Source organism: Pseudomonas sp. LBUM1653, assembly GCF_059716115.1.
Genome location: NZ_CP166803.1, coordinates 5,622,378 through 5,678,500 on the forward strand (window position 1 = coordinate 5,622,378; position 56,123 = coordinate 5,678,500).

Sequence of the window (56,123 nt, forward strand, 5' to 3'; positions counted from 1 at the left end):
CGGCACCCATGTACGTAGCCTGAAGGATTTGGGCGCGGTCACGATCACGGCCCTTTCGCAAAAGAAAGGCACGTTGTCCGTCCACTATCACGTGGACTGAGCCTTTGGGCGAAGGCGCCGCCGCTTTCGTTGCGGCTGCCGCCTGATGCCGGGCAAGCCTGCATCCGCAGGCTTGGTTGACTCTCTGATAGAGGGACCTGAACCATGATGCTTGACGTCGAGCGTCTCGATGAGGCGTGCATAAAAAAACTGGCCCATGAGGAAGTGCTCGCCATCCGGATCAAAGGCTGGCTGTCTCCGGCGCTGGCGACTCAGATTGGCGACAAGATCCTCGCTCCCGGATTTGAAGGCTATATCAACGCGCCGAGCATCGGTCGCATCGGCATGGCGTTTTACGAAGCGGAAAATCAGGCACTGCTGATCGAGGATTACTTCGAGCGTGCCACCCGCAACATCGCAGAGCTGCGTAATCGTTGTGCACCCTATGCGTCCCCGGTCGACACCCTGCGCTGCATCCTCGACGAATCCTGGCCAGCCGGCGCGCACCTCGAAAGCCTCTACGGCCGCAAGATGTACGTCGGGCTGTCCCGGGTGGTCAAACCCGGCGTGTGTTTTCTCGCCCATCACGACATTTTCGCCAAGGACGCCCCGGACAGCTTCCAGGCCAGGAGCCTGGAAGCGCAGTTCGCCTGCAACGTCTACCTGAACATGCCCGCCGAGGGCGGCGCACTGCAAGTGTGGGACCACGACATTACTCCTGCGCAGTTCGACGAAATGCGTGGCGACAGCTACGGCATCGACCCGGCCCTGCTCGGAACTCCGGCGCTGGAGATCCTTCCGGCACCGGGCGATTTCATCATGTTCAACTCACGCCGCATGCACTCGGTGACACCGGGTGCGGTCGATCCCCGCTTGAGCCTTTCATTCTTTGTCGGCTATCGCGGCACTGCTTCCCCCCTGACTTTCTGGAGTTGAGATGCTTTCAAATTACCTGGGCGAGTTCCTGGCGTTGGCGACGATTCACTTTCTGGCCGTGGTCGCCCCCGGACCGGATTTCGCGGTGACCATCCGCCAGAGTGTGCGGTTCGGCCGAGTGGTCGGCATCTGCACGGCACTGGGCATTGGTGCGGGGATTTCCGTGCACGTGCTGTACACCTTGCTCGGCGTCGGTGCCTTGATGCATACGATTCCCTGGTTATTGACGGTGGCCAAGGTCGTGGGTGGTGCCTACATTCTTTATCTGGGTGTGAGCCTGGTGCGCAGCCGGCCGAAATCTGTATTGGAAGGCGATCAGCCGACTGATCAACCAGTCGTTGAGCAAACACTGCTGAAGGCGTTTACGACAGGCTTTTTGACCAACGCCACCAATCCCAAGGCCACGTTGTTTTTCCTGGCGATCTTCACCACGATCATCAGCGCCACGACACCGTTGAAGATTCAAGCGTTGTACGGTGTATGGATGTGCGTTGTGAATGCCCTGTGGTTTGTGATCGTTGCGTTGTTCTTTTCCAGCAGCAGGGTGAGGTTGCTGTTCATGCGCATGGGGCACTGGTTCGAACGCAGCATGGGGGTGATCCTGATCCTGTTTGCCGGGCGGTTGATTCTGTCGATGTAATACGACGCGCATCGCGCACAAACAAAAACGCCGCTCAATGAGCGGCGTTTTTGTTAAATATGGAGCGGGAAACGAGACTCGAACTCGCGACCCCGACCTTGGCAAGGTCGTGCTCTACCAACTGAGCTATTCCCGCAAATGGCATCCCCTGGGGACTTAAACACTTGTTGCAAACAAAAACGCCGCTCAATGAGCGGCATTCTCGTTAAATATGGAGCGGGAAACGAGACTCGAACTCGCGACCCCGACCTTGGCAAGGTCGTGCTCTACCAACTGAGCTATTCCCGCAAATGGCGTCCCCTAGGGGACTCGAACCCCTGTTACCGCCGTGAAAGGGCGGTGTCCTAGGCCACTAGACGAAGGGGACACGCTGCCCGGAACACATGGTGTGTGTTTCGGTGCCCAGACCCGCATCCGAAGACTTGGTTCTGGTTTCACTCAGCCCTGCCCGAAAGCAAGACTGTTTAAAAATGGAGCGGGAAACGAGACTCGAACTCGCGACCCCGACCTTGGCAAGGTCGTGCTCTACCAACTGAGCTATTCCCGCATTGGCGTCCCCTAGGGGACTCGAACCCCTGTTACCGCCGTGAAAGGGCGGTGTCCTAGGCCACTAGACGAAGGGGACACACTACAACATTCACTACCTGCTTCGTTTCGCTGTGTGCTTTACGCTGCAAGTGGCGCGCATTCTATGGATGGATTGAGAGGTCGTCAACCCCCTGTTATAAATTTATTTAAATCAATGACTTCGCCCTGCTTTCCACCCCCGTTCGGGTTTTCCGTCGCTTGGGGTCTGGCGCCTATATTCTGACACCCGCCAAGACGTTATAGTCGACGCCATGAGTGATGGCAATATGCTCCAGAGTGCCAGCATTTATATAAGCGGGCTGCGGCCGATAAAACTTCAGCCACGCCGAGGCAATCAGTCGAGCGGCTTCAGGCACCTGGATGCCAAGCCACTACACTCGCATGCAAACCCTATAAAGAGGTCTTACCGGTGACACCACTCATGATCACCCTGCTCGTCGTAGCCGGGATTGCACTCTTGATCGCCATTGGCTACATCAACCATGTGGTGGAAAACAATAAGCTGGAAAGGGCCCGCACCAAGGTTGAACTCAATGACCGCCTGCGTCGCTGTGGTGAGATCACCGAGACGTTTCCCGGCCAGTTGATGACGCCAGCGCTCAAACTGTTGCTGACCCGCCTGGAACTGAATGTTTGCCAACGCCTGCTGAATCTGGAAAAGACCAGCGCCAACCTCAAGGCACGGATTACTGAACTGGAGGCTCTGGTTGCCCAGGGCGAATCGATTCCGGTCAACAACCCGCCGGCACCGATCCAGACTGAAGCCAAGGCCAAGGACGTACGTTTCCTGCTCGAAGCCCTGCACGGCCAAATCACCCGCGCTGCCCAGGATGGTTTCTTGCCACCCAGCGAAGCCAAGGGCTGGATCCGTGAAGTGCGCCATATCCTTGTGCTGCTGCACATCGAATTTTTCAACAACCTCGGCCAGCACTCCTTGCAGCAGAACCAGCCCGGCCAGGCGCGGCTGGCGTTCGAACGCGGCGTGCAGTACCTGCGCAAACAGCAGGAACCCCAGGTCTACGCCGAACAACTGGAATACCTGGAAAAACTCCTGGCCCGCGCCAACGACCAGGTCATGGACCGTATCGCTCCGGTAGAAGGTGACGTCAACCAATTGACCGAAGGCCTCAAGGACGTCGAGGCGGATGCGGACTGGAAGAAGAAAGTGATCTACGACTGATCATCTTGTAGGAGCCGGTTTGCTGGCGAACCAGGCGCTGCGGTGCATCTGGTGCACCGCGTTATCGTTCTTCGCCGGCAAGCCTGGCTCCTACGGTGGAGATGCGTACGAACTCTCGATCAGGCCGGCCGGTAGGCCGCTCGCTTTTGCTTTTGATTTGGCTTTTGATCTTCTTGCCCCATCGAGAGGCCGAGTGGAGGTTCTGCGCAGTGGGTAACCCGGCATGGATGCCGGGTTAGCCGCGCTGGGCCAAGGATGGCCCATCGCGGCGGGCCCTGTAGGAGCGAGCATGCTCGCGAAAAACCTGAGAGCACCGCGGGGTGTCAGGCTCCCCGCGTCATCGTTGACCTCCATCGCGAGCATGCTCGCTCCTACAGGCTCTTCCAAGTGACTCGCCGTAAGGGCGAAACCTTAGGTGGCCGTTACCGCAGCAATGGATATGTACGCGGTCAACATAATCCAGGTCGGCTGTCAGGCCGCCTTCGCGAGCAGGCTCGCTCCCACAGTAGATCGAGTGAATACACCGAGGGACAAGGCTCAAAGCCTGAAATGCCCCACCATCCCCTTCAACTCAACCCCCAACTGCGCCAGCTCGATACTCGACGCCGCATTGCCCTGCATCGCCAGCGAAGACTGGTCTGCACTCGCACGAATACTCGTGACGCTGCGATTGATTTCCTCGGCCACCGAGCTCTGCTCCTCGGCAGCAGCGGCGATCTGCTGGTTCATCTGCTGAATCAAGGACACGGCCGCGGCAATACTCCCCAGCGCACTCTCGGTCTGCAGTGCATCACTGACGGCCAGTTTCACTAACTCACCACTGCTTTGTATCTGCTGCACCGACGCCTGCGCCGCCGTGCGCAAGGCGCTGACCAGTCGCTCGATCTCTTCGGTCGATTGTTGGGTCCGCTTGGCCAGGGCCCGCACTTCATCGGCCACCACCGCAAACCCCCTGCCCTGTTCACCGGCCCGGGCCGCTTCGATGGCCGCGTTCAGGGCCAACAGGTTGGTCTGTTCCGCCACGCTCTTGATAACGCCGAGCACCGTGCCGATGTTCTGGATTTCCGCGCTCAGGCTTTCGATACTTGAACTGGCCGAAGTGGCGGAATCCGCCAGTTGCTCGATCCGCACCATGCTCTGGCGCACCACCTGTTGCCCACTTTCAACCTTGCCATCCGCCGTTTGCGCTGCCAGTGCGGCCTCCTCCGCATTACGCGCGACGTCGTGCACGGTGGCGGTCATCTGGTTCATGGCCGTCGCAACCTGATCGGTTTCTTCCTTCTGGCTGCTGACTTCGAGGTTGGTCTGTTCGGTCACGGCAGACAGCGATTGCGCTGAAGTTGCCAACTGCTCGATGCCAGCCTGCAAGCCGCTGACGATCTGGCTCAGCCCTGCGCCCATCTGCTGCATGGCCTGCATCAACTGGCCAATCTCGTCACGGCGGGTCACTTCAACCTTCGCACTCAGGTCCCCTGCAGCGATCTGCTGCGCCACACGAATCACAGTGCGCAGCGGCGCCACGATCAAGCGGGTAATCACCCACGCCGCAATCAACCCGACCAGCAAGGCCAGTACGGAAGAGCCGAGTATCAGCAACGAGTTGTTTTTCAGCTGCGACTGCATCGACTGGTCTTCGGCGACATAGGCCTGATCCACCCGTTCCACCACTTGGGCAGCGCGTTGATGCAATTGCTGGTAGACGGTTTTTTCCTGTTCCAGCAGGCCGGTGTACTCAGCGAGCTTGTCGCTGAAACTGGCGATATGGCCGGTGACTTCATTGAGGACCGTCTGGTAGCCCTCATCCTTGACCGTGGTCTTGAGTTGCTCGGCCTGGGCCAGCGCCTGACTGGCCTGCTCGATCTTGCCCTGCCCGGCGCTGTCGTCGCCCTTGCGGCTCTGGTCCAGACGCACGCGTGCTTCGTTCATGGCTTGCAGCATCAACCGTGAAACCTGGCTGACCTGGTTGGCTTGCTCGATGAATGACGCGCCGTCCTTGCCTTCGGTTTCCTTCAACGTATAAGCGCCGTCATCGGCGAGCCCGGCTTGCAGGACGTCGAGGTTGTTGGCCACGCTGGACACCGACCAACTGGCCATTTCCAGCGCCAGGTCCTTGGCCTGGCTGAGCGAGACAAATTCGTCAAACGCCTTGCGGTAAGCCCCCAGGGACTGCTCGACGTCATTCATGACCGGTACGTTGGCCGCCGACGCTGCCTTGAGCTGGTTTGCCAGGTCGATCAGGCCGTCAACGCCTGCGTGCAAGGCATCGACGGTTTTCGGGCTGCCGTGCAAGGCATATTCCTGCTCCAGCAGTCGCACCTTGAGCAAACCGCTGTTGAGCGAAGACATCTGCTTGAGCCCGTCGAAGCGCTGGCTGATGGTTTGCAGCGACCATACGCCGATGGCCGCCACCAGGGCCGTCAGCAACAGCACCAGCGCAAACCCGACACCCAGTTTTTTTGCCATACCGAGGTTGGCAAAACGTCCTTGCACGGCCGAAATCATTGCACTCAGTCCCCCGCCATTATCAGTAGCGGCAGATTCGCAACGGGCCTGTAGCAACACAAGTCTCTGGCGTCGCAATAATGGCAAAAAGCTACGCCCACGTCGTTTTCAGAACGCTGGAGGTCGATCCGCTATCAAAACGCAGTAACCCCGCCATCCACGGCCAATGAGTGCCCCGTGGTGAAAGCGGCGCCATCGCTGCACAGGTACAGCACCGCACTGGCGATTTCCTCGACCTTGCCGATGCGGCCCACCGGGTGCATCGCATTGGCGAACTCGCCCTTCTTCGGGTCTGCTTCATAAGCGCGGCGGAACATGTCGGTGTCGATCACCGCCGGGCACACGGCATTGACGCGGATTTTCTTCTTGGCGTATTCAATCGCGGCCGATTTGGTCAGGCCGATGACCGCGTGCTTGGAAGCCGCGTAGATGCTCATCTTCGGGGCAGCCCCAAGACCGGCCACTGACGCCGTGTTGACGATTGCACCGCCGCCCTGGGCCAGCAGCAAAGGCAGCTGGTACTTCATGCACAACCAGACGCCTTTGACGTTGACGCCCATAATCGCGTCAAACTCGTCGACCGTACCTTCGGCCAGTTTGCCTTTCTCGATCTCGATACCGGCGTTGTTGAAGGCATAGTCGAGACGGCCGTAGGTATTGACCACTTCATCCATCAGATTCTTTACATCGCTTTCCACCGTCACGTTGCAACGCACGAAAGTCGCTTCGCCGCCTGCCGTACGGATCAGCGCTACCGTGCCTTCTCCGCCCGCGGTGTCCATGTCGGCCACCACTACTTTCAAGCCTTCGGCGGCAAACGCCTGGGCAGTGGCCCGGCCGATACCGGCTGCCGCGCCTGTTACTACTGCCACCTGGCCGGAAAACGTCATGCTCATTGTTCTGTCCTCGAAGATAAGTTTGCGGGGGGTCGCGTTTTCCCAGCATAGCCACCGCCCCCCTGCCCAGGCAGCACTATCAAAAGGCCGGTTGAGCCCCCATGAGTGCCAGTGATGGAACTACCGTACCAACTATCACTGCACTGGATCAGGGCGTATTCGCCGAATCAGCCGAACTTGCGACATCGCTCTTGAGGGTCTATCAACAAGGTTTCATTCATCCTGAGTGCCTGCCATGACGTCCCAGACCAATCGCCAATTTCTGCTCGCCAAACGCCCAGTGGGTGCCGCGACCCGGGAAACCTTTACCTATCAGGAAGTACCGCTCGGCGAACCGGCTGCAGGCCAGATCCTGGTCAAGAACGAATCCCTGTCCCTGGACCCGGCCATGCGCGGCTGGATGAACGAAGGCAAGTCCTACATCCCGCCGGTCGGTCTGGGTGAAGTGATGCGCGCGTTGGGAGTAGGCAAAGTCGTAGCCTCGAACAACCCTGGGTTCGCGGTCGGCGATTACGTCAACGGCGCCCTCGGTGTGCAGGATTATTTCCTGGGTGAGCCGCGCGGGTTCTATAAGGTCGATCCGGAACTGGCGCCGCTGCCGCGCTATTTGTCCGCGCTGGGCATGACCGGCATGACCGCTTACTTCGCGTTGCTCGACGTGGGTGCGCCCAAGGCCGGCGATACCGTCGTACTGTCGGGCGCTGCCGGTGCGGTGGGCAGCATTGCCGGGCAGATTGCCAAGATCAAGGGTTGTCGGGTAGTCGGCATCGCCGGCGGCGCGGACAAGTGCAGGTTCCTCATCGACGAACTGGGTTTCGACGGCGTCATCGACTACAAGAATGAAGATGTCGTTGCAGGCCTCAAGCGCGAATGCCCGAAAGGCGTCGACGTGTATTTCGATAACGTGGGCGGCGATATCCTCGACGCTGTATTGAGCCGCTTGGCCATGAAAGCACGGGTGGTGATCTGTGGCGCCATCAGCCAGTACAACAACAAGGAAGCGGTCAAGGGCCCGGCCAACTACCTGTCACTGCTGGTCAACCGCGCACGCATGGAAGGTTTTGTGGTGATGGACTACGCCGCGCAGTTCGCCGCCGCCGGGCAGGAAATGGCCGGTTGGATGGCCAAGGGGCAGCTCAAGAGCAAGGAAGACATTGTGGAAGGGCTGGAGACGTTCCCCGAGACGCTGATGAAGTTATTCAGCGGGGAGAATTTCGGCAAGTTGGTGTTGAAGGTTTAACTCAGAAACCGAACACACCACAAAACAACTGTGGGAGCGACGGTGCGACGATTCGACCTGCTCGCGAAGACGGACTGACAGCCAACATCAATGTTGACTCATACACCGCTTTCGCGAGCAGGCTCGCTCCCACAATGGTACTTCAGTGCTTGATCAGGCGAGTTCGGCCACCACATCGGCCAGCGCCTGGGCCGGATCCGCCGCCTGGCTGATCGGACGGCCGATCACCAGGTAATCGGAACCGGCATCCAGCGCCTGGCGTGGGGTCAGGATACGGCGCTGATCGTCCTGGGCGCTGCCCGCCGGACGAATCCCCGGGGTCACCAGTTGCAGCGACGGGTGCGCCGATTTCAGCGCCTGGGCCTCCAGGGCGGAGCACACCAGGCCATCCATCCCGGCTTTTTCCGCCAGTGCAGCCAGACGCAGGACCTGCTCCTGCGGCTCGATGTCCAGACCGATACCGGCCAGGTCCTCACGTTCCATGCTGGTCAATACCGTCACACCAATCAGCAGCGGTTTTGGCCCGGTGCGCTGGTCCAGCACTTCGCGGCAGGCAGCCATCATGCGCAGGCCACCGGAGCAGTGAACGTTGACCATCCACACGCCCATTTCCGCCGCCGCCTTGACCGCCATGGCCGTGGTGTTGGGGATATCGTGGAACTTGAGGTCCAGGAACACTTCGAAACCCTTGTCACGCAGGGTGCCGACGATTTCCGAAGCGCAGCTGGTGAACAGTTCTTTACCGACTTTGACCCGGCACAGTTTCGGGTCCAACTGGTCGGCCAGCTTCAGTGCGGCGTCACGGGTAGGGAAATCCAGGGCGACGATGATAGGAGTCTGGCAGGCGGACATGAGTAGGCTCTCAGGCAAGTCGAAATCGGCGCGCATTGTAGCGGAACCAACGGCCCTGCGGGACCCGATGATCGGTAAATCGTCGAGAACGCTTCGGCAAGACTAGCCTCTGCGACGATTGTGTCGAGTTCGGTACAGTCACGACACGCGCTGCTCAAGGGTTGAATTCAGCGACGGTCATCAACCCGAGCCTGGCTCTTGCTCCAGTCGGTCAACAGGCTGTAAGCCACAGCCAGCAACGTCGGCCCGATAAACAGGCCGATGAATCCGAACGCGATCAACCCGCCAAACACCCCAAGCAACACGATCACCAGCGGCAAATTCCCGCCCCGGCTGATCAGGTAGGGTTTGAGCACGTTGTCCACGCCACTGATGATGAACATGCCCCAGATGCCGAGGAACACCGCCATACCGTAATCACCCTTCCAGGCCAACCAGGCAGTGGCCGGAATCCATACCAGCGGCGGCCCCATGGGAATCAGGCTGAGCATGAAGGTCACGATACCGAGTACCAACGCTCCGGGAACGCCGGCAATCAGGAACCCGATCAGCGCCAGCACGGCCTGGGCCGCGGCGGTGCCGATCACACCGTTCACCACCCGTTGCACCGTGCCCGCCACCAACTCGATGTAGTACCCGGCACGGTGGCCAATCAGCCGCTCCAGCAAGCCATGAACAAAGGCTGCCAACCGTGGGCCGTCGCGGTAGAAAAAGAACACGAAGACAATGCTCAGGGTCAGCTCGAGAATGCCGCTGCCAATCTGCGCGCTACGCGCCAGCAACCAGTTGCCGACCTGGCCCAGATAAGGCTTGAGCGACACCATCATCGCCGCGCCCTGCTGATCGATACTGTTCCAGATCACCACCAGCCGCTCGCCCACCAGCGGAATGCTGACCAGCCAGGTCGGCGCTTCAGGCAGGCCGTCGACCTGCACATCCTTGATGAACGCCGTGGCGTCGCGCACATGGTCCGCCAGGTTGAACCCCAGCCACACCAGGGGCGCCGCCACCAGCACCATCCAGCCCACGGTCAGCAAGGCTGCCGCCAGGGACTCGCGGCCATTGAGCCAGCGGGTCAGCAGGCGCATCAGTGGCCAACTGGCGAAGGCCAGCACTGCGCCCCAGAACAGGGCCGACCAGAACGGCGCCATCACCCAGAAGCTCGCGCCAAACAGCACCAGGAGCAGGATCTGCACCAACAGCCGATCGTTATTGATCATCACAGTCTCGAAAAAATCATTCAGCAAAAAGAGTAGGCGAACACGCCACGCGTGTCCGCCGGATAACGCTTATCGCAGCAATTTGATATGCAGGCCAGAGCCGTCGACACCACCGGACTCCATCCGTGCCGCACGTACGCCCTGTTCGATCAACGACTGACGCCAGGCTTCGGCGTTGGGCCCGGACACACTGACCCGCAAGGTCGCGTCCAGGTTCAGGCCCCGGGAGATCAGGCGCAGCCAGGTGTCATCGGGTGTTTCAGTCAGCTTGGGAAAGTCGAGTTCACCGGTACTCTTGAGCTCGCGCAGCAAGGTCGCGGACGTTGGCAGCAAATCACCCAGTGGGGCGACGGCGTCGAATTGTTCGACGTGCAGATAGGCTTTGCGATTGCCACGGGTGATGCTGTAAAGCGCCACCAGCGTATTGTCCCGCGGTGCGGCCAGGCGTAACAGCAGGTACGCCTGCTCATTGTCGGCGCCATAGAGTTTGGCATTACCGAACACTTCGTTGGCCCACAGGCTGCTTTCGCCGCAATCTCGAGCCTGGCACCAGAATAGCAACTGGGCGTCCTGCTGCTGCAGGGCTTCGCGCGCGGCGGTGAAGGCCTGGGTTGAAGAATGCTCCGCCGGCAATTCATAGGTCACTGACGTGACATGCCCACGCGCACTGACCTGTCCGTCAAAGCGCAGCTGACCGCTGATCTTGCGGATCGAGCCGAGCGGGTAGATCCGTTCAAGCTCTGCCGAGGGGCGATAGTCGACGATTTGCGCATCGGTCATGCGCGGCACGATCGGCAAGTCCTGACTGCCGGGCAGATCGGCGGCTAATGATAGAGGACTGAAACAACAGAGCATCAGCAAACTGAGTGAGCGCATGGATAAACTCATCAGATCGGCATGACCTTGTGGCCAGTCGGGGTCGCAGCGGTGTAGAGGTCTATCATGGTTGTCTCCCTTTTCAACCCGCCCAGCCTCGACAGTTGCCCGGCGCAAGTCAAGGAATGGCGAAGAACCGATTGAAACAGTCTGCGACAAGGTCGGCGCCGGGTTCGTCATTCAGGTGCAAATGATGGCCGCCTGGCAGCTGTTCAAGGCTAAAGGGTAGACGCTCCAGCAACTCGGGGTGCTTGGCGAGCATGCCGTCGGCGGCGACCACCAGTTTCGCCGGGCAAGCGATCCGCTGGACGAAGGCCATGGCCTGCTCGGTGGTGAGACGCAGCGGCGATGGCAGCGTGAGGCGATTGTCGGTGCGCCAGGTGTAGCCGCCCGACACCGGCATCAAGCCACGTTGGGCCAGCAGCTCGGCGGCTTCGCGACTCACCGCCACCAGACCTTTCATGCGCGCTTCGATGGCGCGGCCCTGGGTGCTGTAGACCGGTTTGCGCTTTTCCCGCAGATCCAGTTGCGCCTGCAGGGCCATGCCCATGCGTTCGGCAGCGTTTTCGCCTTTGTCCGTGGGTGGAATGACACCGTCAATCAATGCCAGGTGGGTGACACGCTCCGGCAACGAGCCGGCAATGATCAGCGATGCGATGGCGCCCATCGAATGCCCCAGCAACGCAAACCTCTTCAGGCCAAGCTGCTCTGCAACTTGCAGCACATCGTGGGCATAGTCCCACATGGCGTAACCAGCGCCCGGCGGGCGGTGCCCCGAATGCCCGTGACCGGCCATGTCCAGGGCGATGATGCGCAGGCCTTTGAGCTTCGGTGCCAGGCGGGCGAAGCTGTTGGCGTTGTCCAGCCAGCCATGCAGGGCAATCACCGGCAAACCGTCTTCGGGGCCAAACAAATGCGCCGCCAATTCGATATGCGGCAGGCTCAGGCGGACTTCTTCGACGACCTGGCTCATGCGCAATCCTGTTGCTGGCGGTCGTCCCAGCGGTTGAACAGGTTTTTCAGCAGTACTGCCGTCTCCTGCGGACGCTCCAGAGGAAACATGTGACCTCCAGGCATACTCAGCGCCTCGCCATTTGGCATGCGCCCGACCGAACTGGTGTGATGGCGCATCACCACCCGGCTCTCGTGCCCGCGAACGACCGCCAGCGGCACTTTCAACTGCCGTAAGCGGCCGGGGCTTGTGTGCGGTACGCCCCGGTAGATGCTGATTTCCGTGGCCGGGTCGAAACGCAGGCGCAACCTGTCGCCGTCCAGCTGCAAACCATAGTGCAGGTAGGCATCGAAACAGTCCGGATCGAAGCTGCGAAACAGGCTCTTGCCAGCGAAATAACGGCGGGCACTCTCGAGATCGGCGAATTCTTCACGACGACCCAGGGTGCGACCGGCCGGGGTCAGGCGGTCGATGAAACCCAAGCGCTTGGCCGCGCGGATGACCCATTGATCGGTGCGGGTCAGCACCGGCGAATCGAGCATCACCACACCGCGATACAACTCGGGGCAACGCAACGCCGCGTGCAGATGCAGTACGCCACCGAAGGAATGACCGACGCCCCACACCGGCTGCGCCTGTTGCTGCAGGTGGTGGATCAGTTCATCCACCAGGTTGTACCAGTTGTCGTCCGCCGGGAAACGCGGGTCGTGGGCATGCTGCTCCAGATGCGTCACCTGAAATTCGGGTGCCAGCGCCGCAAACAACTTGCCGTAGGTTCCCGAAGGAAAACCATTGGCGTGGGCGAAAAATATCTGTTGCGACATACCTGCAAATCCATGAGCGAGACCAGGCGTTGATTGTCCGCAAGACCGCGTCCTGCAGCAATGACCGTAACTGACAGGAATGATGACAGTCCGGCCATGCGAATAAAGGAACGTGGGGGTCACCGTGCTGGTGGATTCTCACCCAGCGGCACCACGGCCATGGTCAGGCGCGATACGCAACTGGCTTTCCCTTCATCACTGGTCAACCGGATATCCCAGACGTGGGTCGTGCGCCCGATGTGAATCGGCTTGGCCACCGCCGTCACCCGCCCGCTGCGCAAGCCGCGCAGGTGGTTGGCATTGATTTCCAGGCCCACGCAATAAAATTTGCTGGTGTCGATGCACAGGTAGCTGGCCATGGAACCGACTGACTCAGCCAGCACCACCGAAGCGCCGCCATGCAGCAAGCCATAAGGCTGGTGAGTGCGGTGGTCGACAACCATGCTCGCGGTCAGGGACTCTTCATCGAAGGTTTCGAAACGGATGTCCAGCACTTCGCCGATGGTGTTTTTCTGAATTGCGTTCAACTGTTCCATGTTCGGAGCGGTACGCCACAGACTCATAGCAGGTTTTCCTTGTTGATTTATTCGTGGCTCAATCCTGCCACAGCACCGCTTCGCTGCGCTCGCTCCATTCTTCGAAGCGAGCGCCATAAGTGGCTTCGATCACGTTGCGCTTGATCTTCAGGGTTGGCGTGAGAAAGCCGTTTTCCACCGCCCAACTGTCCTTGACCACCACCAGTCGCCGCAAGCGTTCGTGCTTGTCGAGGGCGTTGTTGACCTCTTCCAGCAGTTTCTCCAGGCTTGAATGCAACCCGGCCCGTGCCTCCTGCTGCCCGACGGCCGAAAGCACGCACAGGCCCAGTGGCGCACTCAAGCCATCACCAACCACGCACACCTGCTCGATGCGCGAATGCACCGCCAGACGATTTTCGATGGGCGCAGGCGCTACGTACTTGCCTTTGCTGGTCTTGAAGATTTCCTTCAGACGCCCGGTCAGCCGCAGGTTGCCTTCGGCATCTTCCTCGCCCTTGTCGCCGGTACGCAGGAAGCCATCTTCGGTGATGGTGTCGGCGGTTTTCTGCGGTTCCTTGAAATACCCGAGCATGGTCGCGCCGCTGCGCACCATGACCTCGCCCGATTCGTCGATGCGCACCTCAACGTCCGGGCAAGGCTTGCCAATCCAGCCTGGTTTGTTCTGCCCCGGCAGGCAAATGTGCGAGTAGCCGCAACTTTCCGTCATGCCGTAGACCTCCAGCACGTCCAACCCGAGCTTGCGGTACCACAGCAGCAGACTCAGCGGCACCGGCGCGGCACCGGACAAGGCAACGCGCAAGGCATCAAGCCCCAACCCGGCGAGGACTTTGTGCCCGATCCGCTTGCCGATAATCGGCAGGCCGAGCAGGAAATCCAGGCGTTTTGCCGAAATCTTGCTGTACACCCCCATCTGGAATTTGGTCCAGATGCGCGGCACGCCAAACAGCGCCGTTGGCCGGGCACGGCGTAAATCCGTCAGGAAGGTGTCGAGGCTTTCGGCAAAAAACACGGTTTGCCCGCTATAAATCGATGCCAGTTCGACGAACATCCGTTCGGCAACGTGGCACAACGGCAAATACGACAGCAGTCGATCCGACTCATTCAGGCCGAACAACTGCGTGCCGCGCGCGGTGGCGAACCCCAGATTGGCGAAGCTGTGCATCACACCCTTGGGCATGCCGGTGGTGCCGGAGGTGTAGATGATGGTCGCCAGTTGATCGGCGGCGGGCTTGGGATCGTCCTGGATCGGCGAGCTGCGTTGCAGGTCGGCCCAGCTGAAATCGAAGGTGCCGGGCGGATGCAGCGGCAGGCTGATGGTTGGCAGATCGGGATTGACTCCCCGGGACATGCCAGGCCAGTCGTCGAGTTTGCCGATGAATGCCAGCGCTGCTTCCGAGTGTTCGAGCACCTGGGCCACCGATTCAGCGGTGAGGTTGGGGTACAACGGCACCGAGACAAGCCCGGCCATCCAGATCGCCAGGTCGGCAATGATCCAGTGCGCGCAGTTTTTTGAGATCAGGGCGATATGACTGCCCTGGGGCAGTTCCCGCGACCGCAGCCAATGTGCCGCGCAACGGGCCTGATGACCGACGTCCTCCCAGGTCAAGGTCTCGACATGGCCACCGCCCACAGGCTGGACAAGAAAGCGCTGGCGGGGATGACGGGCCTCGCGCTCGTAGAAAATGTCCAGGGGCAAACGAAAAGCAGCAGGCATGGGACTCGCTCCTTTGTTTCCGGGTCTGGAGCAAGCGTAGCCAACCAAGCAGTTGCTTGGTCGGCTATTTCACAGAAAAAATTTCAAGCCGTTTTCGACAGCCGCAACACGATCAAGGTTGTTTAACGCTGTTGAGCTTCATGGACCCTACCAACAGCTCATCGCCCTTGAGCTCCGCCAGACCGGCAGTGCCGACCCTCTCCGGCGGATGCCCGGCACCATGTTGCAGGTAGCTCAGCAGATTTCCCACCAACGGGTTGTGACTGACCAATAGCACGTCACTGACCGCCACCATTTGTTCGGCCACCTTGTCCGGCTCCGTGTCCGGTGTCAGCCATTCGACGGTGCGGATTTCCGGTTCGAAACCCAACGCGTCTCGCACCAGTCGCGCCGTTTCCTGCGCTCGCAGGTACGGGCTAGCGTAGATGGCGGTCAGCGGTTGCCCGATCAAGTTTGCAGCGCTGCGCAGCACTTCCTCACGCCCGTGCTCCGTCAGTTCCCGCTCCGAATCGTGGGGGCGGGAGCCGTGTGGCACGGCTTCACCATGACGCAATACCCAGATTTTCATAATTTAGGTTCCTCATCCCGGGCCGGATGCGGCGCAGGCGCCACGACGTGCGGCGTTTCACCTTCCGGTGTACGCGGCGTCGGCCAATCGGCGAACGGCCAGGGCTTCTGGTCGCTGTGGAAACTGCCGAAACGACCGATCTGTGCCAGGAACTGGCTCAGACTGTCGCCGAAGTTCATCAGGCTGGCGCTCGGGGCGCCATAGATTAAACGATAGATCAACTGCACCAGCACCACGGCGCCAAGTATGAACTGCGCCACCTGCCAGACCAGCAGGAACACCACCATCCACAGCACTCGAAGCAGAATGGACTCGTATTTGGCTTCTACTTTTTGATCACTCATGTCTCGCTCCGTTCCTGTGAGGTAAGGGTTCAGTTGAAGCCGCTGGTGGAAATAAAGTCGACATCGGTCTTCGGCTCGCCGCGCATCAACAGTCCGATCACCTGCTCAAGCGTGCGCCCTTCGAACAGGATCGCGTGCAGCCCGGCGACCAACGGCATGTACACGCCAACCTCCTGGGACTTGGCCTTGAGCACCTTGAGCGTGTTCACGCCTTCGGCGACTTCGCCCAGTCGATTGACCGCCTCTTCGAGGCTCAAGCCCTGACCGAGGGCGAAACCGACCTGATAGTTACGGCTTTTTGGCGACGAGCAGGTCACGATCAAATCACCCACGCCCGCAAGTCCCAGGAACGTCATCGGGTTCGCACCCTGATTCACCGCGAAGCGAGTCATTTCCGCCAGCGCCCGGGTAATCAGCATGCTCTTGGTGTTTTCGCCCATGCCCATCGCCACCGCCATGCCGGCGATGATCGCGTAGACGTTTTTCAACGCCCCGCCCAGCTCCACGCCAAACCGGTCGGCGCTGGCATACACGCGAAAGGTGCGGCCGTGCAGCACTTCCTGAACATGCTGGCAGAGTTCTTCGTCTTCGCTGGCGACCACCGTGGCGGTCAATGCGTGTTCGGCGATTTCACGGGCCAGGTTCGGCCCGGACAACACACCGATGCGTGCCAGTGGCGCGATCTCTTCGAGAATCTGGCTCATCAGCTTGAACGTGTGGGCTTCGATGCCCTTGGTCAGGCTCACCAGCATTTTGCCGCTCAACCGTTCGGCGTGTGGGGCCAGCACCGAGCGCAACGCGCTGGAGGGCAGCGCGACAAAACTCAGGTCGCAGGCCTCCAGGGTGGCCAGCAGATCGGTGACTGGCGTGACACCGGGCAGAATCTTGATGCCTTTGAGGTAACGCGGGTTCTCGCGATTGACCCGGATGGCCTCGGCCTGTTCGGGGTCCCGCATCCATTGCAGGACTTGATGACCATTTTCGGCCAGCAGATTAGCCACGGCGGTACCAAAACTTCCGCCTCCCAAGACCGCGATCGGGCGCTGTTCAGTCATATGCAATCCGTTAATCCATACCAGTGGCGATGTCAGCATTATACGGAGCGCCCCCGTGTCGGCCAGCCCCCGCGTCGATTACCGGCATGCGTAGGAAGAAGTCCGTCAAAACCTAAGAAATTGCTTACATCGTGACTGGAAAACTGATCGAGCTCGGTTAACATGCGCCCTATCATTCGTTAATAAGAATGCGGCAATTATCAACAATAACTATAACGAGTGTCGGATGATGTATTTCAGCGCAGAGTTGGCGTTTTAAAATGCTGCATCGTCCGTCACGGAAGACACCAACCCTTGGCCATCTGCTGGTCATGGCCTGCCTTATATTCGGTGGCTGGCTAAACAGCCTGTCGGCCAGCGCCGCGGACATTCTCCTCACCGGTGTCGACGATAGCCCCGGCGTGCAATCCTTTGCCCAGGCCCTGCGGCAATTGCGACCGGCCGACAACGTGCGCTTCCAGGCACTGGCCAGCCTGCCGCTACCGGGCAAGCTGGCGGCGGACACCCGCTTGATCCTGCTCGACCTGCCCAGTCTCGACTGGCGCCTGCAGGACCCGCGCGGCCCGGCGACGCTGGTGCTGCGCATCAGCCGCCTGCAGGCAAGGCAACATCTGGGGCACGCCTTGCCCCCGCATATCAGCCTGCTCTGGAGCGATCCGCCACTGGATCGGCAATTGCGCCTCACCCGCGTCCTGCTGCCCCAGGTCAAACGGGTTGGCGTCCTGTACGACAGCCATAGCGAGTTCCTGTTACGGGAACTGCGCCAGGCCGCCCATCCCTTGGGTCTCGAGGTGGTCACCGAGCGTTGGGAAAACACTCAGGACAGTCGTCCTTTGCAGGCTTTGCTGGACAACAGCGATGTAGTGCTGGGCCTCGACGACCCCGACCTGTACAACCCGAAAACCGCGAAAAACCTGTTGCTCAGCAGCTATGCGCGACAGCTGGCCTTGATTGGCCCCAATGCAGGATTCGTCAGAGCCGGGAGCCTGGCGAGTACCTACAGCGATCAGAGCGACTGGCTGGCGATTCTCGATGAGCTGCTCGACCTGCCGCCCGCCACGTGGCCACGCACGCAGTACCCACACCGCTTCAAGGTCTCGAGCAATCCGCAGGTGTCTCGTTCCCTGGGTCTTGAACAGGTAAACGAAGCGGCTGTCGCTACGCTGTTGGCAGAAGGAGAACGCCACCCATGACCTTCCGTCGCCGCTGGGACATCAGTACCCGTACCCAGATCATCAGCCTCGGCCCTGCCCTGCTGCTGACGCTGCTGTTGATCAGCTTCTTCACCTTCGTGCGGATCCAGGACCTGCGCCAGGAGCTCAATCACACCGGCCAGTTGATTGCCAACCAACTGGCGCCGGCCGCCGAATACGGGGTGATTTCGGGCAATAACGAGGTGCTCGACAGCCTGCTCAAGGCCACGCTGGCCACGCCCAACGTGCGGTTCCTGGAAGTACAGGACAGCGCCAACCGGATTCTGGTGTACGTCGAGCAACCCTCGGCAAGCTACCAAAAGCCGCACCAGGTCGAAGTATTCCAGGCCCCCGTGCGGCTGCAACGGATCGCGCTGCACAATGACTTTTTCCAGGACGGCAAAGTTGCCCCCACCGCTCCCGCAGAGGATTACCTGGGCCGGGTGATCGTCGGCCTGTCCAATGATGCGTTCAGCCAGCGCCAACAGGAGATCCTGCTCAAGGCCGGCATTCTGGCGCTGTTCGCCCTGCTGTTTACCTTCCTGGTCGCCCGGCGTCTGGCCGCAAGCCTGTCGCAACCGTTGCGTGATATCGGCAATGCGGTCAAGGCGATCCAGGCCGGCGACTACAAAACGCCCCTGCCCATCGTTGACGACACGGAACTCGGCGCCCTGTCGCAACACATCAACAATCTCGCCAGCGGCCTCGAGCAGGCCAGCCACGAACAGCACCAGGCCATGGCGCAGTTGATCCAGACTCGCGAGGAAGCGGAAAAAGCCAACAACGCCAAGTCCGATTTCCTCGCCATGATGAGCCACGAACTGCGCACGCCGATGAATGGCGTGCTGGGCATGCTGCAGTTGCTGGAAACCACCGAGATGACCGAAGAACAGGTCGAATACGCCGCGCTGGCCTCGGAATCCACCGAGCACCTGCTCAAAGTCATCAATGACATTCTTGATTTCTCGCGTATCGAACGCTCGGAACTGGAACTGGAACACATACCTTTCAACCTTGCGGACTTGATCGGCAGTTGCGCCCAGTCGTTCCAGCACAGCGCCGCACAACGCGGGCTCGATCTGCAGTTGCAGGTTCCGGAGGACATGCGCGCGCTGCAGGTTCAGGGCGACCCGACGCGCATCCGGCAAATACTGGTCAATCTGGTCGGCAATGCCCTGAAGTTTACCGAACAGGGCCGCGTCTCCATCGAATCGCAGTGGCAGTCCCTGGATCACGAACTGCTGTGGTTCACCTGCACGGTACGCGACAGCGGGATTGGCATTCCCCCCGAAAGCCTGGAATTGATGTTCGATGCGTTTCAGCAGGCCGACAGTTCCATTTCAAGACGCTATGGCGGCACCGGCCTGGGCCTGCCGATTGCGCGCACACTCGCCGAACGAATGGGTGGCACCTTGCGCGCTCAGAGCGAGGAAGGCCATGGCTCGGTGTTTACCCTGGAAATTCCGCTGGCGTTGTATCAACAGGCGTTGCCGGCGCGGGTACCGCGCGTATCGACCCACAAAGGTGACGGCGAAGGGCGCAATGTGCTGCTGGTCGAGGACAATCCGGTCAACCAGACAGTAATCGAAGCCATGCTGCGCAGCCTGGGCTTTACTGTCAGCGTTGCCGCCGATGGCGCACAGGCGGTGCGCAGTGCCGAGAGCCTGATTTTCGAAGCGATACTGATGGACTGCCGACTGCCGGTCATCGACGGTTATGAGGCCACCCGGCAGATCCGTGAACTGCCAGGTTGCACCGACTTGCCGATCATTGCCCTGACCGCCAACGCCCTGCAGGGGGATCGCGAAGCCTGCTTGTCGGCGGGAATGAACGATTACCTGGCCAAGCCCTTCAAACGGATTGATCTTCAGCAAATTCTGCAGCGATGGGTGCAGTAGTACAGGCCTTTCGAGCATCTGTGACTGGCGTGAAAGGCGAAAGTGCGGCAGTCTTAGGCACCCGTACAAGTCCGAAAATGGACTTGATTAAAAATTTCAGTGCACAAGTGTACATTCATGTCCTTGGTGCTGTGACTTTCACTACAACGCAATAGTCTATGAGTAGGCTGCCGGTTCGAGGCATGAACGCTTCGATCGGCCGGGAAGATTTGCCCCACCTGCCGCATGGGACTATTGAGGAGCTCGCATGACCAAACAAAACGCCTTTACCCGGGAAGATCTGCTGCGCTGCAGTCGCGGTGAGCTGTTCGGCCCAGGTAACGCGCAACTGCCCGCCCCGAACATGCTGATGGTCGATCGCATCACCCTGATCAGCGAAGAGGGTGGCAAGTACGGCAAAGGTGAATTGGTCGCAGAGCTGGATATCACTCCGGACCTGTGGTTCTTCGCCTGCCACTTCGAAGGTGATCCGGTGATGCCGGGCTGCCTGGGCCTCGACGCCATGTGGCAACTGGTCGGCTTCTTCCTGGGCTGGCAAGGCCTGCCGGGCCGTGGCCGTGCGCTGGGTTCGGGCGAAGTGAAATTCTTCGGCCAGGTCCTGCCGACAGCCAAGAAAGTCACCTATAACATTCATATCAAGCGCGTCCTCAAAGGCAAGCTGAACCTGGCCATCGCCGACGGTTCGGTGACTGTCGACGGTCGCGAAATCTACACCGCCGAAGGCCTCCGGGTCGGCGTGTTCACCTCCACTGACAACTTCTAAGGGTTATCCGCATGCGCCGCGTCGTTATCACTGGTCTGGGCATTGTTTCGTGCCTGGGCAATGACAAAGAGACCGTCTCCGCTAACCTGCGTGCAAGCCGCCCTGGCATCCGGTTCAACCCGGAATATGCCGAAATGGGTCTGCGTAGCCAGGTTTCCGGCTCCATTGACCTCAACCTTGAAGAACTGATCGATCGCAAGATCTATCGCTTCGTCGGCCACGCGGCGGCATACGCCTACCTGGCCATGAAAGACGCCATCGCTGACTCCGGCCTGACCGAAGAGCAAGTGTCCAACCCGCGTACCGGCCTGATCGCCGGTTCCGGCGGCGCATCGACCCTGAACCAGATGGAAGCGCTGGACATTCTGCGCGAGAAAGGCGTCAAGCGCGTTGGCCCATACCGCGTGACGCGGACCATGAGCAGCACCGTTTCCGCCTGCCTGGCCACGCCGTTCAAGATCAAGGGCCTGAACTACTCCATCGCTTCTGCCTGCGCTACCAGTGCTCACTGCATCGGTACCGCCATGGAACAGATCCAGATGGGCAAGCAGGACATCGTCTTCGCCGGTGGCGGTGAAGAAGAGCACTGGAGCCAGTCGTTCCTGTTCGACGCCATGGGCGCACTGTCCAGCAAGCGCAACGACACCCCGGAACAAGCCTCCCGCGCCTACGACGCCGACCGTGACGGTTTCGTCATCGCTGGCGGTGGCGGCATGGTCGTGGTCGAGGAGCTGGAACATGCTCTGGCCCGTGGTGCGAAGATCTACGCGGAAATCGTTGGCTACGGCGCGACCTCCGACGGCTACGACATGGTCGCCCCAAGCGGCGAAGGCGCAATCCGCTGCATGCAGCAGGCGCTGTCCACCGTGGATACCCCGATCGACTACCTGAACACCCACGGCACTTCGACTCCGGTCGGCGACGTCGCGGAAATGAAAGGCGTGCGTGAAGTGTTCGGCGACAAGGCTCCGGCCATCAGCTCCACCAAGAGCCTGTCGGGTCACTCCCTGGGCGCCGCCGGCGTTCACGAAGCGATCTACTGCATGCTGATGATGGAAGGCAACTTCATTGCCGGTTCCGCCAACATCGACGAACTGGACCCTGAAGTGGCCGATCTGCCGGTGCTGACCAAGACCCGCGAAAACGCCACCATCAACACCGTGATGAGCAACAGCTTCGGTTTCGGTGGCACCAATGCCACGCTGGTACTGAAGCGCTGGGAAGGTAAGTAATTCCCCGCTGCTGAGCCGCACATAAAAACGCCCCGACTGGTTCGGGGCGTTTTTTTTGCCTTTGGGGAACGCTCGCTAACTGGTTTTTGTAGGAGCACAGCTTGCTGGCGATGGCGATCTCAGGGACGCCATCGCCAGCAAGCTGTGCTCCTACAGATGTTCATTTCAAACGAGGTGAACATGAAGCTTTTGTCATGAAACTCAAGGGCCTGCGACTGAATGTCGCGGTTTCCGTGGGCTGCAGGACTGTTTCCAATTCTGCAACAAACCCTTTCCAAACTCAGTCGTTTACTTAGCAAGCTACCAAACCCTATAACAGAGTCCTGCACATGCCTTGCTGCAGATAACAGAGATTGGAGCTAGCAGATGACTGTAAAAGTAACTGAACGCGACGATTCACATATGTCCCATGAAGGCGTAGCCGCCGGCATCCGGATCTGGGATGTGTACCAACAGGACCTGTTGGTCGGGATGTTCCATTCCGAGACTGACGCCCACAGCTACAAGGCCGAGCTGGAAACGCTGGAGCAGCAACGAGATCTACGGTCCGCCTGAACAATTGTAGGAGCGAGCATGCTCGCGATGGACGTTAACGATAACGCGTGTTTACTGGCTAAACGCGGTGCTCTTTAGTCCATCGCGAGCAAGCTCGCTCCTACACGGCTTACCACATCAGATCATCAGGGATCTGATAGGCCGCGTACGGATCGTCCTCGGCGGCAACTTCTTCGGTCTGCACATTCAGCTGCACGATACGTTGCGGATCTCGCTCCTGGATCTTCAGGGCTGCTTCACGGGGGATCACTTCATAGCCTCCGGCGTGATGCACGATGGCCAGCGAACCGTTGCTCAGCTTGTTGCGCATCAGCGTGTTGACCGAGAGGCGCTTGACCTTCTTGTCGTCGACGAAGTTGTAGTAGTCCTCGGTCGTTAACTTCGGCAGGCGTGTGGCTTCGATCAATTGCTTGATCTGGGCGACACGGGCCTTGGCCTCAGCCTTCTCCTGCTGCTGGCGGTTGAGCTCCTGATCGCGCTTGACCTTCTCGGCCATGGCTTCCTGAGCCGCACGCTGTTGGGAGTCATCCAGTTCAATCTGACCCTTGTGGGCCAAACGCTGCTGCTTCTGTTTGTCTTTGCTGACCTGCTTGGCCTGCTTCTGGTTGACCAGCCCTGCTTTGAGCAACTGGTCGCGAAGGGAAATGCTCATGGTGCTTATTACTCACTTAGGCAACTGCTCAACCGCAGCTGGGCACATTCTTTTCCTGACGTTTGGCTTCGCCCCACAGGGCGTCCAACTCTTCGAGGGTGCAATCTTCCATGGGACGGTGGGTGTCGCGCAATGCCTGTTCGATAAAACGGAAGCGTCGTTCGAACTTGGCATTGGCGCCACGCAGCGCGGTTTCCGGGTCGACCTTGAGATGCCTTGCCAGATTGACCACGGAAAACAGCAGATCGCCGACTTCATCGGCGATCGCCACCGAGTCGTTGTCGGCCATCGCTTCGAGTATTTCATCGAGTTCTTCCCGGACCTTGTCCAGTACGGGCAAGGCGTCGGGCCAGTCGAAACCGACCTGCCCTGCGCGCTTCTGCAATTTTGCCGAACGGGACAATGCCGGCAATGCTGCCGGGACATCATCGAGCAAGGACAGCTGTTGCGGCGCATCGGATTTCTCCGCGCGTTCTTCAGCCTTGATCTCTTCCCAGCGCTGCTTGACCTGTTCCTCACTCAAACGCGGGACATCCAGTGGCGCGTACAGATCTCCCGCGGGGAATACGTGCGGGTGACGGCGAATCAATTTACGAACGATGCTGTCGACCACGCCAGCGAACTCGAAGCGCCCTTCTTCCCGGGCCAGCTGGCTGTAGTAAACCACCTGGAACAGCAGGTCGCCCAACTCACCCTGCAGGTGATCGAAGTCACCGCGCTCGATGGCGTCAGCAACTTCATAGGCTTCCTCGAGGGTGTGCGGAACGATGGTGGCGTAGGTTTGCTTGATGTCCCACGGGCAACCGTACTGCGGGTCGCGCAGGCGGTTCATCAGGTGCAATAAATCTTCAAGGCTGTACATCATTCATGCCTCATCACAAAACACTGTGGGAGCGAGCCTGCTCGCGATAGCGGTATACCAGGCGACATTAAAGTCGCCTGACACGCCCTCTTCGCGAGCAGGCTCGCTCCCACATTAATCACCATCACGGTGTACGGTTACGCCGGGTTTCGATGATGTTCGGCAACTGGGAAATCCTGCCCAGCAACCGCCCAAGCGCGTCCAGCCCCGGAATCTCGATGGTCAGGGACATCAGCGCGGTGTTGTCCTCCTTGTTCGAGCGGGTATTGACCGCCAGCACGTTGATCCGCTCATTGAGCAGCACCTGCGAGACGTCACGCAGCAATCCGGAACGGTCGTAGGCACGAATGACGATGTCCACCGGATAGGTGAGCACCGGCACCGGCCCCCAACTGACCTGGATGATCCGCTCCGGCTCACGACCGCCCAGTTGCAGCACCGAGGCGCAATCCTGGCGATGGATACTGACGCCACGGCCCTGGGTGATGTAGCCGACGATCGCATCCCCCGGCAGCGGCTGGCAGCAACCCGCCATCTGGGTCATCAGGTTGCCCACGCCCTGGATCTGAATGTCGCCACGCTTGCCTGGCTTGTAGCCGGTTGCCTTGCGCGGAATCAGTTCCAGCTGTTCGTTGCCACGTTCCGGCTCGACCAGTTGCTGCGCCAGGTTGACCAGTTGCGCCAGGCGCAGGTCACCCGCCCCCAGGGCGGCAAACATGTCTTCGGCGGTTTTCATGTTGGCCTTGTCGGCCAGTTTTTCGAAATCCACCTGCGGCAGACCGAGGCGATTGAGTTCGCGCTCGAGCAAGGTCTTGCCGGCGGCGACGTTCTGGTCGCGCGCCTGCAGCTTGAACCAGTGAACAATCTTCGCCCGCGCCCGCGAGGTGGTGATGTAGCCCAGGTTCGGGTTCAGCCAGTCGCGGCTCGGCGTGCCGTGCTTGCTGGTGATGATCTCGACCTGTTCACCGGTTTGCAGGCTGTAGTTGAGCGGCACGATGCGCCCGTTGATCTTGGCGCCGCGGCAGTTGTGACCGATCTCGGTGTGCACGCGGTAGGCGAAGTCCAGTGGCGTCGCGCCCTTGGGCAAATCGATGGCGTGACCGTCCGGGGTAAAGATGTAGACCCGGTCGGGTTCGATATCGACCCGTAGCTGTTCGGCCAACCCGCCTATGTCGCCCAGCTCTTCGTGCCACTCGAGCACCTGACGCAGCCAGGAGATTTTTTCTTCGTAGTGATTGGAGCCGGACTTGACGTCGGTGCCCTTGTAGCGCCAGTGCGCGCACACGCCGAGTTCGGCCTCTTCATGCATGGCGTGGGTGCGGATCTGCACCTCCAGCACCTTGCCCTCAGGCCCGATCACGGCGGTATGCAATGAGCGATAGCCGTTCTCTTTCGGGTTGGCGATGTAGTCGTCGAACTCTTTCGGGATGTGCCGCCACAGGGTGTGGACAATGCCGAGCGCGGTGTAGCAGTCGCGCATTTCCGGCACCAGCACGCGAACGGCGCGTACGTCATAGATCTGGCTGAACTCCAGACCCTTACGCTGCATTTTGCGCCAGATCGAATAGATGTGTTTGGCCCGGCCGCTGATGTCGGCGTCGACACCGGTGGCCTGCAATTCGTTTTTCAGTTGGCTCATCACGTCGCTGATGAAGCGTTCGCGATCCAGTCGCCGCTCATGCAGCAACTTGGCGATCTGCTTGTACTGGTCGGGCTCAAGGTAACGGAAGGACAAATCCTCCAGCTCCCACTTGATGTGACCGATACCCAGGCGGTGGGCCAGTGGCGCGTAGATGTCGAAGACTTCGCGGGCCACGCGGTTGCGTTTTTCGTCGTCGGCGGTTTTCACCGCACGGATCGCGCAGGTGCGCTCGGCCAGTTTGATCAGGGCCACGCGAACGTCGTCGACCATGGCCACCAGCATCTTGCGCAGGTTTTCCACTTGGCCCTGAGTGCCCATCACCAGGGATTTACGCGGGCTCAGGCTGTCGCTGATCGCCGCCATGCGCTGCACGCCGTCGATCAGTTTGGCCACCACGGGACCAAAGCGCTGGCTGACCGCCGGCAACGGGATCTGGCCTTCGCGCACGCCCCGATAGAGAACCGCGGCCACCAGCGAATCCTGATCGAGCTTGAGGTCGGCGAGGATCTCGGCGATCTCAAGGCCCGTGCGGAAGCTCGAGGTCCCTTCGGACCACAGGTTCTTTGCCGCATTGGCTTGTTGTTCGGCTTCGCGAGCGAACTCGCAAGCTTCCTTCAAGGCTTCGCGATCCAGTGCCAGATCGACACTGACCGCGTGATCGAGCCAAGCCTCGAGATTGATACTGCCGTCGGTGTTGATCGGCTGGTGTGCTCTCACCTGTACCATCTTGCTTACCTTCCCTACGACGCAGATTCAATGCGTCAAATCGCTGACCTTCGTTGCCCATGAGCCCACGTCGGGCTGGTACGCGGCTGCACGGGCGGGCCAGTCGGACCAGACGAGCATCCTAGCTCGCTTCAAATAACGCCATGGCTTCGACATGTGCCGTCTGAGGAAACATATCGAGAATCCCGGCACGTTTTAACCGGTAGCCCTGCTTGATCAATTCGACCGTGTCGCGCGCCAGGGTTGCCGGGTTGCACGACACATACACCAACCGCTCGGCCCCCAGGGACTTGAGCTTGTGCACGACCTCGAAAGCGCCGTCACGCGGTGGGTCCAAGAGTACCGCAGAAAAGCCTTCACGCGCCCATTCGGCATCGGTCAAAGGCTGGGATAAATCGGCCTGAAAAAACTGTGCATTATTCAGATTGTTGCTGACAGCATTCGCGGCTGCGCGATCGACCATCACCTGCACACCCTCCACCGCAACGACTTCGCGAACGGCTTTGGCCAGCGGCAAGGCAAAGTTACCCAACCCACAGAATAGATCGAGAACTCGCTCATCGGCTTGCGGTTTCAGCCAGTCCAGCGCCTGGGCAACCATCGCTTCGTTGACCCCGGCATTGACCTGGATGAAATCCCCAGGTCGATACGCCAGATTCAGATCCCACTGTTCAAGACGATAGCCCAAGGACTGATCGGCCTCGACCGGATGTGGCTCGCCGTCCCCGTGCAACCACAACTGCGCTTCATGGAACGCACAGAAATCCTTGAGGATGGTCATGTCACTTTCGGACAATGGCGCCATGTGTCGCAGCAACACCGCCAGTGATGAGCCGCTGAACAATTCCACGTGCCCCAGGGCTTGAGGCTTGCTCAAACGCCGCAGCATCTCAGGCAAGCGGGCCATGATCGGCTGCAAGGGTTGTACCAGTACCGGGCACTCATCGATGCCGACAATGTCCTGGCTGCCGGCGGCGCGGAAACCGACTTCGAGCTTTTTCGCTTTCATGTCCCAGCGCACCGCTACTCGGGCGCGACGGCGATAGGCGAACTCCGGACCGCTCAACGGCGCGGCCCACTCTTCGGGTTCGACACCGGCCACCTTCGACAATTGCTCGGCGAGCATGCGCTGTTTCAGGGCGAGTTGTTCGTTGTGGGGCAGATGTTGCACGCTGCAGCCGCCGCAACGACCGGCATGGGCGCACGGTGCCGGGCGACGTAGTTCGCTGGACTTGAACACCCGCTCGGTGCGCGCCTCGACCACTTTACCGTGGGCACCGAGCACACGCGCCTCGACTTCTTCACCGGCCAATGCGCCGATGACGAACCAGGTGCGACCTTCGAAAAACGCGATACCACGACCGTCGTTGGCCAGGCGCTCGATACTCAGGCGCTGCTTTTTGCCGGTCGGGACTTGCGGGGCCTTGCTACCGCCCGTGGGCTGGAAGCGCAGGCCTCTCTCGTGCTTGGCCATCAGTTGGGCGCGTCGAAAATACCGGTCGACAGGTATCGGTCGCCACGGTCGCAGATGATCGCGACGATCACCGCGTTTTCAACTTCTTTAGACAGGCGCAGCATCGCTGCCACCGCACCGCCCGAGGACACGCCACAGAAGATGCCTTCTTCGCGGGCCAGGCGACGGGTGACGTCTTCGGCTTCGCTTTGCGCCATGTCGACGATTCGGTCGACGCGCTCGGCCTGGTAGATCTTCGGCAGGTATTCCTGCGGCCAGCGGCGGATACCGGGAATGGCCGAGCCTTCCATCGGTTGCAGACCGATGATCTGCACGCTCTCGTCCTGCTCTTTCAAGTAGCGCGAGACGCCCATGATCGTGCCGGTGGTGCCCATGGAGCTGACGAAATGGGTGATGGTGCCCTGGGTCTGGCGCCAGATTTCCGGACCGGTGGTGGTGTAGTGCGCCTCCGGGTTGTCACCGTTGGCGAACTGATCCAGCACCTTGCCACGGCCTTCGGCTTCCATACGCTGGGCGAGGTCGCGGGCACCTTCCATGCCCTCTTCCTGGCTGACCAGAATCAGCTCGGCGCCATAAGCGGTCATCGCGGCCTTGCGTTCGGCGCTGGAGTTGTCCGGCATGATCAGGATCATCTTGTAACCCTTGATCGCGGCGGCCATGGCCAGCGCGATCCCGGTGTTACCCGAGGTCGCTTCGATCAGCGTATCGCCGGCGTGGATCTGCCCGCGCAACTCGGCGCGGGTGATCATCGACAGCGCCGGACGGTCCTTGACCGAACCCGCCGGGTTGTTCCCTTCGAGCTTGAGCAAAAGGGTGTTGCTGGTTTCGCCGGGCAGGCGCTGCAAACGGACCAGCGGAGTGTTGCCGACGCAATCGGCGATGGTTGGGTACTGCAAGGTCATGGCGTATTCGCAATCCAGACTGCGGGGGCGCCTATCATACCGGCAATCCTCGCAAGGCCATATCACGCAAAGTGTGGTGCTTATGGTTTATGGGAATAAGCGGCGGGATTCAGCCCTCTTCTGTTTGTGCGACATTCAAGGCATAGAACTCATGCAGCTTGGCCTGCAACAACTGTTTGTCCGGCAGTTGGACCTGATACTCGGCGATCAGCGCTGGCGACAGGCTGCGGTTAAGGGCGTACTCGACGACTTCGTCATCCTTACTGGCACAGAGCAGGACACCGATTGCCGGGTTTTCATGAGGTTTGCGTTCGTCGCGATCCAGTGCTTCCAGATAGAAGCCCAACTTGCCCAAATACTCCGGTTCAAAACGCCCGACCTTGAGCTCGATGGCCACCAGGCAGTTGAGACCGCGGTGATAGAACAGTAAGTCCAGCGCAAAATCACGCCCGCCGACTTGTAGCGGGTATTCGGAGCCGATAAAGCAGAAATCGCGGCCAAGCTCACTCAGGAACTGCTTGAGGCGTCCCAGTAAGCCCCGATGCAGGTCTGTTTCGGCGTGGGCGCCGGGCAAGTCGAGAAACTCGACCATGTAGGCGTCACGGAATATCTCTAACGCAGAGGGAAGAGTTTGTTTCAGTACTGCGGAGACTTTGGCCGGCTGGGTCACGCTGCGTTCAAACAGCGCCGCCTTGAACTGACGCTCCAGTTCGCGCTTTGACCATTTTTCCTGAACGGTCATTCGCAGATAGAACTCGCGCTCTTCCGGCCGTTTGCATTGGCCGAAGATGATCAAATTGTGTGACCAGGATAATTGTCGCGCCAGTGGTGCGACTTTTAATTCGGTGCGGTAGGTTTCGTAAAACTGGCGCATGCGGAACAAATTCGACCGAGTAAAGCCACGCTGCCCCGGCTGGGTCTGGCTGAGATGTTCCGCCAGTTGACCGACCACGGAATCACCCCATTCGGCTTTCTCCAGTTTGCGGCTGATATAGGCGCCAACTTGCCAGTACAACTCAATCAGTTGGGTATTGACCGCCTGCATGGCCTGGCGCCTGGCACTTTGAATCAGTGCAAGCACTTCATTGAAGCGGTCGTCGGTTCTACTTCCGGGCAACTGGGGTACGGTCATGCATGACACCTTGAACATGAGTAAAAGCCTGAGCTTAAACCGCCAAGGGTGTTTGAAATGACCGGTGATACCCTTTGGGAAATGTCGTACAGAAACTCGGGAACGCTCCGGCAAAATCAGAGCGTTACAGGATGGGATAGTCTCCTCGCAAAGGTGTCATCACTGACAGTTCCATCATCCGCCACCAAGCGCATGTTCATCCGCAACCCGTTCCCGGTGTTCTGCGCCCAAAGCCTTCCACCCTGTCGCCGCACCGCATTCCTGGCAATGCTCAAACCCAAGCCGAATCCGCCATCCCCCGGCCGCGAGCCGTCGAGTCGGGTGAAGGGCAGGAAGATTCGCTCAAGATCGGCTTCGCCCACGCCGCCGCCCTGATCCTCCAGCCATAGATGCCAGAAGTCGCCGTCGCGCCGCCCGCCCAAGTGGACAATGCCACCCTTGGGCGAATGTCGAATGGCGTTACGCAGCATGTTCTCCAGGGCCTGGGCCAGGGTATTGAGATGGCCGCGCACCCAGCAGGAGGCGTCCACCGAGCACTGCAATTGCGCGTGCGGCCAGCAACTTTCATAGCAGGCGTTTTCCGTGAGCATTTCCCACAAAGCCTGGATCTGGATCGCTTCGTCGGGTAATCGCGTGCGCTCTGTATCGAGCCAGGCCAGTTGCAGCGTGTCTTCCACCAGCCGTTGCATGCCGTCGACCTCGCGGCCGATGCGCTCACGCAACTGTTCAAGCCCCTGCTCGCTTTCACTGGCCACCCGCAGACGGCTCAACGGCGTGCGCAATTCGTGGGACAGGTCGCGCAACAGTTGTTGCTGCAGTGCCACGGTGCTTTGCAGGCGTTCGGACATGTGATCGAACGCCCTGCCCAGCTCCCCCAGTTCGTCGGCCCGGTTGGTGGTGCGGCGGGACAGTCGCACATTGAGCTGATCGGCACGCCAGGCATTGGCCTGTTCGCGCAAATGATTGAGCGGCACCACCAGCAAACGATAGAGGCCGACGCATAGCAACAAGGTGAACAAACCCGGAATCACGCCGTTGGTGATCACCCGCCAGAAAACCCGATAGCGTCCGGGTACAAAACGTTCGGGCAGTTCGATCACCAGGCTGCCGGCGGACGAATCGCCGGGAAACGGCACCCGCATCCATGGCCGGCCTTTCTTGTGGACGGGCCAATCCAGGCCGCGTAGAAAGGTCAGGCGCTCGATTTCCTTGTCCGTTAGCGTATAGCTGCTCAACGACTGTAAATCACCGCCGATGACACCGACCCATCCCGTTTCGCTTTGGTGCATGCTCTGTAGCCAGCTATCGACACCCTCCTGTTGACGCTGCTGCCACGCTTGCTCAGCCTCCGCGGCATAGCGCGTCAGCGTGCCGCGCGCTTCATCCGACAGAAACTGGTTGCGCTGCTCCATATACCGGCCCCAGGACCAGCTCAACCAGATCATCAACAGACAGAACGCCACCAACAGGCAAGCCAGTTTCCAGAACAGCGAATGCCGGCCAGGCAAGTTACATTTCATCGACGGCACTCAGGATGTAGCCCTTGCCCCAGACCGTGCGCACCTCCCGCTCGGTATAGCCGATGGCCTTGAGTTTGCGGCGAATCTGGCTGATGTGCATGTCCAGGCTACGGTCGTGGGCGGCATAACCGCGTTGCAGTACCTGCTGATAAAGGAAGGCTTTGCTCAACACTTCATCGACGCTGCGGCTCAGGGTTTCCAGCAGGCGATACTCACTTCGAGTCAGGCCGGCAGGCTGCTGGCCATAAAAAACGTCGAAGCGTTCGTCGTCAAAACGCAGACTGTCGACTTCGGCCACCATCGCCACCGGGGTCGGCCGGCGATCGAGCGCTACGCGGCGCAGGATGGCTTCGATGCGCACGCGCAACTCGACCATGCTGAAGGGTTTGGGCAGGTAATCATCGGCCCCCAATCGAAAGCCGCTGATGCGATCGGCCTCGGCGCCGAGTGCCGACATCAGCAACACCGGGGTGGAATGGCTGCGGCGCAGTTGCGTCAGCACCTCCAGCCCGTCCAAACCCGGCAACAGGATATCCATCAACACCACATCGAAGGCTTGCTCGCGGGCCATGTCCAGACCTTCCTGGCCGTTCTGGCACCAGGTCACCTGGAAGCCGCTACGGCCCAGATGTTCATGGACATAGGCACCGAGTACGAGGTCGTCTTCGATGGAGAGGATACGGGGATGGCCAGCGCTGATGGTCGTCATTAGTATCTGCAAATAATTCTCAGTTGGTAATTATTCAAGATTGCCTCTCCCGGGGCAACCCAAGGGTTTGCGCAGGGCGCAAAAGCGCCCAACCAACCGACGAGTGACGACCTCAATTATCGAGGATTGCCCGCCTGCAAATCGCTACACTGCGCAAGTGGCGCGTGCCGGACGCATGCGCAGCCCGATAAATAGCCGGTTGCAGGAGAGTGGCGTGCTGACGAAACTGGGAATTAAAGGCCGCGTGCTGTTGCTGACGCTGCTGCCGACCAGCCTCATGGCATTGGTTCTGGGCGGCTATTTCACCTGGATGCAGCAATCGGACCTGCAAACCCAGCTCCTGCAGCGCGGCGAAATGATCGCCGAGCAACTGGCGCCGCTGGTGGCGCCGGCCATGGGGCACCACAACAACGAAATGCTGGAACGGATCGCCACCCAGTCCCTGGAACAACCGGACGTGCGCGCCGTGACCTTCCTTGCGCCAGACCGCTCGGCACTGGCCCATGCCGGGCCGATCATGCTGACCCAGGCACCAATGGGCGAAGGCTCGCAGATGCTGCGCCGCACAGGCAGCGAAGCAACACGTTACCTGCTGCCGGTGTTCGGCAAACACCGCAACCTGGCAGGCGACGTGATCCCCGATGAAGCCGACCGTCTGCTGGGCTGGGTCGAACTGGAGCTGTCCCACAACGGCATGCTGTTACGCGGCTACCGCAGCCTGTTCGCCAGCCTGCTGATGATCGGTGCCGGTCTCGGCGGCGCGGCGCTTTTGGCATTGCGCATGGGCCGCACGATCAATCGGCCGCTGACCCAGATCAAACAAGCCGTGGCCCAACTCAAGGACGGTCACCTGGAAACCCGCCTGCCGCCACTGGGCAGCCAGGAGCTGGATGAATTGGCCTCCGGCATCAATCGCATGGCCGGCACCCTGCAGAATGCCCAGGAAGAACTGCAACACAGCATCGACCAGGCCACCGAGGACGTGCGCCAGAACCTCGAGACCATCGAGATCCAGAACATCGAACTGGACCTGGCGCGCATGGAAGCGCTGGAGGCGAGCCGGATCAAGTCCGAGTTCCTGGCCAACATGAGCCATGAAATACGCACGCCGCTCAACGGCATCCTCGGCTTTACCCATCTGCTGCAAAAAAGTGAGCTGACCCCGCGCCAGCTCGATTACCTGGGCACCATCGAAAAGTCTGCCGACAGCCTGCTGGGGATCATCAACGAGATCCTCGACTTTTCGAAGATCGAAGCGGGCAAGCTGGTGCTCGACCATATTCCGTTCAATTTGCGTGACCTGCTGCAAGACACATTGACCATCCTCGCCCCGGCCGCCCACGCCAAACAGCTGGAACTGATCAGCCTGGTGTATCGCGATACGCCCCTGTCGCTGGTGGGCGATCCGTTGCGGCTCAAGCAGATCCTCACCAACCTGGTCAGCAATGCGATCAAGTTCACCCGCGAGGGCACCATCGTCGCCCGGGCCATGCTCGAAGAAGAACACGAAGACAGCGTGCAACTGCGCATCAGCATCCAGGACACCGGCATCGGCCTGTCGAACCAGGATGTGCGCGCGTTGTTCCAGGCCTTCAGCCAGGCCGATAACTCGCTGTCGCGGCAACCCGGCGGCACGGGCCTGGGGTTGGTGATCTCCAAGCGCCTGATCGAACAGATGGGTGGCGAGATTGGCGTCGACAGCACCCCGGGCGAGGGTTCGGAGTTCTGGATCAGCCTGAACCTGCCCAAAACCCGCGACGATGCCGAAGACCTGCCGAGTGCGCCGCTGCTCGGACGGCGAGTTGCAGTGCTGGAAAATCATGAGCTGGCGCGCCAGGCGTTGCAGCATCAACTGGAAGACTGCGGCCTGGACGTCACCGCGTTCAATACCCTGGAAAGCCTGACCAACGGAGTCACCGGCGCGCATCAGACCGATCAGGCGATCGAACTCGCAGTGCTGGGAATCACCAGCAACGACATGCCACCGGAACGCCTCAACCAGCACATCTGGGACCTCGAACACCTGGGCTGCAAAGTGCTGGTGTTGTGCCCCACCACGGAACAGACGCTGTTCCACCTGTCGGTGCCGAACCCCCACAGCCAGCTCCAGGCCAAACCGGCCTGTACCCGCAAGCTTCGGCGCGCGCTGTCCGACCTGGTCAACCCGCGGCAGTTGCGCAGCGAGACCAGCGAGCCGCTGTCCAGCCGCGCGCCGAAGGTGCTGTGCGTCGACGACAACCCGGCCAATTTGCTGCTGGTGCAGACCCTGCTCGAAGACATGGGCGCCAAGGTGCTCGCCGTGGAAAGCGGTTACGCGGCGATCAAGGCGGTGCAGAACGAGACGTTCGACCTGGTACTGATGGACGTGCAAATGCCCGGCATGGACGGGCGCCAAAGTACCGAAGCGATCCGCCAATGGGAAAGCGAGCGGCATTGCACGCCGCTGCCGATCGTGGCCCTCACGGCGCATGCCATGGCCAACGAAAAACGCGCATTGCTGCAAAGCGGCATGGACGATTACTTGACCAAGCCGATCAGCGAGCGGCAACTGGCGCAAGTGGTACTTAAATGGAGCGGGCTGGCACTGCGTAATCACACGCCAGAGCGCGCAGGCGACAGCCACGGCAGCACCTACGAGTTGCAGGTGCTCGATCACGAAGAAGGCTTGCGCCTGGCTGCTGGCAAGGCCGATCTGGCGGCGGACATGCTGGCGATGCTGCTGGCGTCGCTGGAAGCCGACCGCGAAGCCATCCGCCAGGCTCAGCAAAGCAACGACCACAACGCTCTGATCGAGCGGGTTCATCGCCTGCACGGCGCAACCCGTTATTGCGGCGTACCGCAACTGCGCGCCGCCTGCCAACGCAGTGAAACCTTGCTCAAGCAGCAAGACCCGAAGGCCTTTGGCGCACTTGAAGATCTCGACCGGGCGATCAATCGCCTGGCCGCCCAGGCGCGCATCAATGCCTGATGCACTTTCCAGGAGGACCGCATGCGCACGATTCTTTTCAGCAGCCAGACCTACGACCGCGACAGCTTTCTCGCCGCCAACCTGCCGCCAGGTATCGAGTTGCACTTTCAGTCGGCACGACTGAGCCTCGATACCGTCGCGCTGGCGGAGCATCACGAGGTGGTTTGCGCCTTCATCAACGATGACCTCGGCGCCCCGGTGCTCGAACGCCTGGCCGCGGGCGGTACCCGCCTGATCGCCCTGCGCTCGGCCGGGTACAACCATGTCGACCTGACGGCGGCGAAGCGCCTGGGGTTGGCGATCGTGCGCGTCCCGGCCTATTCGCCCCACGCCGTGGCCGAGCATGCCGTAGCCCTGATCCTGGCACTCAACCGCCGCCTGCACCGCGCCTACAACCGCACGCGCGAAGGCGACTTCAGCTTGCACGGGCTGACGGGGTTCGACCTGGTGGGCAAGACCGTCGGCGTAGTCGGCACCGGGCAGATCGGCGCGACCTTCGCGAAAATCATGAACGGGTTCGGCTGCAAACTTCTGGCCTACGACCCCTTCCCCAATCCGCAGGTCGAAGCGCTTGGCGCCCGCTATCTGAGCTTGCCGCAGTTGCTGGCCGAGTCGCAGATCATCAGCCTGCACTGTCCGCTTAACGAGCAGAGCAAGCATTTGATCAACCGCCAATCCCTGGCGCACATGCAGCCAGGCGCCATGTTGATCAACACCGGCCGCGGCGGCCTGGTGGACACCCCGGCGCTGATCGATGCGTTGAAGAGCGGCCAACTGGGTTATTTGGGACTGGATGTGTATGAAGAGGAAGCTCAACTGTTTTTCGAAGACCGTTCCGACCTGCCGTTACAGGACGATGTACTGGCGCGGTTGCTGACCTTCCCCAACGTGATCGTCACGGCACACCAGGCCTTCCTGACCCGCGAAGCCCTGGGCGCGATTGCCGCGACCACCTTGCAGAACATCGCGGCCTGGGCGGCCGGAGCGCCAGAGAATCAGGTCGAGGGTGATTGAACCTGATCGAAGGTCATATGCCCGCGCCATGCTGCGCGTATGCCCGTGCTAGCATATTGCGCATATTTGGAGGACCCATGGTCGAACACGATTTCCGCTACACCCTGATGAACCCGCAACACACCCTCACCGAATGCCGCGCCCTGGTGCCGGGACGTTATCAAGTCACCGGCAACGGCGGCTCGATTCGTAATAACGACGTGCTGGTCGTGACCCTCAAGGGCGCCAAGGACTTGTCCATGCGCCTGACCGTCGAAACGGTTCGCCATCTGATCAACCCGCCTGGCCAATGGGTCGCGGTGGCCAGTGGTCCGGTGTTCGGCGAGCTGGCGATCCACACCTGGCAGGTGAACTGCGACAGCTGCGCCAAAGAACTGAGTTTCGAGTTCGCCGTTGACGCCAAGCTCGGCAACAAGGCCGAAAAGCCTGCCGCCACCGCGCGGATTGCCGAGTTGGGTTGGACCACCGTTGGCGAGAAACACCTGTGCCCCAAATGCCAGGAGCCTGCGTGATGAAACGCCTCGCCCTGACCGCGATGGTCGGTGCAAGCCTGCTGGGCTGCGCCGCCGACCCGGTGCAACTTGAACACAATCGCAGCTACATCCTGGAATGGATCGGCGAACGTCCGTTGATGGATTACAGCCACCTGACCATTACCCTGGGTGACGACGGTCGCGCCTACGGTAGCGGCGGCTGCAACCACTGGTTCGCGCCCTACACCCTGGATGGCGACAAGCTGAGCTTCGGCAAGATCGGCAGCACCCGCAAACTCTGTGCGCCGGCGCTGATGGAGCAGGAAAAACGCTTCCTCCAGGCGTTGGAACACGTGCAGCGCTGGGACGTCTCGTCAATCGACCAGATGCGATTCTGGCCAGCCGAAGGCAAGCCGCTGCGCTGGTGGCTGGAAGAGGGTTGATACGCCTCTAGACGATCGTTCCCACGCTCTGCGTGGGAATGCATCAAGTGACGCTCTGCGTCACAGGGACGCGGAGCGTCCCGGGCGGCATTCCCACGCAGAGCGTGGGAACGATCAGCGCGTAGAAACGATCAGTTGGCGGCCTGCAACGCCTCCAGCTTCGCCACCACCCCCGCCGCCGTCTGCTCGCCCATCAACTGTTCCCGCACCTTGCCCTTGTTATCGATGATGTAGGTCACCGGCAACGCTTCACTGCGCGGCAGTTCGAACAACTCGGAAGGGTCCTGTGCCAGCACGGTGAACTTGATCCCGAGTTTCTCGCTGGCACTTTTCAGCTCTTCGCCCTGCACGTTGTCGAAGTTGACCCCGAACACGCCGATCTTCTTGTCCTTGAGCTGGTCTGCCAGTGTGTTCAACTCCGGAATCTCGGTACGGCACGGGCCACACCATTCAGCCCAATAATTGATCACCAGCCATTTTCCGTCCAGACGCTCGGCGGCGACCTTCTGTCCGTTCTGATCGATCCCGTAGTCGTTACCGCAGCCCCCCAGCATCAACGCTCCGATAATCGTCAATGCTGCTGCCAGTCGCCTTGTCATGTTGTGTTCCTTGTCAAAAATTGAAAGCGCTGCGACCCATCGCCTGGCAAGGTTCAGGATTACGCGCTGCCCAGTTAGAATAGCCGCCACCTTACGCAAGATGCGACCCGCTCATGACCGATCTGACGCTTTATCACAACCCGCGCTGCTCGAAATCCCGCGGTGCGCTCGAACTGCTTGAAGCCCGCGGCCTGACTCCGACCGTGGTCCGCTACCTGGAAACGCCGCTGGACGCCGCGCAAATCCAGAGCCTGCTGGGCAAACTCGGGATCAGTGCGCGGCAACTGCTGCGCACCGGCGAAGACGAATACAAGACCCTCGCCCTGGCCGACAGCAGCCTGAGCGAGGCGCAATTGATCGCCGCCATCGCCGACCACCCGAAACTGATGGAGCGACCGATCCTCGAAGTCGGCGACAAGGCCATCATCGGTCGTCCGCCAGAGCAGATCCTGGAGCTGTTGCCGTGAGTGCGCCGTACATTCTGGTGCTGTATTACAGCCGCAGCGGTTCGACCAATGAGATGGCCCGGCAAATTGCCCGTGGCATCGAACAGGCCGGCCTTGAAGCCCGATTGCGCACGGTACCGGCCATTTCCACCGAGTGCGAAGCCGTGGCGCCGGATATCCCGGATGAAGGCGCGCTGTACGCCAGCCTCGATGACCTGAAGAACTGCGCAGGCCTGGCGCTGGGCAGTCCGACCCGCTTCGGCAACATGGCGGCGCCACTCAAGTACTTTCTCGACGGCACCAGCAACCTGTGGCTGACCGGCGCCCTGGTGGGCAAACCCGCCGGTGTGTTCACCTCCACCGCGAGCCTGCATGGCGGGCAGGAAACCACCCTGCTGTCGATGATGCTGCCGCTGTTGCATCACGGCATGCTGATCACCGGCCTGCCCTACAGCGAGTCGGCATTGCTGGAAACCCAGGGCGGCGGCACGCCGTACGGCGCCAGCCATCACGCCGGAGCCGATGGCAAAAGCGGGCTGGATGCCCACGAAGTGGCACTGTGCCGGGCCCTGGGCATGCGTTTGGCCAAGACTGCACTGAAACTGGAGGGTTGAGGGTGGCCAAGAAGCCGAAGGTCCTGCCCCCTATCGAATGGCTTGAACCACGCGTCAAGGCGATGCGCGCCGTCAGCCTGCTGTGCTTCTTTGGCCTGGTGGGATTGCTCTGCGTTTACTACCTGATGGTCGCCGACCTGCACGGTGCGCGGCCGTGGGTGATTCTGCTGATTGAGCTGGTGCCGTTGCTGTTGCTCGCGCCGGGGATGATTGTCGGCAATGCCCGGGGGCATTCATGGATGTGTTTTGTGGTGAACCTGTATTTCATCAAGGGCGCGTTGGCAGCTTATGACCCGAATCGGCAGATCTTCGGTCTGCTGGAGATGGGCGCGAGCCTGGCCGTGTTCTGCTCGGCGTTGCTATATGTACGGTGGCGGTTTCAGTTGAACCGCAAATTGGCGGGTGAAGGCGAAACCTCCGTCGCATGAGATACCGCCATCGCGAGCAAGCTCGCTCCCACAGGATCACTGTTGAAACATAACGGTGTGATCGACGCAAAAACCTGTGGGAGCGAGCTTGCTCGCGATGGGCGCGACTAGGTGCTAATGATTCACTGTGTACGCGAGCATCATCGAAATCTGGCTCATCGGCCGCCCGCCACTCTCTTCATGCCACTGGTTGAACACATCCTGTACCAACGCCAGATCCCGCTGGCTACTGGGCACCTTGTCGACGATCTTCTGCGCATTCAACGCCGCTACCACGTCATAGCTCGGCACAAAGGTATCCTTGCCGACCATGCGCAAGAAGCGCGGCGCCGACAGTCCGCCCAATTGATGTCCGCGTTTTTTCAGCAAGGTCCACAGCCCAACGATGTCGGTCACCGGCCAATCGGCAATCATTGCCCCGAAACTGCCCTTCTCATGGGCCACGTCCAGCACGAACTGCGCATTGCGCGGCACACTCTTGAGCTTGCCCAAATGGCGGATGATGCGCGCGTCCTGCATCAACCGCTCCAGGTGTTCGGCGCTCATCAGCACGACTTTTTCCGGGTCGAACCTGAAGAACACTTCTTCGAAGGCCGGCCACTTGGCGTCTACCAGGCTGTGCTTGAGCCCGGCGCGGAAAACGCGCAGTGCCATGGTCGAGAGGTAGCGGTCATCGCTGATCTTGCGCAATTGCGCCGGGGTCTTGGGTGCGGGCAGATGGGCTTCCAGTTCAACTGCGGAACCGAAGCGGTTCAGGCAGTATTCGTTCAGCCACTTGTAGTCGCGCATGCCCTCTCCTGAGGATTGAAAAATGAACTGCCAACTTGTGACAAAACCTGTGGTTAGAGGTTGACCACGTTGACGAAGCGCGAAGCGGCGGATTCGTCGATCTTCAGGCTGGTGAAGTCGAACAGGTTGCGGTCCGCCAATTGCGACGGAATCACGTTCTGCAGGCTGCGGAAAATGCTGTCGGTACGGCCCGGAGTCTTGCGCTCCCAATCCTGCAGCATTTCCTTGACCACCTGACGCTGCAGGTTTTCCTGGGAGCCACAGAGGTTGCACGGGATGATCGGGAATTGCTTGAGATCCGAGTAGGCCTGGATGTCTTTTTCGTTGCAGTAGGCCAAGGGTCGGATCACCACGTTGCGCCCGTCATCGGCACGCAACTTCGGCGGCATGGCCTTGAGCGAACCGTTGAAGAACATGTTCAGGAAGAACGTCTCGATAATGTCGTCGCGATGGTGCCCCAGGGCCATCTTGGTCGCGCCGATTTCGTCGGCGAAGGTGTAGAGCGTGCCACGACGCAGGCGCGAGCACAGGGAGCAGGTGGTCTTGCCTTCCGGAATCAGCTCCTTGACCACCGAGTAAGTGTCTTTCTCGACGATGTGGTACTCGATGCCCAGCTCCTTGAGGTAGGCCGGCAGCACGTGCTCGGGGAAACCCGGCTGTTTCTGGTCCATGTTCACGGCCACGATCTCGAACTTGATCGGCGCGACCTTCTGCAAGTGCATCAGCACATCAAGCATGGTGTAGCTGTCCTTGCCGCCGGACAGGCAGACCATGACCTTGTCACCGTCTTCAATCATGTTGAAATCGGCGACCGCCTCACCGGCCTGTCGGCGAAGGCGCTTCTGCAGTTTGTTCTGGTTGACCGTAAGAGTGCCCATGACGCGAAATCCGTGAGGTGTGACGAAAGGCCGGCATTTTACGCAAAAAACCCTTCAGGGGCGAAGCGCCCCGACGGATATACCCCTCTACAGACGTAAGTGCGATTAAGTCCGGGCTTTACAGCGCAATTTGCTCTAAGCCCTACCCCCTGTAGGGTTAAGTCCTTCCTATACTGCGTCATAAGGTCGCATTCACATACAGACCTACTGCTTACTTGGCCTCATTGGCCCGTAGGGCGCTCCACTGGGGGGCGACGGTAAAAACGAGAGGAGTGACTGGCATGATCCATCACGTAGTGGGGCTCTTCACCCACCCTGACCAAGAATGGAAAGAGATTCGTGGCGATCAGGAAGAAAGTATCAGCCACATGTACCTGACCCATACGCTGATCCTGGCGGCGATACCGGCGGTATCGGCATTTATCGGGACCACGCAGGTGGGCTGGGTCATCGGCAATCGCCCCCCGGTGATGCTGACCGTGGAAAGCGCACTATGGATGACAGTCATGTCGTACCTGGCGATGCTCGGCGGTGTGGCGGTGATGGGCGCGTTCATCCACTGGATGGCCCGCACCTATGACGCCAATCCAAGCCTCGCACGCTGTATTGCGTTCGCAACCTATACCGCTACGCCGCTGTTCGTCGGCGGCCTCGCGGCCTTGTACCCGCACTTGTGGCTGGGGATGGTCGTCGGCACGGCGGCTATCTGCTACACGGTGTACCTGCTGTATGTGGGATTGCCAACATTCATGAACATTCCATCTGACGAGGGCTTTCTGTTTTCAAGTTCGGTGCTCGCTGTAGGTCTGGTGGTGCTGGTAGCCATCATGGCGTTCACCGTGATTGTCTGGGGACTCGGCGTGGGGCCGGTCTATACCAATTAACAGCTCACCACAAAAAAATCAGATCTGCCGACACAGGCCGCCGCAAGGCGGCCTTTTAATGCCCAGGCACAAAGAGCGCCGAAGACCATTCGGCACTTCGCAGATTCGCAAGGCCCCTGGCTTGCGGCATACTCGACCGCTCTGGAGATCCATCAAGCATGCCCGAGCAACTCAATATCCGCGTCGAAGACTGTTTCCAACAAGCCGAATCCTTTTTCAAACGACCTTTCAAACGCCCCGTGGTGAGTTTCAAGCTGCGTGGGCAGAAAGCCGGTGTCGCGCACCTGCACGAGAACCTGCTGCGGTTCAATCCGCAGTTGTACCGCGAAAACACCGAAGATTTTCTCAAGCAGACCGTTGCCCACGAGGTCGCGCACCTGATCGCCCATCAACTGTTCGGTGACCGCATCCAGCCCCATGGCGAAGAGTGGCAACTGATCATGCGCGGCGTGTACGAATTGCCACCCAACCGCTGCCACACCTACGACGTCAAGCGCCGTAGCGTGACCCGCTACATCTACAAGTGCCCGTGCGCCGACAGCGATTTCCCGTTCTCGGCGCAACGTCATGGTTTGGTGAGACAGGGGCGGCGGTATTTGTGTCGGCGGTGCCGCAACACCTTGGTGTTCAGTGGCGAGATGCGGGTCGAGTAGTGCGATTTGGGTCGACCTCTTCGCCAGCAGGCTGGCTCCCACAGGGGATCATCGGTGCGCCACAAATCCATTGTGGGAGCCAGCCTGCTGGCGAAGGCGATATATCAGACGCTAGAGAACCACCTTGGCACGCCGCAACTCGGCAACCTGCTCAGCGCTGTACCCCAACTCCTCCAACACCTGATCCGTATGCTGCCCCAGCGCCGCGCCAATATGCCTGGGCTCCGGCAACCCTTCTGAAAACTTCAACGGACACGCCATCTGCGCCTGACTCGAACCATCGCCCCGCGGCACTTCAGTCACCAGCTCCCGCGCCTGCAACTGCGGATGCTGCACAGCCTCCGCCAGACTCAGTACCGGCTCGACACACGCATCAAGCTCGGCGAACAGCGCGCACAGCTCGGCAAAGTCATGCTTTTCGAACTCAGCCGTCAACGCATCCTTGAGCTTGCGTTGCTGTGCAGGTTGCGCAGATAACCCCAGGCTCGCCCACTCCTCCAGCCCCAGCGCCGCACACAACCGCTTCATGAACTCCGGCTCCAGGCTGCCCACGGACATCCAGCGCCCATCCCGGGAACGGTAATAGTCATAGAAGCTGCCACCATTGAGCATCTGATCTTCCCGACCCGGCTCGACACCACAGGCAAGATACCCAGCGCCCGCCAGGGCGTTCAGGCTGAACGCGCAATCGGTCATGCTCACGTCCAGATGCTGACCCTGCCCGGTTTGCTGTCGAGCGATCACGGCGGCCAGCAGGCCGATGACCCCGTGCAGCGAGCCACCGGCAATGTCGGCCACCTGCATGCCCAACGGCAGCGGCCCACTGTCGACGCGACCGCTGTAGCTGGAAAGCCCGGCCAGCGCCAGGTAGTTGATGTCATGGCCGGCGCGGTCCTTGTAGGGGCCGGTCTGGCCGTAACCGGTGATCGAGACATAGATCAGTCGGGGATTGATCGCTCTCAAGGCTTCATAGCCCAGCCCCAGTCGATCCATGACACCGGGTCGGAATTGCTCCAGCACGATGTCATGGTCCTCGAGTAAGGATTTGATCACTTCCAGCGCTTGCGGCTGCTTGAGGTCCAGCGCCAGGCTACGTTTGTTGCGATGCAGATAGGCATGGCTGGCCGATACGCCCCGGTCGTGGGGCGGCAGCACGCGCAGCAGATCGATGCGGGTGGGTGATTCGATGCGCAGCACCTCGGCGCCCATGTCCGCCAGCAACAGCGAAGCGAACGGCCCCGGCAGCAGTGTCGAGAAATCCAGAACCTTGAGTGATGCCAGTGGACCGAGCATGAGAGTTCTCCCAGGATGATGCCCCAGCCTAGGCAGCCAAGCGCTTTGCAGCAATCACCTTATGCGCCACATGCAATGACCGTTGCGCTCAAATCCCGGGCAATAAAAAACCCGCCGAAGCGGGTTTTTCATTACAACAAGACTTACTTGGCGTTAGTCGGGGTTGCCACGTCGACGTGACCCAGAACATCGTCTTTAGGCTCGTCGGCAATGCCGCGACCGCCCGAGGCCAGCTCCGCTTGCAGCACGTCGGTGTCCAGCTCCTTGACCCACTTGGCCACAACGATGGTGGCAACGGCGTTGCCGACCAGGTTGGTCAGTGCACGGGCTTCGGACATGAAACGGTCGATACCCAGGATCAGCGCCAGGCCGGCAACCGGCAGGTGGCCCACGGCGGACAGGGTGGCCGCCAGTACGATGAAGCCCGAACCGGTCACGCCCGCAGCGCCCTTGGAAGACAGCAGCAACACCACCAGCAAGGTGATCTGGTGCGTGATGTCCATGTGGGTGTCGGTGGCCTGGGCAATGAACACGGCCGCCATGGTCAGGTAGATCGCAGTACCGTCAAGGTTGAACGAGTAGCCGGTCGGGATCACCAGGCCTACCACGGACTTCTGCGCCCCCAGACGCTCCATCTTGATCAGCATGCGCGGCAGTACCGACTCCGAAGAGGAAGTACCCAGTACGATCAGCAGTTCTTCACGGATGTAGCGGATCAGTTTCAACACGCTGAAGCCGTGTGCGCGGGCGATACCGCCCAGCACGATCAGGATGAACAGCAGGCAAGTGATGTAGAAGCAGGCCATCAGCTGACCCAGTTGCACCAGCGAGCCGACACCGTAGGCACCGATGGTGAAGGCCATGGCACCGAAGGCACCGATTGGCGCGAGCTTCATGATCATGTTGATGATGTTGAACATCACGTGAGCGAAGCGATCGATGAAGTCCAGCAACGGCTTGCCGTAGGCACCCAGGCGATGCAGGGCGAAACCGAAGATCACCGAGAACATCAGCACTTGCAGAATGTCACCGGTGGCGAACGCACCGACGATGGTGGACGGAATTACGTTGAGGAGGAAGCCGACGACGCTTTGATCAGCACCGGCCGAGACATAGGCAGCCACTTTGGAGGCATCCAGCGTGGACACGTCGATGTGCATGCCGGCGCCCGGCTGCACGATGTTGACCACCACCAGGCCCACCAGCAGCGCGATGGTCGAAACGATTTCGAAGTACAGCAGCGCGTAACCGCCGGTCTTGCCGACCGACTTCATGTCCTGCATGCCAGCGATACCGCTGACGACGGTGCAGAAGATGATCGGCGCGATGATCATCTTGATCAGCTTGATGAACCCGTCACCCAGGGGTTTCACGGCCACACCGAGCTGTGGATAGAAGTGACCGAGCAAAATACCGATGACAATTGCAACGATCACCTGGAAATACAGGGATTTGTACAGTGGCTGACGAGTCGTCATTGCAAAGTTCCTCAAGAGTGCGCGGCGACAACATCCAACTGTTGCCCACCCCACCTCAATGGCGAACCCTCCTGCACTGGAGGGATTTGTTTTTTCGAGCTGCGCGATGGCAGGCATCTGCTGGTTCTATCGCAAGGCCCGTGCCACCTTGTACGAAACGCCTGTAAGCCTTTTTGCATCAAGGGCTGCAGGATTTTCCGGGTCACCGCGCGGCGTTAGGCCATTGGCGGATTTCCGCCCACTCGTCGAATCACGTCCTGTAATCTGGCGGATATCCGCCTTGTTCATGTGTATAAAGCGCGGCTACCATCCGTCGCTCAATGGACGGACTTGCCCGCTATGCGCGAACGCACCATCGCCAGTCATTTCGCCCGTGCCGCCCTCGGTGGCGCGCAACGGCGTGGCTACGATTACTCGAGACTGTTGCAGCAATTGGGGATCAGCCCCGAGTTGCTCGACGAGCCTCGAGCGCGCATCCCTCCAGAACAATTCACCCGCCTGATCCAGGCGCTGCGGCTGGAACTGGACGACGAATACCTGGGTTTCGGGCAAGGCATCAGCAAGCCAGGCAGCTTCGCGATGATGTGTCATGCCGTGATCCATTGCCGCAATCTGGATAAGGCACTTCATCGCGGATTATTGTTTTATGGCCTATTCCCGGACGCCCCGTGTCTGACGCTGACGCGCGAAGACGAAATGATTCGACTGAGCCTGGACGGTTCGCAGCTCTGGGACCCGGAACATTTCCTCACCGAGAGTCTATTGGTGATCTGGCACCGCTTCGCCAGCTGGTTGATCGGCCAGCGTATTCGACTGGAGCACGCCACGTTCAGTTACCCGAGACCGGAACATGGCGCCGAATACGAGTTGATGTTCTCGTGCCCGCTCGAATTTTCGGCACAACAGAGCAGCCTGCTGTTTCACGGCCGCTACCTGAACATGCCATTGCTGCAAGACGAACGCACGCTCAAGCAGTTCCTTGAACGCTCGCCTGCCGATCTGTTATCGCGCCCGGATGACGGCCACAGCCTGAGCAGCCAGTTGCGACGCTTGCTCAGTCGCGACCGCTCACCCTGGCCAGACTTGGAGGCCGTGGCTGCGCACCTGCATCTCAGCCCGCAAACGCTACGCCGGCATCTGCGTGAAGAAAACACCAGTTTTCAGGAACTGAAGGACCAACTACGCCGCGACATCGCCATTTATCACTTGGGTCGCAACGACTTGCCCTTGCAACAGATCGCCGAGCAATTGGGGTTTTCCGAACCATCGGCGTTTCATCGGGCATTCAAGAAATGGACCGGGCTGACGCCCGGGGCTTATCGGGCTCGGGAAAACTGAGTTCAAGATCCAGATCGACTTGCCGGACGAAAGTATCAAGCAGCGTCAACGGGATGATGATTGCGAATCGGTATTGCTGTACCTGCACGCGTAATTCAGCTGTGTGAATCGCCTTTGTAGGAGCCGGCTTGCTGGCGATAGCGTCTGTACTATCGCCATCGCCAGCAAGCCGGCTCCTACAAGATCACACCAGCGGAAAATGAATACGGAAGGCCGCGCCGCCCAGGGGCGAGTCGCCCAGGGTCAATTTTGCGCTATAGCTTTCGATGATGTCCTTGACCACCGCCAGGCCAATACCCTGTCCTGGATGCTGGCGGTCCAGGCGTTCACCGCGCTGCAGGATCCGCGTGCGCTGATCGAGCGGGACGCCTGGACCATCGTCTTCTACGCATATCTCGATACCATTGAGGGTGCGCACACTGATGCGCACTTCGCTCAGGCACAGTCGATAAGCGTTCTCCAGCAAATTACCCAACATTTCCAGCAAGGCGCCATGTTCGATTGGCACCAGACACTGCTCCGGCAAATCGAAGGTAACCTGCACCCGTTTATCGCGATAAACCTTGCCCAGCGTATCGCAAAGGCTCTGCAACACGGGCTGCAGGCGTACCTGGTGGCGCACCAGGCCGCTTTTGCGCAGACTGGCGCGTTGCAGTTGGTAACTGATCTGCTGGCTCATGCGCTCGATCTGGGTCTGCAAGACCCAGGCCTGATCCCGGTCCTCGGGGCGTTGCGCCATGCCTTCGCTGACACCCTGCAATACCGCCAACGGGGTTTTCAGGCTATGAGCCAGATCGTCGAGGGAATCGCGATAACGGCTACGCTGTTCGCGCTCGCTGTACAGCAAGCGGTTGAGAGAGCCGGTCAGGCGCAGCAGTTCACGCGGGTGTTGTTCGCTGAGACTTTCGCGGGTGCCGCTTTCGATCTCGTCCAGTTCCTGGCTCAGCCGGCGCAATGCCTGCAACCCCCAGGTCAAGCCCACCCACAGCAACGCCAAAAGCACCAGCAAGGCCGCGCCGAAACCCAGGTACAGGTTGTCCCGCAGGCCGTCGAGCGTGGCATCGTATTCATGCGCCGGCTGCAACGCGACGAAGCTGAACGCCGCACTTTTGCCGCCGAGCAGTTTGACCTCGACGTCATAGACGAAGTATTCCCGGCCATTGTCCTGGCGGATCCGGGCGAATTCATTACCGTGCCCGTCGTAACGCGGGTTGTAATTGATGTTCTCGTCAAGGGTGTCTTTCGAGCGCCACACCAACTGGCCTTCGCGGCTGTAGATGTAACCGAGCAAATTGCCATCAGCCAGGTTAAAGCGCTCATCGGGCAACTGTTCCGGCATCAGCAAGCGGTTGTTCTCTACCCGTGCGGCAGAGATCAACGTGGTGACGTCCGACGCCAGTCGCTGCTCGATGGCGTCCTGCAGCGCCAGGCTGAACGCTCCCTGCATCGCCGGCAGCAACGCCAGCATGAACAATACCGCCAGGATCGTGGCGGCGAGCATCAGGCGAACGCGAAGAGAACCGATCAAATGCAACGCTCAGTGAACAGATAGCCCAGACCACGCACCGTATCAATTGGCTTGAAACCGGACGTACCTTCGAGTTTGCGACGCAGACGGCCGACCAACACTTCGATCCCGTTCGGATCGCGGTCGTCATCGTCCGGATAAAGCTGCTCCATCAAACGGTCCTTGGGCACCACCTGCTGATGATGGCGCATCAAGTACTCGAGAATCCGGTATTCAAACGGGGTCAATGCCAGCAGTTGCTCATCCAGGGACGCCTGCTTGCGATTGAGGTCCAGCAGTAGCGGCCCGGCAACGATGGTTGACTGGGTAAATCCGCTGGAGCGACGCAACAAGGCATTCAGCCGAGCCTCCAGTTCTTCAAACTGGAAGGGCTTGACCACATAATCATCGGCACCGGCAGCAAAGCCTTCCACCTTGTCCTGCCAGTTACTGCGTGCTGTAAGGATCAAGATTGGAAAGGTTTTGCCCTGCTTGCGCAACTGACGGATCAGATCCAGCCCACCCATACCCGGCAACCCAAGATCGATCACCGCCAGGTCGTGGTTGAACTGCTCTGTCTGATACCGCGCATCGACGGCGTTGGCCACGGACTCGACCACATGGCCGCTATCCGTCAGACGGGTTTGCAGGTGATGACGCAACAGCAATTCATCCTCGACGACCAGAAGTTTCATGTCGCTCTCCCAGGCAAATCAAATACTCCAGAGGCACGATCGACGCACCTCCATGCGTTGACAGGCCGTGCCGGATCAATCTCCTTGATTGATCCGGCGCGGCGGTCCCACCCGCTTTTCAGAAAGCGTAGTTGGCTGAAAGATAGGTCTGTGCGCTGCTGGTCAAGCTCAGCGAACCCTGTTTGCTACCACCTCGCTCACTCATTTCGGTGCTGGCGTTGCTGCGCAGATAACGGTACCCCAGTTCAACCGACGTGTTTTGCGAAACTTGTTGCAGAATCCCTGCCTGTGCGCCAATGGCGTAACCGATGTTACTGTCGCGACTGAAGCCTGGCGACTCCTGGGTCATTTTGGTCAACCCGGCCGAGGCGCCGCCGAACAGCTTGGTGCTGGCACCCAACGGATGGAACAGATCGTAGCTGCCCAGCAGGTTTTCCTGACGCAGTTTAATGCCATTGTGCGAGCCCGACACGTTATCGTAAGTGGCGTAATAGCGGCCTTGGCTGTTTTGCTGGCCCACACGCAAGCCCAAGGTGTTGTCCTTGCCAATCACACCGTCGGCGTTCGGACGGTCGAGGTTATCGTTCAAGGCGTGGGACTTTTTGATCTTGTCGCTGGTCTGCCCATAAGTAAGGCTGGCGAAATTGTCGTTGGAAGCGATCGCTGCAGTGCTCGCGCCGAAAACGGTGAATGCCAACAGCAGTTTTTTGAATCCAGTCATGGGTGAAACTCCTCGTGAGTTACTTGTTGTTTGGCTACGGAGCAAGATTACCCGCGCCGCCCTGAACTCAACCTGAACACCCGCCTCCCCGAAGCTGAACCACATCCACCCAGCTGTTTCAACGAATTTCTTGCATGAGATCCGACCATGCGTATTCTCTTTGCCCTCTACTTGCTCGCCGTCAGCGGGCTGGCCCAGGCCGCCATCAAGACTCAGGAAATCCCTTACCAAAGTACCGACGGTACCCGGATGGTTGGCTATTACGCCTACGATGACGCGATAAAAGGTCCGCGCCCCGGTGTCGTGGTGGTGCATGAGTTCTGGGGGTTGAACGACTACGCCAAGCGTCGCGCCCGCGACCTGGCCGGCCTGGGTTACAGCGCCCTGGCCATCGATATGTATGGCGACGGCAAGAACACCGAGCATCCCAAGGACGCGATGGCCTTCATGCAGGCCGTGCTCAAGGACAACACGATTGCCAGCGCGCGGTTTCAGGCGGGACTCGACTTGCTCAAACAACAGGTGCAAACCGACCCGACCAAGCTTGCCGCCATCGGCTACTGTTTCGGTGGCGGCGTGGTGCTCAATGCAGCTCGTCAGGGTGTCCCTCTGGCCGGGGTCGTGAGTTTCCATGGCGCGCTGGCCACCAATACCCCTGCGACACCGGGCAGCGTCAAGGCGAAAATCCTCGTCGAACATGGTGCCCAGGACAGCCTGATCACCCCGGAAAACGTTGCCGCCTTCAAGGCCGAGATGGATAAGGCCGGCGCCGACTACCGATTCGTCAGCCTCGACGGCGCCAAGCACGGTTTCAGCAATCCCGATGCCGATCGCTTGAGCCATGGCGATCACGGTGGGCCGGACATTGGTTACAACAAAGCGGCGGATGAAAAATCGTGGGCAGATATGAAGGCATTTTTCAAAAAGATTTTTAGCTGATCAGGTAGATCCTGTGTTGAGAGCTACCCAGCAACAAGGCAACCCGGCAAAATGCCCGACATGAATCCCCTCCCCGCCCTGCCCGTCTGCTGCACGCCCCTCGATGCCCATTGGCCGCTGCCGTTGGTGCTGCCCGATGCGGTGCTGTTGAGTACCCACTTCGATACTTCGCGACTGCTCAGCGATGATTTCCAGCGCAGCGCCATCGAGGCACCAGCGAGCATTCAGCGCTCGGTCGCCAAACGCCAGGCAGAATTTCTCGCCGGGCGGATCTGCGCCCGCGCAGCCCTGCAACAACTGGAAGGCCTGAACGTCAGCCCGGCCATCGGTGATGACCGGGCGCCTGTCTGGCCTGCGCACATCACCGGCTCGATCACCCATAGCACCGGTCGGGCCGCGGCGATCGTCGCGAAGAAAACCCATTGGCGCGGGTTGGGGATGGACATGGAAAACCTGCTCAATGCCGAACGTGCCGAACGCCTGGCCGGGGAAATCCTCACCCCGCCGGAACTGCAGCGCATGGCCGCTGGGCATCGCGATCAGCTGGCGTTGCTGGTCACCCTGACTTTTTCAGTGAAAGAGAGCCTGTTCAAGGCGCTCTACCCGATCGTCCGGCAACGTTTCTACTTTGAACACGCCGAGGTGCTGGAGTGGACCGAGTCAGGTGAGGTGCGGTTGCGGTTGCTGACAGACCTGTCCGGTGAATGGCGCAACGGTACCGAGCTGGAGGCGCAGTTCGGGGTCAAGGATGGGCAGCTGTTGAGTCTGGTCAGCATCAAGGCCTGAGGATTCTCAGGTCTTGTTAGCGGGCCTCAACGCTTCTCCTGACTCCTCGGCCAGCTCAAGCTGAAACACGCGCCGCCCAGGCTTTTGCTCTTGCCAATCAACGCCCGGCCGTCGTGCCAATGGATGATCCGCCGTACGATCGACAACCCCAACCCATGACCGCCCGAGGCCCGGGTCCGGCTGTCGTCAAGTCGCAGGAATGGCGTGAAAATTTTCTCCCAGGCGATTTCCGGTACGCCCGGCCCGTCATCTTCGACATCCACCCGACAGCGCTGCTGCCCCACCTGATAACTGATGGTGACCCGCGATTGAGCGTGGCGCATGGCATTGGTCACCAGATTTTGCAGCGCCCGGTGCAGGTAGCGCGGCTCGGCCTCGACCCACGCGTCGTCGCAGTCGGCGGCCGACAGGCACAATCCTCGATGCACCGTGACGTCGGCGCGCAAGGGTGCCAGCTCCTCGATCACCTGATTGACCAAGGCATCCAGGTCGATACGCTGAAAATTCAGTGCCGGCGAGCCTTGCTCCAACCGCGCGTAAGTCAGCATCTCGTCGACCAGGCGGTCGAGATCCTCGATATCGTGGTCCATGCCTTCGCAGTATTTTTCCAGGGCTTGCGGTGTCTTGGCCGAGCCGATCATTTCCAGGCCAAAGCGCAGGCGCGCCACCGGCGTGCGCAATTCGTGGGACACGGCACGCACCAGCTCTCGCTGAATGGCCAGCAGCTGTTGCAGGTGCTCGGCCATGCCGTTGAACGCCGACGCCAGTCGCCCCACCGAGTCCGCACCCCGCGTCGGCACACGGGTTTCCAGGCTGCCCTTGGCGATCCGCGTGGCCGCCGCTTCCAGCCCGCGCAAGCGGCGCTCCAGTTGCCGCACGAGCAAATAGACGATCAAGCCGATCAGGCTCAACCCCAGTGCGGCAATCAGCACCAGCCACTCTGGCGGATAAGGATTCATCTGGTACAACGGGCCGATTTCCAGCACCCAAGGCGTGCCAACCATGCCGGCGAACACCCGGATCGAATCGCCCTCCTTGCCCAGCGCCATCACGGTGTCGCCCTCGGACACCCGACGACTCTGGTCTTCGTCCATGTCGGCCTCCTGGACCGTGACCAGGCGCAAATCGAATCCAAAACCCTTGTCCTGTTTCAATTGCGCCAGGCGCACCGGCTGCTCGCCCACGGGGTAGCGCACCAGTTCGTCCGCCAACAGGTAAATCGTCGCCCGGGCGAGTTGTTCGCTGATCTGCTGGACTTCACCCGTGAGCACCAGCTGCTCCTTGTCGCTGACCAGTCGATAAACCCTGGCCGCATGCGGGCCGGTCTTCTCCACCAGGGCCTGGCCGCGCAAGACGCGGGTGCGCTGGGTGAGGTCGAGGTCGGTCTGGGCAAAGGTTTTCAGCGCCAGCGGAATCCCCAGCAGCCGCTCCCACACCAACAACGCCCGGTGGCGTTCGGTCTGGTTCATCGGTTGCAGGTTCTCGGCCATCAGCGAAAAGGTGCCGTGGGCCAGTCGTTCGCGGTACTGCTCGCCGCGCACCTGATTGAGCAAGTGCAAGGCCAGCACACCGAGTACCGCCACCAGTATCAGCGCGGCACACATGCCGCCGTAGATGCGCAGGAAGATCGAGTTCACAAGGTCGGGTCTACGCAGGCCTCGGGGACAAACAGGTAGCCTTTGCTGCGCACGGTCTTGATCAGTCGCGGGTGGTCCGGGTCATCGCCGATCTTGGGGCGGATGCGCGAGATGCGCACGTCGATGGAGCGGTCCTGGCCGTCATAGCCAATGCCGCGCAACGCGGTGAAGATTTCTTCCCGGGACAGGATGCGCCCGGCGTTGGCAACCAGCAGCCAGAGCAAGTCGAACTCGGCGCTGGTCAGTTCGATGCCGTTATCGTGCAGCCAGGCTTCGCGCAATGCATTGTCCACCACCAGCGGGCCGAATTGCAGGCGCCGTTGTTTTTCCGGAGTCACCTCCGGCGTCTCACTGCGTCGCAGCAATGCCTGGATGCGCGCCAGCAGCAAGCGCGGGCGCACCGGCTTGCACACGTAGTCGTCGGCTCCCAGGTCCAGGCCGAGGATCTGGTCGGTGTCGTCGGTGCGTGCGGTGAGCATCAGGATCGGGCCGTCATAACGGTCACGAACCTTGCGGCAAATGCTCAGGCCATCTTCGCCCGGCAGCATCAGATCGAGAATCACCAGGTCCGGTTGTTCCTTGATGATGCGGGCCGCAGCCAGCGCACCATTGCCTTCGATCGATACCCGCAGGCCATTGGCTTGCAGGTAATCGCGCGTCAGTTCGGCCAGACGTTGATCGTCCTCCACAATCAATACCTGCCAGGATTCTTGCTCCACGGGTGACCTCTACTTGCCAGAACGCTCATAAGGAAGGATCCGCCCGTCTTTTTGTAATGATAGGGGTGGATAAATTGCATACACGCTGACCGATTGTATAAACGTCGCCCACGCAGAACACAAGCCGGTAAATGCGTTCGGACAACCGGTTTTTTTGTGATAGGGTTCGCGCCCTTAAAAATCCGATCGAGCGTTTTCGCTGCTTGAAAATCGATGAAAAAAAAGCCGGGTCCAGCAGCATCGCGGCCTGCACGCCGATTCCTTTAATCACACACAATTTACGCACAGGTTTATCCACAGGTAGTACGTTGCAATCCCCCCCCAAAACGCATTATCTTGTAGCCCAGCGTAAAAAAAACCCTAGATGTAGGGTTTTTCGCAAAAAACTAAACACAAACCGGATACCAATTTCAAGCGCTTTTATTGCCTCTTTCCGGTTGAACCAAACGTAATTTCCAAAGCCCAAAACCGCGCGCGCGGATGGCTACTGTATTTCGGCCTATGGGGTGAAAAACGGTACGGGTGTTGCAGTTCCAACTGTCACCTACCAACTGTCATCTCAAAGGACCCCGGTCTCAAGCCCCAGGCGTGAGACCAAAGACTTCGGCATGGAAGCGGCGCCCAATAGCCCCCTTCCTACTGTCCCGAAGTTGTTATGCCCGGCCTTCGCCGGTTGTAGTGCTTCAGGACGGAACGGTGGGCACCGTGATAGTGCCCAAACAAACATAGAGAATGTGGAGACACCCCCCCATGCAAACCGACACAACTCGCGAGAACCCGCAGGGCACCTTGCCGCAGGCCGCTGATTCGAATTCGGATCTGTCCGCCACCGCGCCAGGCCAGCTGCGCGTGATCAAGCGTAACGGCACTGTCGTCCCTTACACCGATGACAAGATCACCGTCGCCATCACCAAAGCGTTTCTCGCAGTTGAGGGCGGCACCGCTGCCGCTTCGTCGCGAATCCACGACACCGTGGCCCGCCTGACCGAACAGGTCACTGCCACCTTCAAGCGTCGCATGCCATCGGGCGGCACCATCCACATCGAAGAGATCCAGGACCAGGTCGAACTGGCCCTGATGCGTGCCGGCGAGCAGAAAGTGGCCCGCGACTACGTGATCTACCGTGACGGTCGTTCGAAAGAACGCGCCGCCCACGCTCCGGCCGAGGCAGCGGTCGACGCTCACCCGTCGATCCGCATCACCCGCGCCGACGGCAGCCTGGCGCCGCTGGACATGGGCCGCCTGAACACCATCGTCACCGAAGCGTGCGAAGGCCTGGAAGAAGTCGACGGCGACCTGATCCAGCGCGAAACCCTGAAGAACCTGTACGACGGCGTGGCCCTGACCGACGTCAACACCGCCTTGGTGATGACCGCCCGTACCCTGGTCGAGCGTGAGCCGAACTACTCGTTCGTGACCGCCCGCTTGCTGATGGACACCCTGCGTGCCGAAGGCCTGGGCTTCCTCGGCGTCGCCGAGAGCGCGACCCACCACGAGATGGTCGACCTGTACGCCAAGGCGCTGCCGGCTTACATCGCCAAGGGTATCGAATTCGAATTGCTGAACCCGGTCCTGGCCGACTTCGACCTGGAAAAACTCGGCAAGGCAATCAACCACGAGCGCGACCAGCAGTTCACCTACCTGGGCCTGCAAACCCTGTACGACCGTTACTTCATCCACAAGGATGGCGTGCGTTTCGAACTGCCGCAGATCTTCTTCATGCGCGTGGCCATGGGCCTGGCGATCGAAGAGAAGAACAAAGAAGACCGTGCGATCGAGTTCTACAACCTGTTGTCGTCCTTCGACTACATGTCCTCGACTCCAACCCTGTTCAACGCCGGCACCCTGCGTCCACAGCTGTCCAGCTGCTACCTGACCACCGTGCCGGATGACCTCTCGGGCATCTACCACGCGATCCACGACAACGCCATGCTGTCGAAATTCGCTGGCGGCCTGGGCAACGACTGGACCCCGGTTCGTGCACTGGGTTCGTACATCAAGGGCACCAACGGCAAGTCCCAGGGCGTCGTGCCGTTCCTGAAAGTAGTGAACGACACCGCCGTCGCCGTTAACCAGGGTGGCAAGCGCAAAGGCGCTGTGTGTGCCTACCTGGAAACCTGGCACATGGACATCGAAGAATTCATCGAGCTGCGCAAGAACACCGGTGATGATCGTCGTCGTACCCACGACATGAACACCGCCAACTGGATCCCTGACCTGTTCATGAAGCGTGTCTTCGATGACGGCAAGTGGACCCTGTTCTCGCCGTCCGAAGTTCCGGACCTGCACGACCTGACCGGCAAGGCCTTCGAAGAGCGCTACGAGTACTACGAAGCCCTGACCGAGTACCCAGGCAAGGTCAAGCTGTTCAAGACCATCCAGGCCAAAGACCTGTGGCGCAAAATGCTGTCCATGCTGTTTGAAACCGGCCACCCATGGCTGACCTTCAAAGACCCGTGCAACCTGCGCAGCCCGCAGCAGCACGTCGGCGTGGTCCATAGCTCGAACCTGTGCACCGAGATCACCTTGAACACCAACAAGGACGAAATCGCCGTTTGCAACCTGGGCTCGATCAACCTGCCGAACCACATCGTCAACG

53 protein-coding genes, 5 tRNA genes and 2 pseudogenes (2 of these 60 cut by a window edge) are annotated in these 56,123 nt (G+C 60.2%); 24 read left to right on the top strand and 36 right to left on the bottom strand.

Annotated features, from left to right (window positions below; translation table 11 throughout):
• The 3 genes from ACA054_RS25295 to ACA054_RS25305 form a co-directional block, all read left to right on the top strand.
• On the top strand, positions 1-100 hold the end of the coding sequence (locus tag ACA054_RS25295; protein ID WP_497686689.1) for an alanyl-tRNA editing protein. The gene continues 527 nt to the left of window position 1, outside the view; 100 of the gene's 627 nt are visible here — the last part of the coding sequence; the start codon falls outside the window, past its left edge; the stop codon is at positions 98-100.
• A gap of 104 nt (positions 101-204) precedes the next feature.
• Positions 205-975 carry a 2OG-Fe(II) oxygenase gene (locus tag ACA054_RS25300; RefSeq protein WP_497686690.1) on the top strand — a complete coding sequence of 257 codons (771 nt, stop codon included), beginning with the start codon at positions 205-207 and terminating at the stop codon, positions 973-975.
• 1 nt (position 976) lies between these two features.
• Positions 977-1,615: a LysE family translocator gene (locus ACA054_RS25305; RefSeq protein ID WP_497686691.1), complete on the top strand. Its 639-nt coding sequence runs from the start codon at positions 977-979 to the stop codon at positions 1,613-1,615.
• 60 nt (positions 1,616-1,675) lie between these two features.
• Here the strand turns inward: ACA054_RS25305 and ACA054_RS25310 are convergent.
• The 5 genes from ACA054_RS25310 to ACA054_RS25330 form a co-directional block, all read right to left on the bottom strand.
• Positions 1,676-1,751 (bottom strand) — tRNA-Gly (locus ACA054_RS25310).
• Between the two features lie 76 nt (positions 1,752-1,827).
• A tRNA-Gly gene (locus ACA054_RS25315) sits at positions 1,828-1,903 on the bottom strand.
• A gap of 3 nt (positions 1,904-1,906) precedes the next feature.
• Positions 1,907-1,982: transfer RNA gene (locus tag ACA054_RS25320), tRNA-Glu, on the bottom strand.
• Between the two features lie 104 nt (positions 1,983-2,086).
• Positions 2,087-2,162: transfer RNA gene (locus ACA054_RS25325), tRNA-Gly, on the bottom strand.
• Positions 2,163-2,164: 2 nt separating this feature from the next.
• Positions 2,165-2,240, bottom strand: a tRNA-Glu gene (locus tag ACA054_RS25330).
• 384 nt (positions 2,241-2,624) lie between these two features.
• On the opposite strand from ACA054_RS25330, the gene ACA054_RS25335 reads away from it, so the two are divergent.
• Entirely contained in the window at positions 2,625-3,383 is a 759-nt protein-coding gene (locus tag ACA054_RS25335; RefSeq protein ID WP_497686692.1) for a hypothetical protein, read from the top strand.
• A gap of 537 nt (positions 3,384-3,920) precedes the next feature.
• Here ACA054_RS25335 and ACA054_RS25340 read toward each other — a convergent pair.
• The 3 genes and pseudogenes from ACA054_RS25340 to ACA054_RS25350 all read right to left on the bottom strand — a co-directional run bounded on the left by ACA054_RS25340 (position 3,921) and on the right by ACA054_RS25350 (position 6,781).
• Positions 3,921-4,802, bottom strand: a complete 882-nt coding sequence (locus tag ACA054_RS25340; protein ID WP_497690368.1) for a methyl-accepting chemotaxis protein — start codon at positions 4,800-4,802, stop codon at positions 3,921-3,923.
• A pseudogene (locus ACA054_RS25345) lies at positions 4,779-5,885 on the bottom strand (HAMP domain-containing protein); the annotation flags it as partial. The pseudogene ACA054_RS25345 and the gene ACA054_RS25340, both read right to left, overlap by 24 nt.
• A 134-nt stretch (positions 5,886-6,019) precedes the next feature.
• Complete coding sequence (locus ACA054_RS25350) at positions 6,020-6,781, bottom strand: SDR family oxidoreductase (protein ID WP_180202713.1); 762 nt, start codon at positions 6,779-6,781, stop codon at positions 6,020-6,022.
• A gap of 235 nt (positions 6,782-7,016) precedes the next feature.
• Here ACA054_RS25350 and ACA054_RS25355 point away from each other — a divergent pair, with 235 nt between their 5' ends.
• Positions 7,017-8,021, top strand: a complete 1,005-nt coding sequence (locus ACA054_RS25355; RefSeq protein WP_497686693.1) for an NADP-dependent oxidoreductase — start codon at positions 7,017-7,019, stop codon at positions 8,019-8,021.
• Between the two features lie 153 nt (positions 8,022-8,174).
• Here ACA054_RS25355 and pyrF read toward each other — a convergent pair whose 3' ends face one another.
• From pyrF to ACA054_RS25405, 10 genes are all read right to left on the bottom strand, one after another.
• The gene (gene pyrF / locus ACA054_RS25360) at positions 8,175-8,873 is read right to left on the bottom strand and encodes an orotidine-5'-phosphate decarboxylase (RefSeq protein WP_497686694.1); all 699 of its coding nucleotides are present in this window, start codon (positions 8,871-8,873) and stop codon (positions 8,175-8,177) included.
• Positions 8,874-9,040: 167 nt separating this feature from the next.
• Positions 9,041-10,093, bottom strand: coding sequence for an AI-2E family transporter (locus ACA054_RS25365; protein WP_497686695.1), 1,053 nt, complete (start codon positions 10,091-10,093; stop codon positions 9,041-9,043).
• A gap of 69 nt (positions 10,094-10,162) precedes the next feature.
• A complete protein-coding gene (locus ACA054_RS25370; protein ID WP_497686696.1) occupies positions 10,163-10,969 on the bottom strand; it encodes a DUF4892 domain-containing protein in 807 nt (268 codons plus the stop codon).
• A gap of 118 nt (positions 10,970-11,087) precedes the next feature.
• Positions 11,088-11,942 carry an alpha/beta hydrolase gene (locus ACA054_RS25375; RefSeq protein WP_497686697.1) on the bottom strand — a complete coding sequence of 285 codons (855 nt, stop codon included), beginning with the start codon at positions 11,940-11,942 and terminating at the stop codon, positions 11,088-11,090.
• Positions 11,939-12,745, bottom strand: a complete 807-nt coding sequence (locus tag ACA054_RS25380) for an alpha/beta fold hydrolase (protein WP_497686698.1) — start codon at positions 12,743-12,745, stop codon at positions 11,939-11,941. Before ACA054_RS25380 ends, ACA054_RS25375 begins: the two co-directional genes overlap by 4 nt.
• Before the next feature lie 119 nt (positions 12,746-12,864).
• The gene (locus tag ACA054_RS25385; RefSeq protein WP_497686699.1) at positions 12,865-13,308 is read right to left on the bottom strand and encodes a hotdog fold thioesterase; all 444 of its coding nucleotides are present in this window, start codon (positions 13,306-13,308) and stop codon (positions 12,865-12,867) included.
• Positions 13,309-13,339: 31 nt separating this feature from the next.
• Positions 13,340-14,995, bottom strand: a complete 1,656-nt coding sequence (locus ACA054_RS25390) for an AMP-binding protein (RefSeq protein ID WP_497686700.1) — start codon at positions 14,993-14,995, stop codon at positions 13,340-13,342.
• Positions 14,996-15,107: 112 nt separating this feature from the next.
• Positions 15,108-15,563 carry a phosphohistidine phosphatase SixA gene (gene sixA / locus ACA054_RS25395; protein WP_497686701.1) on the bottom strand — a complete coding sequence of 152 codons (456 nt, stop codon included), beginning with the start codon at positions 15,561-15,563 and terminating at the stop codon, positions 15,108-15,110.
• Positions 15,560-15,907, bottom strand: coding sequence for a DUF4389 domain-containing protein (locus ACA054_RS25400; RefSeq protein ID WP_497686702.1), 348 nt, complete (start codon positions 15,905-15,907; stop codon positions 15,560-15,562). Before ACA054_RS25400 ends, sixA begins: the two co-directional genes overlap by 4 nt.
• 29 nt (positions 15,908-15,936) lie before the next feature.
• Positions 15,937-16,962 carry an NAD(P)H-dependent glycerol-3-phosphate dehydrogenase gene (locus tag ACA054_RS25405; RefSeq protein WP_497686703.1) on the bottom strand — a complete coding sequence of 342 codons (1,026 nt, stop codon included), beginning with the start codon at positions 16,960-16,962 and terminating at the stop codon, positions 15,937-15,939.
• Between the two features lie 260 nt (positions 16,963-17,222).
• Between ACA054_RS25405 and ACA054_RS25410 the strand changes: the two genes are divergently transcribed.
• The 5 genes from ACA054_RS25410 to ACA054_RS25430 all read left to right on the top strand — a co-directional run bounded on the left by ACA054_RS25410 (position 17,223) and on the right by ACA054_RS25430 (position 22,603).
• The gene (locus tag ACA054_RS25410; protein WP_497686704.1) at positions 17,223-18,155 is read left to right on the top strand and encodes an ABC transporter substrate-binding protein; all 933 of its coding nucleotides are present in this window, start codon (positions 17,223-17,225) and stop codon (positions 18,153-18,155) included.
• The gene (locus ACA054_RS25415; RefSeq protein WP_497686705.1) at positions 18,152-20,053 is read left to right on the top strand and encodes an ATP-binding protein; all 1,902 of its coding nucleotides are present in this window, start codon (positions 18,152-18,154) and stop codon (positions 20,051-20,053) included. Before ACA054_RS25410 ends, ACA054_RS25415 begins: the two co-directional genes overlap by 4 nt.
• 247 nt (positions 20,054-20,300) lie before the next feature.
• Positions 20,301-20,816, top strand: a complete 516-nt coding sequence (gene fabA, locus ACA054_RS25420) for a 3-hydroxyacyl-[acyl-carrier-protein] dehydratase FabA (protein WP_003179264.1) — start codon at positions 20,301-20,303, stop codon at positions 20,814-20,816.
• A gap of 11 nt (positions 20,817-20,827) precedes the next feature.
• Positions 20,828-22,048, top strand: a complete 1,221-nt coding sequence (gene fabB / locus ACA054_RS25425) for a beta-ketoacyl-ACP synthase I (protein ID WP_007957797.1) — start codon at positions 20,828-20,830, stop codon at positions 22,046-22,048.
• A gap of 366 nt (positions 22,049-22,414) precedes the next feature.
• Entirely contained in the window at positions 22,415-22,603 is a 189-nt protein-coding gene (locus ACA054_RS25430) for a hypothetical protein (protein WP_497686706.1), read from the top strand.
• A 109-nt stretch (positions 22,604-22,712) separates the two neighbouring features.
• Here ACA054_RS25430 and ACA054_RS25435 read toward each other — a convergent pair whose 3' ends face one another.
• From ACA054_RS25435 to ACA054_RS25470, 8 genes are all read right to left on the bottom strand, one after another.
• Positions 22,713-23,255, bottom strand: coding sequence for a DUF2058 domain-containing protein (locus ACA054_RS25435; protein WP_020799705.1), 543 nt, complete (start codon positions 23,253-23,255; stop codon positions 22,713-22,715).
• A gap of 28 nt (positions 23,256-23,283) precedes the next feature.
• Positions 23,284-24,117 (bottom strand): nucleoside triphosphate pyrophosphohydrolase, encoded by an 834-nt coding sequence (gene mazG / locus ACA054_RS25440; RefSeq protein WP_497690369.1) that lies wholly within the window; start codon positions 24,115-24,117, stop codon positions 23,284-23,286.
• A gap of 124 nt (positions 24,118-24,241) precedes the next feature.
• Complete coding sequence (gene relA / locus ACA054_RS25445) at positions 24,242-26,485, bottom strand: GTP diphosphokinase (protein WP_497686707.1); 2,244 nt, start codon at positions 26,483-26,485, stop codon at positions 24,242-24,244.
• Positions 26,486-26,606: 121 nt separating this feature from the next.
• Positions 26,607-27,959, bottom strand: coding sequence for a 23S rRNA (uracil(1939)-C(5))-methyltransferase RlmD (gene rlmD / locus ACA054_RS25450; protein ID WP_497686708.1), 1,353 nt, complete (start codon positions 27,957-27,959; stop codon positions 26,607-26,609).
• Positions 27,959-28,861, bottom strand: coding sequence for a cysteine synthase CysM (cysM, locus tag ACA054_RS25455; RefSeq protein WP_497686709.1), 903 nt, complete (start codon positions 28,859-28,861; stop codon positions 27,959-27,961). Before cysM ends, rlmD begins: the two co-directional genes overlap by 1 nt.
• A gap of 109 nt (positions 28,862-28,970) precedes the next feature.
• Positions 28,971-29,993 carry a PDDEXK nuclease domain-containing protein gene (locus ACA054_RS25460; RefSeq protein ID WP_497686710.1) on the bottom strand — a complete coding sequence of 341 codons (1,023 nt, stop codon included), beginning with the start codon at positions 29,991-29,993 and terminating at the stop codon, positions 28,971-28,973.
• Positions 29,994-30,109: 116 nt separating this feature from the next.
• The gene (locus tag ACA054_RS25465; protein ID WP_497686711.1) at positions 30,110-31,513 is read right to left on the bottom strand and encodes a sensor histidine kinase; all 1,404 of its coding nucleotides are present in this window, start codon (positions 31,511-31,513) and stop codon (positions 30,110-30,112) included.
• A complete protein-coding gene (locus tag ACA054_RS25470) occupies positions 31,503-32,222 on the bottom strand; it encodes a response regulator transcription factor (protein WP_497686712.1) in 720 nt (239 codons plus the stop codon). Before ACA054_RS25470 ends, ACA054_RS25465 begins: the two co-directional genes overlap by 11 nt.
• Before the next feature lie 214 nt (positions 32,223-32,436).
• On the opposite strand from ACA054_RS25470, the gene ACA054_RS25475 reads away from it, so the two are divergent.
• The 4 genes from ACA054_RS25475 to ACA054_RS25490 all read left to right on the top strand — a co-directional run bounded on the left by ACA054_RS25475 (position 32,437) and on the right by ACA054_RS25490 (position 37,120).
• A complete protein-coding gene (locus ACA054_RS25475) occupies positions 32,437-35,190 on the top strand; it encodes a response regulator (protein WP_497686713.1) in 2,754 nt (917 codons plus the stop codon).
• Positions 35,191-35,211: 21 nt separating this feature from the next.
• Positions 35,212-36,204, top strand: coding sequence for a 2-hydroxyacid dehydrogenase (locus ACA054_RS25480; RefSeq protein ID WP_497686714.1), 993 nt, complete (start codon positions 35,212-35,214; stop codon positions 36,202-36,204).
• Between the two features lie 77 nt (positions 36,205-36,281).
• Positions 36,282-36,716: a hypothetical protein gene (locus tag ACA054_RS25485; RefSeq protein WP_020799714.1), complete on the top strand. Its 435-nt coding sequence runs from the start codon at positions 36,282-36,284 to the stop codon at positions 36,714-36,716.
• Positions 36,716-37,120 carry an META domain-containing protein gene (locus ACA054_RS25490; protein WP_497686715.1) on the top strand — a complete coding sequence of 135 codons (405 nt, stop codon included), beginning with the start codon at positions 36,716-36,718 and terminating at the stop codon, positions 37,118-37,120. The genes ACA054_RS25485 and ACA054_RS25490 overlap by 1 nt, the downstream gene beginning before the upstream one ends.
• Positions 37,121-37,251: 131 nt before the next feature.
• On the opposite strand, the gene ACA054_RS25495 is transcribed toward ACA054_RS25490, so the two are convergent.
• Positions 37,252-37,719, bottom strand: a complete 468-nt coding sequence (locus tag ACA054_RS25495; protein WP_497686716.1) for a TlpA disulfide reductase family protein — start codon at positions 37,717-37,719, stop codon at positions 37,252-37,254.
• 113 nt (positions 37,720-37,832) lie between these two features.
• Between ACA054_RS25495 and arsC the strand changes: the two genes are divergently transcribed.
• Genes arsC through ACA054_RS25510 form a run of 3 tightly spaced genes read left to right on the top strand, consistent with a single transcriptional unit; the run spans position 37,833 to position 39,207 of the window.
• Complete coding sequence (gene arsC / locus ACA054_RS25500) at positions 37,833-38,186, top strand: arsenate reductase (glutaredoxin) (RefSeq protein ID WP_497686717.1); 354 nt, start codon at positions 37,833-37,835, stop codon at positions 38,184-38,186.
• A complete protein-coding gene (gene wrbA / locus ACA054_RS25505) occupies positions 38,183-38,779 on the top strand; it encodes an NAD(P)H:quinone oxidoreductase (RefSeq protein WP_497686718.1) in 597 nt (198 codons plus the stop codon). The genes arsC and wrbA overlap by 4 nt, the downstream gene beginning before the upstream one ends.
• A gap of 2 nt (positions 38,780-38,781) precedes the next feature.
• Positions 38,782-39,207 carry a DUF2069 domain-containing protein gene (locus ACA054_RS25510; RefSeq protein ID WP_497686719.1) on the top strand — a complete coding sequence of 142 codons (426 nt, stop codon included), beginning with the start codon at positions 38,782-38,784 and terminating at the stop codon, positions 39,205-39,207.
• A 114-nt stretch (positions 39,208-39,321) separates the two neighbouring features.
• Here ACA054_RS25510 and ACA054_RS25515 read toward each other — a convergent pair whose 3' ends face one another.
• The gene (locus ACA054_RS25515) at positions 39,322-39,996 is read right to left on the bottom strand and encodes a DNA-3-methyladenine glycosylase I (RefSeq protein ID WP_497686720.1); all 675 of its coding nucleotides are present in this window, start codon (positions 39,994-39,996) and stop codon (positions 39,322-39,324) included.
• A 53-nt stretch (positions 39,997-40,049) separates the two neighbouring features.
• Positions 40,050-40,874: a tRNA 2-thiocytidine(32) synthetase TtcA gene (gene ttcA / locus ACA054_RS25520; protein ID WP_497686721.1), complete on the bottom strand. Its 825-nt coding sequence runs from the start codon at positions 40,872-40,874 to the stop codon at positions 40,050-40,052.
• Positions 40,875-41,155: 281 nt separating this feature from the next.
• On the opposite strand from ttcA, the gene ACA054_RS25525 reads away from it, so the two are divergent.
• On the top strand, positions 41,156-41,758 hold the full coding sequence (locus ACA054_RS25525) for a Yip1 family protein (protein ID WP_046817737.1): 603 nt from the start codon (positions 41,156-41,158) through the stop codon (positions 41,756-41,758).
• Between the two features lie 158 nt (positions 41,759-41,916).
• A complete protein-coding gene (locus ACA054_RS25530) occupies positions 41,917-42,411 on the top strand; it encodes a SprT family zinc-dependent metalloprotease (protein ID WP_497686722.1) in 495 nt (164 codons plus the stop codon).
• Between the two features lie 111 nt (positions 42,412-42,522).
• Here ACA054_RS25530 and ACA054_RS25535 read toward each other — a convergent pair whose 3' ends face one another.
• Both ACA054_RS25535 and ACA054_RS25540 read right to left on the bottom strand, forming a co-directional pair.
• Complete coding sequence (locus tag ACA054_RS25535; RefSeq protein WP_497686723.1) at positions 42,523-43,704, bottom strand: CaiB/BaiF CoA transferase family protein; 1,182 nt, start codon at positions 43,702-43,704, stop codon at positions 42,523-42,525.
• A gap of 143 nt (positions 43,705-43,847) precedes the next feature.
• A complete protein-coding gene (locus tag ACA054_RS25540; RefSeq protein ID WP_497686724.1) occupies positions 43,848-45,182 on the bottom strand; it encodes a dicarboxylate/amino acid:cation symporter in 1,335 nt (444 codons plus the stop codon).
• A gap of 339 nt (positions 45,183-45,521) precedes the next feature.
• On the opposite strand from ACA054_RS25540, the gene ACA054_RS25545 reads away from it, so the two are divergent.
• Positions 45,522-46,520, top strand: a complete 999-nt coding sequence (locus tag ACA054_RS25545; RefSeq protein ID WP_497686725.1) for an AraC family transcriptional regulator — start codon at positions 45,522-45,524, stop codon at positions 46,518-46,520.
• Between the two features lie 10 nt (positions 46,521-46,530).
• Positions 46,531-46,614: pseudogene (locus ACA054_RS25550) on the top strand (TetR/AcrR family transcriptional regulator); the annotation flags it as partial.
• Between the two features lie 90 nt (positions 46,615-46,704).
• On the opposite strand, the gene ACA054_RS25555 reads toward ACA054_RS25550, so the two are convergent.
• The 3 genes from ACA054_RS25555 to ACA054_RS25565 all read right to left on the bottom strand — a co-directional run bounded on the left by ACA054_RS25555 (position 46,705) and on the right by ACA054_RS25565 (position 49,443).
• Positions 46,705-48,048: an ATP-binding protein gene (locus ACA054_RS25555; protein WP_497686726.1), complete on the bottom strand. Its 1,344-nt coding sequence runs from the start codon at positions 48,046-48,048 to the stop codon at positions 46,705-46,707.
• Positions 48,045-48,722 (bottom strand): response regulator, encoded by a 678-nt coding sequence (locus ACA054_RS25560; RefSeq protein ID WP_497686727.1) that lies wholly within the window; start codon positions 48,720-48,722, stop codon positions 48,045-48,047. Before ACA054_RS25560 ends, ACA054_RS25555 begins: the two co-directional genes overlap by 4 nt.
• Positions 48,723-48,840: 118 nt before the next feature.
• The gene (locus tag ACA054_RS25565) at positions 48,841-49,443 is read right to left on the bottom strand and encodes a hypothetical protein (RefSeq protein WP_497686728.1); all 603 of its coding nucleotides are present in this window, start codon (positions 49,441-49,443) and stop codon (positions 48,841-48,843) included.
• Positions 49,444-49,590: 147 nt separating this feature from the next.
• Here ACA054_RS25565 and ACA054_RS25570 point away from each other — a divergent pair, with 147 nt between their 5' ends.
• Positions 49,591-50,382 (top strand): dienelactone hydrolase family protein, encoded by a 792-nt coding sequence (locus ACA054_RS25570; RefSeq protein ID WP_497686729.1) that lies wholly within the window; start codon positions 49,591-49,593, stop codon positions 50,380-50,382.
• Between the two features lie 60 nt (positions 50,383-50,442).
• Positions 50,443-51,168, top strand: a complete 726-nt coding sequence (locus ACA054_RS25575; RefSeq protein WP_497686730.1) for a 4'-phosphopantetheinyl transferase family protein — start codon at positions 50,443-50,445, stop codon at positions 51,166-51,168.
• 26 nt (positions 51,169-51,194) lie between these two features.
• Here ACA054_RS25575 and ACA054_RS25580 read toward each other — a convergent pair whose 3' ends face one another.
• Together ACA054_RS25580 and ACA054_RS25585 are read right to left on the bottom strand one after the other, a co-directional pair.
• On the bottom strand, positions 51,195-52,805 hold the full coding sequence (locus ACA054_RS25580) for an ATP-binding protein (RefSeq protein WP_497686731.1): 1,611 nt from the start codon (positions 52,803-52,805) through the stop codon (positions 51,195-51,197).
• On the bottom strand, positions 52,802-53,524 hold the full coding sequence (locus ACA054_RS25585) for a winged helix-turn-helix domain-containing protein (protein WP_497686732.1): 723 nt from the start codon (positions 53,522-53,524) through the stop codon (positions 52,802-52,804). The genes ACA054_RS25580 and ACA054_RS25585 overlap by 4 nt, the downstream gene beginning before the upstream one ends.
• 750 nt (positions 53,525-54,274) lie before the next feature.
• Between ACA054_RS25585 and ACA054_RS25590 the strand changes: the two genes are divergently transcribed.
• Positions 54,275-56,123 carry the 5' portion of a ribonucleoside-diphosphate reductase subunit alpha gene (locus ACA054_RS25590; RefSeq protein ID WP_497686733.1) on the top strand. 1,046 nt of this gene lie beyond the right edge of the window, so only the first 1,849 of its 2,895 coding nucleotides appear in the window; the start codon lies at positions 54,275-54,277; its stop codon lies off the right edge, out of view.

Bases quoted from the DNA above. Each gene is read 5' to 3' on its own strand.
- ACA054_RS25365 (WP_497686695.1), bottom strand. From the start codon at position 10,093: ATGATCAATAACGATCGGCTGTTGGTGCAGATCCTGCTCCTGGTGCTG.
- ACA054_RS25495 (WP_497686716.1), bottom strand. From the start codon at position 37,719: ATGACAAGGCGACTGGCAGCAGCATTGACGATTATCGGAGCGTTGATG.
- ACA054_RS25340 (WP_497690368.1), bottom strand. From the start codon at position 4,802: ATGCAGGCCATGCAGCAGATGGGCGCAGGGCTGAGCCAGATCGTCAGC.
- ACA054_RS25300 (WP_497686690.1), top strand. From the start codon at position 205: ATGATGCTTGACGTCGAGCGTCTCGATGAGGCGTGCATAAAAAAACTG.
- ACA054_RS25540 (WP_497686724.1), bottom strand. From the start codon at position 45,182: ATGACGACTCGTCAGCCACTGTACAAATCCCTGTATTTCCAGGTGATC.
- ACA054_RS25530 (WP_497686722.1), top strand. From the start codon at position 41,917: ATGCCCGAGCAACTCAATATCCGCGTCGAAGACTGTTTCCAACAAGCC.
- ACA054_RS25390 (WP_497686700.1), bottom strand. From the start codon at position 14,995: ATGCCTGCTGCTTTTCGTTTGCCCCTGGACATTTTCTACGAGCGCGAG.
- ACA054_RS25405 (WP_497686703.1), bottom strand. From the start codon at position 16,962: ATGACTGAACAGCGCCCGATCGCGGTCTTGGGAGGCGGAAGTTTTGGT.
- fabB (WP_007957797.1), top strand. From the start codon at position 20,828: ATGCGCCGCGTCGTTATCACTGGTCTGGGCATTGTTTCGTGCCTGGGC.
- ACA054_RS25350 (WP_180202713.1), bottom strand. From the start codon at position 6,781: ATGAGCATGACGTTTTCCGGCCAGGTGGCAGTAGTAACAGGCGCGGCA.
- ACA054_RS25305 (WP_497686691.1), top strand. From the start codon at position 977: ATGCTTTCAAATTACCTGGGCGAGTTCCTGGCGTTGGCGACGATTCAC.
- ACA054_RS25485 (WP_020799714.1), top strand. From the start codon at position 36,282: ATGGTCGAACACGATTTCCGCTACACCCTGATGAACCCGCAACACACC.
- ACA054_RS25490 (WP_497686715.1), top strand. From the start codon at position 36,716: ATGAAACGCCTCGCCCTGACCGCGATGGTCGGTGCAAGCCTGCTGGGC.
- ACA054_RS25570 (WP_497686729.1), top strand. From the start codon at position 49,591: ATGCGTATTCTCTTTGCCCTCTACTTGCTCGCCGTCAGCGGGCTGGCC.
- ACA054_RS25375 (WP_497686697.1), bottom strand. From the start codon at position 11,942: ATGAGCCAGGTCGTCGAAGAAGTCCGCCTGAGCCTGCCGCATATCGAA.
- rlmD (WP_497686708.1), bottom strand. From the start codon at position 27,959: ATGGCCAAGCACGAGAGAGGCCTGCGCTTCCAGCCCACGGGCGGTAGC.
- ACA054_RS25430 (WP_497686706.1), top strand. From the start codon at position 22,415: ATGACTGTAAAAGTAACTGAACGCGACGATTCACATATGTCCCATGAA.
- ACA054_RS25400 (WP_497686702.1), bottom strand. From the start codon at position 15,907: ATGAGTGATCAAAAAGTAGAAGCCAAATACGAGTCCATTCTGCTTCGA.
- ACA054_RS25560 (WP_497686727.1), bottom strand. From the start codon at position 48,722: ATGAAACTTCTGGTCGTCGAGGATGAATTGCTGTTGCGTCATCACCTG.
- ACA054_RS25415 (WP_497686705.1), top strand. From the start codon at position 18,152: ATGACCTTCCGTCGCCGCTGGGACATCAGTACCCGTACCCAGATCATC.
- ACA054_RS25370 (WP_497686696.1), bottom strand. From the start codon at position 10,969: ATGCGCTCACTCAGTTTGCTGATGCTCTGTTGTTTCAGTCCTCTATCA.
- ACA054_RS25385 (WP_497686699.1), bottom strand. From the start codon at position 13,308: ATGAGTCTGTGGCGTACCGCTCCGAACATGGAACAGTTGAACGCAATT.
- ACA054_RS25515 (WP_497686720.1), bottom strand. From the start codon at position 39,996: ATGCGCGACTACAAGTGGCTGAACGAATACTGCCTGAACCGCTTCGGT.
- ACA054_RS25355 (WP_497686693.1), top strand. From the start codon at position 7,017: ATGACGTCCCAGACCAATCGCCAATTTCTGCTCGCCAAACGCCCAGTG.
- arsC (WP_497686717.1), top strand. From the start codon at position 37,833: ATGACCGATCTGACGCTTTATCACAACCCGCGCTGCTCGAAATCCCGC.
- ACA054_RS25535 (WP_497686723.1), bottom strand. From the start codon at position 43,704: ATGCTCGGTCCACTGGCATCACTCAAGGTTCTGGATTTCTCGACACTG.
- ACA054_RS25460 (WP_497686710.1), bottom strand. From the start codon at position 29,993: ATGACCGTACCCCAGTTGCCCGGAAGTAGAACCGACGACCGCTTCAAT.
- ACA054_RS25465 (WP_497686711.1), bottom strand. From the start codon at position 31,513: ATGAAATGTAACTTGCCTGGCCGGCATTCGCTGTTCTGGAAACTGGCT.
- relA (WP_497686707.1), bottom strand. From the start codon at position 26,485: ATGGTACAGGTGAGAGCACACCAGCCGATCAACACCGACGGCAGTATC.
- ACA054_RS25480 (WP_497686714.1), top strand. From the start codon at position 35,212: ATGCGCACGATTCTTTTCAGCAGCCAGACCTACGACCGCGACAGCTTT.
- ACA054_RS25335 (WP_497686692.1), top strand. From the start codon at position 2,625: ATGATCACCCTGCTCGTCGTAGCCGGGATTGCACTCTTGATCGCCATT.
- cysM (WP_497686709.1), bottom strand. From the start codon at position 28,861: ATGACCTTGCAGTACCCAACCATCGCCGATTGCGTCGGCAACACTCCG.
- ACA054_RS25380 (WP_497686698.1), bottom strand. From the start codon at position 12,745: ATGTCGCAACAGATATTTTTCGCCCACGCCAATGGTTTTCCTTCGGGA.
- sixA (WP_497686701.1), bottom strand. From the start codon at position 15,563: ATGAAAATCTGGGTATTGCGTCATGGTGAAGCCGTGCCACACGGCTCC.
- fabA (WP_003179264.1), top strand. From the start codon at position 20,301: ATGACCAAACAAAACGCCTTTACCCGGGAAGATCTGCTGCGCTGCAGT.
- ACA054_RS25410 (WP_497686704.1), top strand. From the start codon at position 17,223: ATGCTGCATCGTCCGTCACGGAAGACACCAACCCTTGGCCATCTGCTG.
- ACA054_RS25545 (WP_497686725.1), top strand. From the start codon at position 45,522: ATGCGCGAACGCACCATCGCCAGTCATTTCGCCCGTGCCGCCCTCGGT.
- ACA054_RS25525 (WP_046817737.1), top strand. From the start codon at position 41,156: ATGATCCATCACGTAGTGGGGCTCTTCACCCACCCTGACCAAGAATGG.
- ACA054_RS25470 (WP_497686712.1), bottom strand. From the start codon at position 32,222: ATGACGACCATCAGCGCTGGCCATCCCCGTATCCTCTCCATCGAAGAC.
- pyrF (WP_497686694.1), bottom strand. From the start codon at position 8,873: ATGTCCGCCTGCCAGACTCCTATCATCGTCGCCCTGGATTTCCCTACC.
- ttcA (WP_497686721.1), bottom strand. From the start codon at position 40,874: ATGGGCACTCTTACGGTCAACCAGAACAAACTGCAGAAGCGCCTTCGC.
- mazG (WP_497690369.1), bottom strand. From the start codon at position 24,117: ATGTACAGCCTTGAAGATTTATTGCACCTGATGAACCGCCTGCGCGAC.
- ACA054_RS25435 (WP_020799705.1), bottom strand. From the start codon at position 23,255: ATGAGCATTTCCCTTCGCGACCAGTTGCTCAAAGCAGGGCTGGTCAAC.
- ACA054_RS25565 (WP_497686728.1), bottom strand. From the start codon at position 49,443: ATGACTGGATTCAAAAAACTGCTGTTGGCATTCACCGTTTTCGGCGCG.
- ACA054_RS25575 (WP_497686730.1), top strand. From the start codon at position 50,443: ATGAATCCCCTCCCCGCCCTGCCCGTCTGCTGCACGCCCCTCGATGCC.